The sequence below is a fragment of the Paenilisteria newyorkensis genome, from assembly GCF_000766145.1.
Classification (GTDB): Bacteria; Bacillota; Bacilli; order Lactobacillales; family Listeriaceae; genus Listeria_A; species Listeria_A newyorkensis.
The window spans coordinates 57,672-115,342 of sequence record NZ_JNFB01000046.1; the positions used below are offsets into that span (position 1 = coordinate 57,672).

Annotated in this window: 52 protein-coding genes (2 of these 52 cut by a window edge); 46 read left to right on the forward strand and 6 right to left on the reverse strand. The window is 43.5% G+C overall.

Features of this window, described 5'->3' with window-relative positions:
* The 9 genes from EP58_RS16025 to EP58_RS16065 form a co-directional block, all read left to right on the forward strand.
* Nucleotides 1-1,011, forward strand: the final stretch of a protein-coding gene (locus EP58_RS16025) for a YhgE/Pip domain-containing protein (protein ID WP_036094870.1). It extends 1,767 nt beyond the left edge of the window; the window shows 1,011 of its 2,778 coding nt (coding positions 1,768-2,778); its start codon lies off the left edge, out of view; it ends in the stop codon at nt 1,009-1,011.
* Between the two features lie 234 nt (nt 1,012-1,245).
* Entirely contained in the window at nt 1,246-2,733 is a 1,488-nt protein-coding gene (locus tag EP58_RS16030; RefSeq protein ID WP_036094872.1) for an AcpB/EbpR/MafR family transcriptional regulator, read from the forward strand.
* Between the two features lie 277 nt (nt 2,734-3,010).
* Entirely contained in the window at nt 3,011-4,000 is a 990-nt protein-coding gene (locus EP58_RS16035; protein WP_036094874.1) for a choloylglycine hydrolase family protein, read from the forward strand.
* A gap of 55 nt (nt 4,001-4,055) precedes the next feature.
* Entirely contained in the window at nt 4,056-5,444 is a 1,389-nt protein-coding gene (gene gadD1, locus EP58_RS16040) for a glutamate decarboxylase GadD1 (RefSeq protein ID WP_036094876.1), read from the forward strand.
* An 86-nt stretch (nt 5,445-5,530) separates the two neighbouring features.
* Nucleotides 5,531-6,970: a glutamate/gamma-aminobutyrate antiporter gene (gene gadC, locus EP58_RS16045; RefSeq protein ID WP_036094878.1), complete on the forward strand. Its 1,440-nt coding sequence runs from the start codon at nt 5,531-5,533 to the stop codon at nt 6,968-6,970.
* A 12-nt stretch (nt 6,971-6,982) separates the two neighbouring features.
* The gene (locus EP58_RS16050; protein ID WP_036094880.1) at nt 6,983-7,171 is read left to right on the forward strand and encodes a hypothetical protein; all 189 of its coding nucleotides are present in this window, start codon (nt 6,983-6,985) and stop codon (nt 7,169-7,171) included.
* On the forward strand, nt 7,168-7,617 hold the full coding sequence (locus EP58_RS16055) for a DUF4352 domain-containing protein (protein WP_036094882.1): 450 nt from the start codon (nt 7,168-7,170) through the stop codon (nt 7,615-7,617). The genes EP58_RS16050 and EP58_RS16055 overlap by 4 nt, the downstream gene beginning before the upstream one ends.
* An 11-nt stretch (nt 7,618-7,628) precedes the next feature.
* A complete protein-coding gene (locus EP58_RS16060; protein ID WP_036094884.1) occupies nt 7,629-8,345 on the forward strand; it encodes a Crp/Fnr family transcriptional regulator in 717 nt (238 codons plus the stop codon).
* A gap of 22 nt (nt 8,346-8,367) precedes the next feature.
* A complete protein-coding gene (locus tag EP58_RS16065) occupies nt 8,368-8,568 on the forward strand; it encodes a hypothetical protein (RefSeq protein WP_036094886.1) in 201 nt (66 codons plus the stop codon).
* A gap of 52 nt (nt 8,569-8,620) precedes the next feature.
* On the opposite strand, the gene EP58_RS16070 is transcribed toward EP58_RS16065, so the two are convergent.
* From EP58_RS16070 to EP58_RS16085, 4 genes are all read right to left on the reverse strand, one after another.
* Entirely contained in the window at nt 8,621-11,107 is a 2,487-nt protein-coding gene (locus EP58_RS16070; protein WP_036094887.1) for a YhgE/Pip family protein, read from the reverse strand.
* Between the two features lies 1 nt (nt 11,108).
* Nucleotides 11,109-12,611, reverse strand: a complete 1,503-nt coding sequence (locus EP58_RS16075; protein ID WP_052165096.1) for an amino acid permease — start codon at nt 12,609-12,611, stop codon at nt 11,109-11,111.
* A gap of 67 nt (nt 12,612-12,678) precedes the next feature.
* Entirely contained in the window at nt 12,679-14,091 is a 1,413-nt protein-coding gene (gene gad / locus EP58_RS16080; protein WP_036094889.1) for a glutamate decarboxylase, read from the reverse strand.
* Nucleotides 14,092-14,093: 2 nt separating this feature from the next.
* Complete coding sequence (locus EP58_RS16085) at nt 14,094-15,092, reverse strand: choloylglycine hydrolase family protein (RefSeq protein ID WP_036094892.1); 999 nt, start codon at nt 15,090-15,092, stop codon at nt 14,094-14,096.
* Nucleotides 15,093-15,643: 551 nt separating this feature from the next.
* Here EP58_RS16085 and EP58_RS16090 point away from each other — a divergent pair.
* From EP58_RS16090 to EP58_RS16220, 27 genes are all read left to right on the forward strand, one after another.
* Entirely contained in the window at nt 15,644-16,636 is a 993-nt protein-coding gene (locus EP58_RS16090; protein WP_036094893.1) for a choloylglycine hydrolase family protein, read from the forward strand.
* Nucleotides 16,637-16,952: 316 nt separating this feature from the next.
* Nucleotides 16,953-17,669 (forward strand): Crp/Fnr family transcriptional regulator, encoded by a 717-nt coding sequence (locus EP58_RS16095; RefSeq protein WP_036094895.1) that lies wholly within the window; start codon nt 16,953-16,955, stop codon nt 17,667-17,669.
* A gap of 368 nt (nt 17,670-18,037) precedes the next feature.
* Nucleotides 18,038-23,077 (forward strand): Ig-like domain-containing protein, encoded by a 5,040-nt coding sequence (locus EP58_RS16100; RefSeq protein ID WP_159106234.1) that lies wholly within the window; start codon nt 18,038-18,040, stop codon nt 23,075-23,077.
* 322 nt (nt 23,078-23,399) lie between these two features.
* Nucleotides 23,400-23,894, forward strand: a complete 495-nt coding sequence (locus tag EP58_RS16105) for a DUF4352 domain-containing protein (RefSeq protein ID WP_036094896.1) — start codon at nt 23,400-23,402, stop codon at nt 23,892-23,894.
* A gap of 19 nt (nt 23,895-23,913) precedes the next feature.
* A complete protein-coding gene (locus tag EP58_RS16110; protein ID WP_052165097.1) occupies nt 23,914-25,050 on the forward strand; it encodes a glycosyltransferase in 1,137 nt (378 codons plus the stop codon).
* A gap of 12 nt (nt 25,051-25,062) precedes the next feature.
* A complete protein-coding gene (locus tag EP58_RS16115) occupies nt 25,063-25,725 on the forward strand; it encodes a YveK family protein (protein ID WP_036094897.1) in 663 nt (220 codons plus the stop codon).
* Between the two features lie 6 nt (nt 25,726-25,731).
* Nucleotides 25,732-26,409 (forward strand): CpsD/CapB family tyrosine-protein kinase, encoded by a 678-nt coding sequence (locus EP58_RS16120; RefSeq protein WP_036094899.1) that lies wholly within the window; start codon nt 25,732-25,734, stop codon nt 26,407-26,409.
* Entirely contained in the window at nt 26,396-27,802 is a 1,407-nt protein-coding gene (locus tag EP58_RS17760) for an O-antigen ligase family protein (RefSeq protein WP_241481029.1), read from the forward strand. Before EP58_RS16120 ends, EP58_RS17760 begins: the two co-directional genes overlap by 14 nt.
* Entirely contained in the window at nt 27,795-28,559 is a 765-nt protein-coding gene (locus tag EP58_RS16130; protein ID WP_036094900.1) for a glycosyltransferase family 2 protein, read from the forward strand. Before EP58_RS17760 ends, EP58_RS16130 begins: the two co-directional genes overlap by 8 nt.
* A gap of 44 nt (nt 28,560-28,603) precedes the next feature.
* Entirely contained in the window at nt 28,604-29,257 is a 654-nt protein-coding gene (locus EP58_RS16135) for a sugar transferase (RefSeq protein ID WP_036094901.1), read from the forward strand.
* Between the two features lie 3 nt (nt 29,258-29,260).
* Entirely contained in the window at nt 29,261-30,700 is a 1,440-nt protein-coding gene (locus EP58_RS16140) for an oligosaccharide flippase family protein (RefSeq protein WP_036094902.1), read from the forward strand.
* A gap of 19 nt (nt 30,701-30,719) precedes the next feature.
* The gene (locus EP58_RS16145; protein ID WP_137657469.1) at nt 30,720-31,547 is read left to right on the forward strand and encodes a hypothetical protein; all 828 of its coding nucleotides are present in this window, start codon (nt 30,720-30,722) and stop codon (nt 31,545-31,547) included.
* Nucleotides 31,544-32,878 carry a nucleotide sugar dehydrogenase gene (locus EP58_RS16150; RefSeq protein WP_052171488.1) on the forward strand — a complete coding sequence of 445 codons (1,335 nt, stop codon included), beginning with the start codon at nt 31,544-31,546 and terminating at the stop codon, nt 32,876-32,878. Before EP58_RS16145 ends, EP58_RS16150 begins: the two co-directional genes overlap by 4 nt.
* A gap of 3 nt (nt 32,879-32,881) precedes the next feature.
* Nucleotides 32,882-34,087, forward strand: coding sequence for a glycosyltransferase (locus EP58_RS16155; RefSeq protein WP_036094987.1), 1,206 nt, complete (start codon nt 32,882-32,884; stop codon nt 34,085-34,087).
* A 6-nt stretch (nt 34,088-34,093) separates the two neighbouring features.
* Complete coding sequence (locus tag EP58_RS16160; protein WP_036094904.1) at nt 34,094-34,333, forward strand: helix-turn-helix domain-containing protein; 240 nt, start codon at nt 34,094-34,096, stop codon at nt 34,331-34,333.
* A 28-nt stretch (nt 34,334-34,361) separates the two neighbouring features.
* Complete coding sequence (locus EP58_RS16165; protein ID WP_036094905.1) at nt 34,362-35,315, forward strand: GDP-mannose 4,6-dehydratase; 954 nt, start codon at nt 34,362-34,364, stop codon at nt 35,313-35,315.
* A 76-nt stretch (nt 35,316-35,391) separates the two neighbouring features.
* Nucleotides 35,392-36,018 (forward strand): MBL fold metallo-hydrolase, encoded by a 627-nt coding sequence (locus EP58_RS16170; protein WP_036094907.1) that lies wholly within the window; start codon nt 35,392-35,394, stop codon nt 36,016-36,018.
* A gap of 14 nt (nt 36,019-36,032) precedes the next feature.
* Nucleotides 36,033-36,431, forward strand: a complete 399-nt coding sequence (locus EP58_RS16175; RefSeq protein WP_036094909.1) for a VOC family protein — start codon at nt 36,033-36,035, stop codon at nt 36,429-36,431.
* 4 nt (nt 36,432-36,435) lie between these two features.
* Nucleotides 36,436-37,302, forward strand: coding sequence for an AraC family transcriptional regulator (locus EP58_RS16180; RefSeq protein WP_036094911.1), 867 nt, complete (start codon nt 36,436-36,438; stop codon nt 37,300-37,302).
* 72 nt (nt 37,303-37,374) lie between these two features.
* Nucleotides 37,375-38,451, forward strand: coding sequence for a Gfo/Idh/MocA family protein (locus EP58_RS16185; protein ID WP_036094912.1), 1,077 nt, complete (start codon nt 37,375-37,377; stop codon nt 38,449-38,451).
* Complete coding sequence (locus tag EP58_RS16190) at nt 38,448-39,185, forward strand: sugar phosphate isomerase/epimerase family protein (RefSeq protein WP_036094914.1); 738 nt, start codon at nt 38,448-38,450, stop codon at nt 39,183-39,185. Before EP58_RS16185 ends, EP58_RS16190 begins: the two co-directional genes overlap by 4 nt.
* A complete protein-coding gene (locus EP58_RS16195; RefSeq protein WP_036094915.1) occupies nt 39,185-39,907 on the forward strand; it encodes a ThuA domain-containing protein in 723 nt (240 codons plus the stop codon). Before EP58_RS16190 ends, EP58_RS16195 begins: the two co-directional genes overlap by 1 nt.
* Nucleotide 39,908: 1 nt before the next feature.
* Nucleotides 39,909-40,877 carry a sugar phosphate isomerase/epimerase family protein gene (locus tag EP58_RS16200; protein WP_036094916.1) on the forward strand — a complete coding sequence of 323 codons (969 nt, stop codon included), beginning with the start codon at nt 39,909-39,911 and terminating at the stop codon, nt 40,875-40,877.
* Nucleotides 40,877-41,926, forward strand: coding sequence for a Gfo/Idh/MocA family protein (locus tag EP58_RS16205; RefSeq protein WP_036094919.1), 1,050 nt, complete (start codon nt 40,877-40,879; stop codon nt 41,924-41,926). Before EP58_RS16200 ends, EP58_RS16205 begins: the two co-directional genes overlap by 1 nt.
* Before the next feature lie 262 nt (nt 41,927-42,188).
* Entirely contained in the window at nt 42,189-42,953 is a 765-nt protein-coding gene (locus EP58_RS16210) for a DUF2653 family protein (protein ID WP_036094920.1), read from the forward strand.
* A 253-nt stretch (nt 42,954-43,206) separates the two neighbouring features.
* Nucleotides 43,207-44,265: a Glu/Leu/Phe/Val dehydrogenase dimerization domain-containing protein gene (locus EP58_RS16215; protein ID WP_036094922.1), complete on the forward strand. Its 1,059-nt coding sequence runs from the start codon at nt 43,207-43,209 to the stop codon at nt 44,263-44,265.
* A 72-nt stretch (nt 44,266-44,337) separates the two neighbouring features.
* Entirely contained in the window at nt 44,338-45,015 is a 678-nt protein-coding gene (locus tag EP58_RS16220) for a histidine phosphatase family protein (RefSeq protein WP_036094926.1), read from the forward strand.
* Between the two features lie 61 nt (nt 45,016-45,076).
* Here EP58_RS16220 and EP58_RS16225 read toward each other — a convergent pair whose 3' ends face one another.
* On the reverse strand, nt 45,077-46,108 hold the full coding sequence (locus EP58_RS16225) for a YdcF family protein (protein WP_036094928.1): 1,032 nt from the start codon (nt 46,106-46,108) through the stop codon (nt 45,077-45,079).
* Nucleotides 46,109-46,320: 212 nt separating this feature from the next.
* On the opposite strand from EP58_RS16225, the gene EP58_RS16230 reads away from it, so the two are divergent.
* From EP58_RS16230 to EP58_RS16255, 6 genes are all read left to right on the forward strand, one after another.
* Entirely contained in the window at nt 46,321-47,454 is a 1,134-nt protein-coding gene (locus tag EP58_RS16230; protein WP_052171490.1) for an Lmo2079 family surface lipoprotein, read from the forward strand.
* A gap of 201 nt (nt 47,455-47,655) precedes the next feature.
* On the forward strand, nt 47,656-48,114 hold the full coding sequence (tsaE, locus tag EP58_RS16235) for a tRNA (adenosine(37)-N6)-threonylcarbamoyltransferase complex ATPase subunit type 1 TsaE (protein ID WP_036094931.1): 459 nt from the start codon (nt 47,656-47,658) through the stop codon (nt 48,112-48,114).
* Nucleotides 48,114-48,803 (forward strand): tRNA (adenosine(37)-N6)-threonylcarbamoyltransferase complex dimerization subunit type 1 TsaB, encoded by a 690-nt coding sequence (gene tsaB / locus EP58_RS16240; protein ID WP_241481030.1) that lies wholly within the window; start codon nt 48,114-48,116, stop codon nt 48,801-48,803. Before tsaE ends, tsaB begins: the two co-directional genes overlap by 1 nt.
* Nucleotides 48,796-49,242, forward strand: a complete 447-nt coding sequence (gene rimI / locus EP58_RS16245; protein WP_036094935.1) for a ribosomal protein S18-alanine N-acetyltransferase — start codon at nt 48,796-48,798, stop codon at nt 49,240-49,242. Before tsaB ends, rimI begins: the two co-directional genes overlap by 8 nt.
* A complete protein-coding gene (tsaD, locus tag EP58_RS16250; RefSeq protein ID WP_036094938.1) occupies nt 49,239-50,264 on the forward strand; it encodes a tRNA (adenosine(37)-N6)-threonylcarbamoyltransferase complex transferase subunit TsaD in 1,026 nt (341 codons plus the stop codon). Before rimI ends, tsaD begins: the two co-directional genes overlap by 4 nt.
* 115 nt (nt 50,265-50,379) lie before the next feature.
* Nucleotides 50,380-52,350: a KUP/HAK/KT family potassium transporter gene (locus EP58_RS16255; RefSeq protein WP_036094939.1), complete on the forward strand. Its 1,971-nt coding sequence runs from the start codon at nt 50,380-50,382 to the stop codon at nt 52,348-52,350.
* Nucleotides 52,351-52,656: 306 nt separating this feature from the next.
* Here EP58_RS16255 and EP58_RS16260 read toward each other — a convergent pair whose 3' ends face one another.
* A complete protein-coding gene (locus EP58_RS16260; protein ID WP_036094940.1) occupies nt 52,657-54,603 on the reverse strand; it encodes an ABC-F family ATP-binding cassette domain-containing protein in 1,947 nt (648 codons plus the stop codon).
* 377 nt (nt 54,604-54,980) lie between these two features.
* On the opposite strand from EP58_RS16260, the gene EP58_RS16265 reads away from it, so the two are divergent.
* The 4 genes in view from EP58_RS16265 to EP58_RS16280 are tightly spaced (at most 34 nt apart) and all read left to right on the forward strand, a layout consistent with a single transcriptional unit that may run on beyond the window.
* Nucleotides 54,981-55,622 carry a redox-sensing transcriptional repressor Rex gene (locus tag EP58_RS16265; protein WP_036094942.1) on the forward strand — a complete coding sequence of 214 codons (642 nt, stop codon included), beginning with the start codon at nt 54,981-54,983 and terminating at the stop codon, nt 55,620-55,622.
* Between the two features lie 34 nt (nt 55,623-55,656).
* Nucleotides 55,657-56,481, forward strand: a complete 825-nt coding sequence (locus EP58_RS16270) for an aminoglycoside 6-adenylyltransferase (protein WP_255309575.1) — start codon at nt 55,657-55,659, stop codon at nt 56,479-56,481.
* A gap of 2 nt (nt 56,482-56,483) precedes the next feature.
* Complete coding sequence (locus EP58_RS16275; RefSeq protein ID WP_036094945.1) at nt 56,484-57,560, forward strand: DNA glycosylase AlkZ-like family protein; 1,077 nt, start codon at nt 56,484-56,486, stop codon at nt 57,558-57,560.
* A 28-nt stretch (nt 57,561-57,588) separates the two neighbouring features.
* Nucleotides 57,589-57,671, forward strand: the start of a protein-coding gene (locus tag EP58_RS16280) for a hypothetical protein (RefSeq protein WP_036094946.1). The gene runs 340 nt beyond the window's last position; 83 of the gene's 423 nt are visible here — the first part of the coding sequence; its start codon is at nt 57,589-57,591; its stop codon lies beyond the right edge, outside the window.

The following is a 57,671-nucleotide window of genomic DNA, read 5'->3' on the forward strand; positions in this document are numbered from 1 at the left end:
AACGGCGCGACAAAACTTGCTGGTGGCATGAATACATTCTCAGGTCAATTACCAGCCTTAACAAACGGTGTGACAGAGCTAAATAACGGCGCAGCACAACTTGCAGACGGCACAAATCAACTCGTAGCAAACGCTCCAAAACTACAAAATGGTGCAGCAGCCCTGAGCAATGGTGCAGGAGAAATTCACAATGGATCAGCACAATTAGCAGCAGGTTCAGGACAACTTGGAACAGGAATCAATACACTAAATACCGGCGCAACAGAACTTTCGACACAATTAGCAGCTGGAAGTCAACAACTTGGTCAATTACACCCAACAGATAAGAATTTTGAGATGTTCGCAAGCCCAGATAAAGTAAATCATAAAAATTATAGTACAGTTCCAAATTATGGTGCAGCTTTAGCGCCATACGTGATGTCACTAGCGCTATATGTTGGTGCTCTAGTATTCAACTTTGTATTCCCAATCAGAAAAATCTCGATGCGTGGTCAAACAAGTACAGCATGGTGGGCAAGTAAAGCATCAGTCGGCGCAGTTGTCGCAATCGTGATGGCACTTATCCAAGCAACAGTGATGCTCGTACTTGGATTACACGTAGACTCTCTGATCGAATTTTATGCGATGGCCATGACGACTTCACTCGCTTATATGTTCATCATCATGTTCCTAGCGATGACGTTTGACAATCCAGGTCGCTTTGTAGCAATGATCTTACTCATCGTGCAACTTGGCGGTGCAGGCGGAACATTCCCAATGCCATTAACAAACGGATTCTTCAATGCTATCCACCCATTCTTGCCAATGACGTACTCTATCTATGGATTCAGACAAGCCATCACAGGCGGAATCGGCATGAACGTTTACTTGCAAAGCCTCTTCGTTCTTCTAGGAATCTTCGCAGTATTCGTAGCATTACTATGGTTCGGAATGAAACAATTGCAAAAGAAACATCTTGAAGGTGTATCTCAATTAGATAATAATCAAGAATTACAAGCAGTAGAAGATTAATAAAGTTTAGAGCAGGATATCACGTTTCCCCGAAAAAAATGGGATTCGTGATATCCTGTTTTTTTCTTAAATGAGGAGTAAAACCACTAGAAAAAAGAACATTTAGTGAATATATCGTTGTTTTTGTCATAAATACAGATGTTTGAGGAGTATTTCGAGGCCAAAAGTGGTATAGGTATTAGATATAGTTCAAAATATGAAACGTTTGCTGGTAATTTTGAAGGAGGATTTCCGATGAAAAAGGATATTTATCAAACAGTAGGTCAAAATACAAACAATAATATGGTACTTTTGCGGATGATTTCAGAGGAGGAACGCTGGTATACGGTGAGTGAAATAAGTGAGCGCTTGGAGATGAATCAAAGAACGGTGCAGCGCTATCTGGCAGATTTATTGGACAAAATTGAGGACTATAATGACGATAAAATTCAGTTGCATACGGCGAAAAATAAAGGTGTACTTCTGGAAGTGAAGCTGGGTGCGGATGTACTTAATTTTGAATTGTATCTTTTAGAGGATAATGTGACAATTATGTTGATGAAGGCAGTCTTTTTTGAAGAGTTTACATCGGTGAAAAAATTTGCGATGGATCATTTTTTGAGTGAAACGACGATTCGGAGGTCATTGAAGCAATTTCAAGAGTTGATGGAACCGTATGAGATTGGCTTGAAGCGTGAAACCTATGAAATCGTGGGACAAGAAGAACAGGTTAGGATGTTTTTGTACACTGTTTTTTGGCGGATTTATCAAGGGGCGATGTGGCCGTTTGACATCGTTGATCGCAATACTGTGGGAGATGCGGCAGAACGACTTAGCTCAAGTTTACGACTAAATTTAACGCATGTGCAAAAGAATCAGGTGGAATATATTTTAGCGATTAATATCATTCGGATTAGGAAAAGGCATACGGTAAAGGTCCAATCTCAGTGGGAAGATTATCTGGATTTGGAGAACGATTATAAAAGTCTTATTAAAATGAAAACTGTTTTTGATTCCTTGAATATTCAGGTGGAAGGTGAGGTTTATTTCTTCTATTTGATGATGGAGACACGACCTAAGCTATATGAGAATAGTGAGGTAGCAAAGAGAGCAATGATACCACATCAAAAGAATGAGTCGGATGTCTATGTCGCAACGCAAGCTTTTATTCGTTTGTTTTCAGAGGATGTTATTGAGATACCTGAGAAGAAACGGGATGAGCTTTTTTATAGTAGTTTTTCGGTACATTTGTTTTGTACGTTGTTTAAGCATTTTTCGGTGGATATCAATGGGTATTCGTATTTGCGTAAGTTGAAGGAGTATTATCCGAATTTGCATCGGAAAATGGATATGTTGATAGATAAGTTGTATGCGGAGACGGGAAATGCGTTGTTTTTGGAGAAGGGGTTGTTATTGACGAGGTATGCGTTGATGTTCTCTTCTATTAAACGGTTGACGTATTTTGAGAAGCAGATTCAGATTGTAATGGATACGGATTTGCCGAAGTTTGCAGAGCGAAATTTGCGACACCAGATTTATGATACGTTGAAATATCGGTACAAGGTTCGTTTTTTGAATAAGAATAGTGCGCCACAAGCGGATGTGATTTTGACGACGGTTGCGACGCCGATGATGGTGGAGAGGTATAATCGAAAAAAAGTGCTCCACATTGAGTCTGAGTTGACTGCGCGGGATTTTTCTAACATCATTAGTATCGTTATTGAAGCAATGTCTAGTAAATAGTATATAGAAGGAAGCTGCCAATGATGGTGGCTTTTTTTCTTGCGGTTAAAAATGTGCGGATAATACGACAAAATTACGAATTTGCGGGGCGGGATATTCGATATAATAGGTATTGTAAGTGAGAGAGACATGAGGATGGGACAGCGTTTTAGAAGGAAAAGCAAGGCAGTCAAAAATGTACCGCTAAAACGACAAAAGAACAAAATCAGTCGAAGAGAAACTCGCTATAATAGGTAGTATAGTAATTAAATAAAACTTTGAAGGAGAGAATTAAATTATGTGCACAAGCTTTGTATTAGAAACGTTGGATGGAAAACATGTATTATCGAGAACGATGGATTTCGCTTTTATCTTGGAGGCGAATCCGACAGTTAGCCCGCGGAATTACGAATGGAAATCTTCGACGGATGGCGTGAATTACACGAATGCGTATGCGTTTGTTGGCGCTGGCAGAGAGTTGGATAAGTACATTTTCGCGGATGGGTTGAATGAGGAAGGTTTGAGTTGTGCATCGCTGTATCTTCCTGGCGAAGCGGTTTACGCGCTGGAAGCTATCGATGGGAAAATTAATTTAGCGCCGCAGGAATTCTTACTTTGGATGTTAGGTACGTGTGCGACGATTGAGGATGTGGAGGCGAAGCTGGCGGACATCAACTTGGTAGATCAACCGGTGGCGTTGCTGGGAATCACGACGCCGCTGCACTGGATTTTCACGGATAAAAGTGGGCGCTGCGCCGTGATTGAACCGACGGAAACGACACTGCGCATCAAGGAAAACCCAGTGGGCGTCATGACGAACACGCCGCGCCTGGAATGGCACATCGAGAACTTGCGTAACTACACGGGATTACAAGCGCAACAATTGGCACCAGTGAAGTTCGGTGACTATGTCGCGAAACCATTTTCACAAGGAACGGGAACGAGTAAGTTACCAGGCGGATTCACGCCACCGGAACGTTTTGTCCGCGCGGCTTACTTGAAAGAAAACGTAGTTCCAGCGAAAAATGAGGAAGAAGCAATTACCAACGTGTGGTACATTTTGAACAGCGTCCGCATCCCAAATGGCGCGGTCATTAAAGAAAACGGTGACCCGGATTTCACGCAATATGCCGCATCGATGTGCTCAGAAAGCAAGACGTACTACTTCACATCGTATGAAAACAATCAAATCAACAGTGTTACCTTGACGGATGAGCTTTTAGAAAATACGAAAGAACCAATCACCTATGTTGTTGAAACGATGCAAAATGTGAACAAACTAGTCTAAATAGTCCTTTTATATAACGGAATATTCAAAATAAAAAATCATTGGAGGAATTAATATGTTTAAAACAAATGTAGAACAAAGCAATGTACCGGTGTTTGGATCTTATGAGGCAGGACAAGATTTACCAGAAAAACGCATGAACAAAGAATCGGTGGACCCGCGAATCGCTTATCAACTTGTGAAGGATCAGCTGATTGATGAGGGTTCTGCGAGACAAAACTTGGCTACTTTCTGCCAAACATACATGGAGCCGGAAGCGGAGCAAATCATGGCGGAAACGATGGAGAAGAACGCGATTGATAAGTCGGAATATCCGCAGACGGCAAAGCTTGAGTCGAGTTGTGTGAACATGTTGGCGGATCTTTGGAACGCGGATGATTCGGAGCATTACATGGGGACGTCGACGGTTGGCTCGAGTGAGGCTTGTATGCTTGGTGGTATGGCGATGAAATTCAGATGGCGCAACGCTGCACGCGAGAATGGACTAGATATCAATGCTAAAAAGCCGAACTTGGTTATTTCCTCGGGATATCAAGTTTGCTGGGAGAAGTTCTGTGTCTACTGGGATATCGAGTTGCGCGAAGTTCCGATGAGTGAGGATCATCTAAGCATCAATACGGATATTGTGATGGATTATGTGGATGAATATACGATTGGTATCGTTGGTATTCTAGGCATCACGTATACGGGGAAATTCGATGACATCAAAACGCTGAACGATCTTGTGGAAGACTACAATAATACGCATGACAATGAAGTTGTGATTCATGTTGATGGTGCGAGTGGCGCGATGTTCACGCCGTTTGTTGATCCGGATTTAGAATGGGATTTCCGTTTACCGAATGTGGTGTCGATTAATACGTCAGGACACAAATACGGTCTCGTTTACCCAGGTGTTGGTTGGATTTTATGGCGCGACAAGGAGTACTTGCCAGAAGAATTGGTGTTTGATGTGAGTTATCTCGGCGGACATATGCCGACTATGGCGATCAATTTTTCCAGAAGTGCGAGTCAGATTATCGGTCAATATTACAACTTTTTACGCTTCGGATATGACGGTTATCGCCAAATCCATATGCGAACTAGAGACGGCGCTTTGCAGTTATCACAAGCTGTTGCCGAAACAGGACTATTTGAAATTTACAATGATGGCGACAATTTACCAATCGTTTGCTACAAACTAAAAGACGATGCAGATGTGGCATGGACGCTTTACGACTTGGCGGACCGCTTACAAATGAAAGGCTGGCAGGTTCCGGCGTATCCACTTCCAAAAGAAATGGGTAACACGATCATTCAGCGCTATGTTTGCCGCGGCGACTTAGGTCAAAACATGGTCACAGCTTTCAAAAATGACCTGAGCGAGAGTATCAAAGAATTAAACAACGCACATATTTTATATCATGATGTCAATACGTCAAAAACGCATGGCTTCACGCATTAAGAAGAATCGGAAAGCTGCAAGTCAAGGCAGTTCGCAGCTTTCCATACTTTTCAACTACTTAACTAAATTTTAGGAGGAAATAAATAATGAAAAAACAAGCTTCAGCAAAAACGTTATCCCTATTCGGATTCTTCGCCATAACAGCTTCCCTTTTTATCACCGTTTATGAATACCCGACATTCGCCACTTCTGGATTTTCCCTCGTGTTCTTCTTACTACTATGTGGATTCTTATGGTTCCTGCCGGTCTCGCTTTGTTCCGCGGAGCTCGCGACAGTAGAAGGTTATCAGGAAGGCGGCATATTTGGCTGGGTAAGTAAAACGCTCGGTGAAAAATACGGTTTTGCCGCGATATTCTTCCAATGGTTCCAAATCACAGTCGGTTTTGTCACGATGATCTACTTCATTATTGGCGCACTATCTTACGTTATTAGTTTCCCAGCACTCGATTCTAACCCGGTTTATAAATTTATCGCCGTTCTTGTTATTTTCTGGGGGTTGACATTACTACAATTAAAAGGTACAAAAGTGACAGCTATCTTCGCAAAATTAGGCTTCGTTATCGGTATCACGATTCCAGTATTAGCTCTATTTTTCTTAACTATTTTCCACTTAAAATCAGGTCACCACGCTGCAATTTCATTCACAGCATCAAGCTTCATTCCAAAATGGACGGACATGTCATCGCTAGTCATTTTCATGCTCGCATACATGGGCGTCGAGGCGTCAGCACCACACATCAATGAAATGAAAAATCCAAAACGCGATTATCCGCTAGCCATGATTCTGTTGATTTTCGTAGGAATCGCACTAAACACGATCGGCGGATTATCCGTAGCTTCCGTTGTACCATCACACGATTTATCCCTAAGTTCAGGCGTTGTTCAGACGTTCAAAGCACTCATCTTGCAAAATGGAAACAGCTTGGAATGGGTCGTTAAACTGATCGCCTTCATGATCGCATTCGGCGTCATGGCACAAGTCAGCTCATGGATTGTTGGCCCGACAAAAGGCATGCAAACCGTTGCAGACAAAGGCATCATCCCGTCTGTATTCCGCAAAACCAACAAACACAACGTTCCTGTGCCACTTATCATGGTTCAAGGCGTTATCGTTTCCATCTGGGCAGCAGTCCTAACATTCGGCGGCGGTGGCAACAACGTATCATTCCTAACTGCCATCTCACTAACCGTCGTGATCTATTTAATCGGATACGTTCTATTCTTCCTAGCGTATTTCGTCCTCATTTTGAAAAAGAAAAATCTAGAACGCACGTATCAAATCCCAGGTGGTAAAGTCGTGAAACTAATCGTTGCCGGCGTTGGTCTACTCATGTCCGTCGCAGCAATCGTGTCCGCCTTTTTCCCACCAGCATCCCTGAGCAAAAGCAGTGACATGTCCTACGAAATCATTCTCGCAGTTAGCTTCCTCATCACCGCGCTCATCCCGTTTGTCATCTATGCTGTTCACTCTAAAAAGAAAGCCAAATCTGCCAAAAAAGAAGAAACCGTACTATCCGTGGAATAAGAGGTCAGACACATGAAGCACGCATCTTGGAAAAACTTTTGGAAGTTAAATCACGTCAGCCTTCGCTCCACATTCGTAAAATTCTTGGTTCTGTTGCATCTCATCACGTTAGATATAGAAACGGAGATGCAACAAATCGAGGCAGAAATGCAGCAGCAGAAATATCATGAAAATAGGCAAGAAGAAAGGAACGAATCATGAATAAATTAGTCGCACTTATATCGATTATTGTTATTACGAGCATGATAGCCCTTGGAGGTTGTGGAAAAGCATCCGCAGCGTCCGATATCAACAAAGAATTCGGTACCAAAACGTTGAAAATCAAACCAACAAAAATAACGCGCGAAAAAACCGTTTCAGATCATAAAGTTATTTTGAAAGTCGAAGTAACGGTGAAAAATAAGTCAAAAGAAGCACAAGGAATCGGAGCTGGAATTTTCAGCTTAAAAAATCCGAATCATACGGATTACGAGATGCATGGCATGAAAGAAGATGTTTTGGGGCATACGATTGCACCAGGACAAGAGATGAAAGGAAATATTTATTTTGAGATTCCTGTCGATTTGGAAGAAGGTTGGATGAGCTATACGCCTGAACCTGGTCATGACAAAACGGCAGAATGGCTGATTGTATTTCCTAAAGATTAGGAGGGTTTGCAATGACCAATAAAGAGACTAATATGGGATTACTTTACGGGGAAGCTCATATTAGTGAAGATTTCAATGAAGTAAAGTTCCGCGAATTTATACAAGATGACTTGATTTTTCCGACTAGAGGCGTGAAGAAGCATTATGTCAAACAAGATATCCTCATTCAAGATGGGACAGATGAAAATGATGTCTATTTTATTGAAAAGGGCATTGTAGCAGCTACACTTGACGGGAAAATAGTCGTAGATTTTTTTACTGAAAATGATGTTATCGGCTTGTCTAATCTAACGCTTGGAAGTAGTCCAGATTATATTTTTACAGTTATATCTGATGAGGTGGAAGTGACGCGCTACCGGAAAGAGGACTTGATTGAGAAAATAATGAACACGCAAGAAGGGTATCTCTATCACTATGTACACATGAAAAATATGACAAACAGGTTGCTTGCTCGTCAAGAACTATGGAGATTACCGACAGAAGAAAGAGTTATTATCGTGCTACTAGAGCTTGGTAAAAAATACGGAAAAGAAGCCAAGGATAAAGACACGCTCTGCTTTCCGAAACAAATAAGTAAGGGCATGATTGCGCAATACACGAACTTTAATCCAAATACGATTACGACCATTTTACAAAAACTTGAAGAAGAAGATTGCATTTACGCGGTTCGTAGTTCCATTTTTGTCAATACGGAGAAATTAGAAATGAAATTAAGCGCTATTTCCTAGAAGTGAGAAGGAGGAGTATATTGTGAAAAAGATTCAAAGAGCAGTCATCAACACAGCTGTAATATCGGTCATAGGTGCGAGTCTGATAACGCCATTCAACATGTCGGTAAACCAAGTTCGAGCTGCACAAGGCGTTCGAGGCGTTTCCGCGGATGATTATAACGCGACGCAGCGCGAACTGAAAAACGTGACGGATGACCGGACGCCTAAAACAGATGATTAGATGAAAATGCCACCCGTGGGAACGGGTGGCATTTTTGATATACGTAGCGTGCTTATTTTTCTAATCCTTGCAGCTCCTGATTATTATCCAACTGCGAGATGCCATCGAGATGTTTTTTCTGAAGAATCCGCATCGCAAGCCATAGAAGCGCGTTGAATACGATGAAGATGATGAACAAAATCGTGAGGCTTTGCGTGAAGAGATTCGTGCCGATTCCGCCTGTGATGGCCTCCCGGAATGCATAGATGGAATAGGTCATTGGCAGGAATGGGTGAATCGCTTCAAAGAACGAGTTCGTAAGCTGGATTGGGAACGTTCCTCCCGCACCAGCCAGTTGAACGATGAGTAGAATCATCGCCGCGAAACGTCCTGGATTGTCGAAGGCCATCGCTAGGAACATGATCAGCGCCATGTAAGCTAAGACGGTGACGAGTGCGGTCAGATAGAACTCGAAGATATTATCTACCTGGAGTCCTAGTAAGAGCATGATGCTGACTTGGACAATGGCCATTGCTATAGCAGCAAATAATCCGATGCTTACTTTACTTGCCCACCAAGCGGTACTTGTTTGCTCCAACATCGATACTTTTCGAATTGGGAAAACAAAGTTCAGAACGAGACAGCCGACGTATAAAGCGAGGGACATTACGTATGGCGCCAAGGCCTGACCGTAATTTTCCACGACGCTGTATGGTTTGGCGTCTAGTTTCACCGGTGAAGCGAGCATGTTGATGTTGGCTTTTGTAATGTTTAAATCGCTGAAATCGTTTGCGGCTGAGCCTAATTTGGTTGCCAATTCACCAGAACCGTTTTCTAGTTGGGTGATGCCTTGTCCGAGTGTTTGGGAGCCATTGGCAAGTTTCGCTGAGCCGGATTCCAGTTCATCGGAGCCTGTTGCCAGTTTATTTGCGCCGCTTAAAAGTTCTGGGCTGTTCGCGTTTAATTTATCCGTTCCAGCGACAAGTTGTGCTGTGCCGCTATTTAATTGCTTGCTTCCAGAATCTAATTTGCCAACACCAGCTGCTAAAACGGGAACTTTTGCATTGAGTTCGTTCACGCCGCCAGCTGCTTGATTGATACCAGCATTTAGGGCTGTTGCGCCGCCGAGCAAGGTATTCTGATTTCCGGAAGTTCCTACGGCGCTTGAGATGGTATTAAGGGAACCTGCGAGTTGATTCGTTCCATTCTTGATTTGTGGGAAGTCCGTTGCGAGTTCCGACACACCACCTTGCAATTGTTGTACAGCCGCTAAGCCTTTCGGAATTTCTCCTAGATCATTTAACACGAGATTAATATCGGCGCGCATATCAGTGAGCAGTCCTTGATGATCGCTCACTTGTTGATTGAAAACTTGCGTGATGTTGTCGATCAATGTTTGCTTCTCGGTTGGTGTGAGGCTCGTGCTGTTGACGTGCGCTACCATTTGGTCAAGGTATTGTTGCTGACCATTAGGGCTAAGCGCGTTTTCAAGGTCTGAGAGATTGCCCTCAATCCGATTTAAAACAGGGGAGAAGCTCTTAATTTTTGCTTCCAAGTTATCGATAGCGGGATTATTCACTTTACTGTTCAGCAAATTCAAACCTTGCTCAAACTCGTTCATCCCGCTTTGAAGCTCCTTGATTTTTTGTTGGGCAGTAGGTGCATCGAGATTTTGTTGTAGCTCACGGAGCCCTTGTTCTAATTTGGCAGATCCAGCAGAAAGTTGGGCCATCCCGCTTTGGAGTTGTGAGGTGCCGCTTTCAAGGGCTGGTATATTGCCGTATAGTTCGTTGATGCCGTTTTCAAGTTGGCTGGAACCGGCATACAGTTTATTGGCGCCAGTATCGAGTTCGCTAACGCCGTTTGTGTAGGTAACTAGACCGCTTTGTAGCTGATTCATCCCTCCTGAAAAAGTAACTGTGCTAGAAGCGAGTTTATTTAAATTATCTGTAATTTCGGTGTTTCCAGTGCCAAGTTTCTTCGTTCCTTGATCAATTTGGTTGGCACCGCTCGCAGCTTGTTCCATGCCGCCGCCGATCTTATCTGCTACTTTTACAAGTGCTTCGCCGTAAGCTTCCGTCACTTGGTTACTGACTTGTGATTCGACTTCCCGAATGCCGATTTCGCCGATTTCTTCTGCGATAAAGTTAAGCGAGCCGTTTGTTTCGTATGTGAGGTTCATCTTTTTAGGTTTCTCATCGACGAGCGTAACCGCATTTGCTGAAAAGTCTTTCGGGATTTTGACGACTAAATAATATTTCAAATCTTTCATGCCTTTTTTCGCTTCATCTGCGGAAACGAAGTCCCAGTCTAGATTATGATTCTTTTTTAGCTGGGCGGTAAGCTGATCACCGACATCGACTTTCTGGCCTTGGTAAGTAATGGTTTGATCTTCATTCACAACGGCAACTGGTAAATGGCTCGTTTGTTGATACGGGTCCCATACGGATTTCAAGAAGAAGCTGGCATAGAGGATTGGGATCGTAAGGATGGCGATAAAGGATATTAGCAGGACTTTATTTTGTAATAGGTTTTTCCATTCCGCTTTTATCATTTTCATGTTACTCACCTCCAGTTTTGTCTTTTTTACTGAAGTCTGCTCTGATACGTCCGATTGGATGCGTGAATTTGTCGATTTTTGAACTATCTAACCGTTTCAATTCTTTTAAATGTAGTTGATTGTCTGGTGCGGTGAACATGTAGATGACGAACGGTAAAATAGTGGTTAAAACAAGGCTGATGGATAAAATGTGTTTATATGATTCGTATTCATCTGGTTTTAAGCTGGAAGGTGGTACGAATGAATAAGCAATCGCGAGTACGGAGATGGCTAATCCGATGCAAGCGATGAGTATTTTGACAAAAGGACCGCCGCCAATTTCGAAGGTACGCTCCAAGTTCTTTTTCTTGAAAACGAGAACAAGGTAACCTAGGAAGAAGAGGACGTAGCCGACTAAATAGATGACAACGGTTAGCGAGATGGCAGTCAAGAAGGATACATTATTTCCGCCGCCGCCAAATGTTAGGACAGCTGCCCAGCCAGTTACGATGATACCTTGGATACCAATGAGCACAACCGGTACATCATTTTTATTTGTTTTAGCTAGTTTTTTAGGAATAACGCCTTTTTGGGCGACCGTATACATACCTGATGTTGGCCCGACAATCCAAGAACTTACTTGTCCCATAACGCCGAATGCAACGAGGAAGGCTAGTACTTTTACAAGCCAAGTTAGGCCGTCTCCATTTTGTAAAATCAGTTTTTCGAAGGCTTGCACGACGCCGGAACTAAGGCTCAGCTCGTGTGCTGGAACAACCGATGCAACCGAAAGACCGCCGAGTGTGCTGAGTCCGATACCAACGATGACAATCAAAATCATGGCAATTGGATAGTCGCGTTTCGAGTTTTTCATTTCATTGATATGCGGTGCGGAAGCCTCAACGCCCATGTATGCGAGGATAAAGATCGCAAGCGCTGAAAAATCGGTAGCCTTAGGAATAAAGTTATCCATCGTGAATTTCACTTCTATCGGATTCCCATTCGCAAAGTAGAAAATGGCGAGGATAAACATTAAAATAACGGGAAGTGTGATACCAAAAATAAAGCCAAGTTTCGTGATTTTCGCCGTTCTGTTCGTTCCTCCGAGTGAAATAAAGGTTAAAACCCAGAAAATAATAATAACGCCTAAGAATTTGATTAATGGATCTGATTCTAAAGCTTTATAGTCGAAAACATAGGATAGTGCTCCGAGAATAAAATAAATCATCGTTACAAATCCGACGGTCACTTGGAACCATTGGAAAAAAATCGCCGCGAAACCATAGCGTTCACCGAGCGTCTTTCCCACCCAAGTGAAGATACCGCCTTCTTGCCAGCCCTTGACAGTAGCCATTTCTGCGGAACAAAGTGCTACAGGCAAAAACCAGAGTATGCCACAAAATATGAGAAAGAAGGCCAGTTTAAATCCGGATGTAGCAAAGGTCGGATATTCATAAACGGTTATAAAAAGCGACGCGGTGATTGCGAAAAAGCCGAATAATGTTAACTCCTTTTTTCCAGCCATTTTGAAAACCCCTTTCTAATTTAAAAAATCACGAAAAGCGTGGATGCTTTTCGTGATCCATCACAATTTAATGCGTAAATCCTCTCGTTTCTTTCTTACCATCTGGGGAATCATCTTTTGGCGCCAAGATTCTTGCTTTGTCTAATTCCTCAATGGCTTCATGTAAATCTGCAACAAATTCCTCTGCTACGTTGAAGCCTAAGTCACCCCGGCATACGTAGCGTTGGATTAAAACGTCCTCCATATCTTTTGGTAGTGGGTAAGTCGGTACTTGCCAACCTTTCATTTGCAAGCGATCCGTTAAATCATACAGCGTCCATTCCTTGTCGGTATCATCTTTTAGCGTATAACAGACAATTGGAAGGTTCGCGCCGTCATTATAAATTTCGAAAAGTCCTGTTTCTTCCAGCGCTTTGGATAAGAATAGCGCTACTTTCTTCGTTCTTTCATGAATGCCGCGATAGCCATCGAAACCGAGTCGTAAGAAATTGTAGTACTGCGCGATGACTTGGCTCGCACTCCTAGAGAAATTAATCGCCATGGTTGGCATGTGACCGCCGAGATAACTTACATCGAAAATCAGTTCTTCCGGTAAATATTTTTTATCTTTCCAAAGTATCCAACCAATACCTGGATAAACAAGTCCGTATTTGTGACCGGATGTATTGATAGAAACGACGTGTTTGAGACGGAAATCCCAAGGTAATTCAGGATTTACGAACGGTGTGAACATCGCACCACTTGCGCCATCGACATGGATAACGAGTTCATGCCATTTACTCTTCTTATTGTATGCGTCCACTAAATGGTTAATTTTTTCAATGTCATCGAATTTACCAGTATAGGTGATACCTAGAATACCGACAATTCCGATGGTGTACTCGTTGACGTAATCCATTAGTGTGTCAGTATTAATACTCATGTGCTTCGGATCAACAGGAACTTCGATCAAATCGACATCCCAATATACGCCGAATTTTTCCCAACAAACTTGGAAGCCAGAGGAGATGATTAGATTTGGTTTTTGCGCGTTAATATCTAAACCGTTTTCAAGAGCCATTTTGCGCCATCTAAATTTCATCGCCATACCAGCCAGCATACAGGCTTCACTTGATCCGACGGTAGACGTTCCAATGAAGTCATCGCCTTTTTGGACACTCCATAAATCAGCTAGAACGTTCACGCAATAATTTTCCAGTTTGGCCGTTTGTGGATACTCGGATTTATCAATCGCGTTCTTTTCTAGCGTTTCACTCATCAATTTTACTGCTTCAGGTTCCATATAGGTTTGACAAAAAGTGGCGAAGTTTTGGCGTGCATTTCCTTCATCCATCAGTTCATCGGAAATAAGGCGGTAAGCTACTTGTGGATCAATTGGTTCTCTTCTCAGCGTCGTTTTGACGATAGCGGAATCCTCGGCATAGCTTCCGTAAATGGGCATTTTAGGGTCATGTTTCTCTTCTCTACGATCATGTAACATAATTATCGCTCCTTATATAAGATATCTTCGGTTTGCAATACATCCCACTCGTATGGGGTCTGTGCGTTATTGATAAAATCGTCATCCAGCTTGCACCCGGTAATGCGTTGGTTGCCGTATGGTGTGAAATAGTATGTTAAAGAAGATACACACATAGATGACGTATATTGTGTTAAATCTGGGGTGCCATCGGATTTGATGACGGCGCCTTTAGGTATCGTAACGCTTTTTAAAACGTACCAAACATTTGTCACACCTTCTTGTTCATTGTTCGCTTGTTGAATCGTTTCTTTTAAGTATGCAGCTCGGACAAATCGTTCAGGAGGCGTATATCCACCTGGAAGCCCCAAAGTTCCGCCACCTTGTGAAAATGGATGCGCTTCAAAATCGCCGAACGTTGTAGATGATTTTTGCTGTGGCGCAATATGAAGGTAATTACTTAAATTGTGAAAATGCCACTCTAGGGAAGGCGTATTCGTCATCACACCAACCGGGTTTCCCTTGAGTGTTAATTTGAAGGAAGTATCTGTTGGTTCAATAACCGCAACGTTTCCCGCTTTATCATAAAAAATCCAATGTAGAGGGGTCGTGATACCAAGAAGGTCCACTTTTTGATCTACTAAATGAATCGTTGGGAGCACATCTCTTAATTCATGGATATCTTTACAAAAGGACAGCGCCCAAAGTAAAAATTCGTGTGGAGCCAGATTCGTTTTGCCAGATTCTTTATCTTTCGAGTAAACCGCCTCACTTGGCAAATAAAGAGAAGCACAGGCTAAGCCGTGTTCGTTAAGCCCATCTGCCAAAATATATTTTCCTAAATTTCTACCAGCCCCGAGTAACGCATATTTTCCTGAGTAACTTTCGCCATCGACATCCGATTCAAACGTATAGCCTCGAGGTAAAGACACTGGTTTCGCATCCAGCGTAAAGCCAAAGTCCATGGTTCGAGATAAAAATAGATTGTCACCGTTCGTGCGATAAACAAAACTTGTACACATACTACTTCCTCCTTTTTATAATGGATTGACTGAAATATATACATATATATCAAAATTATGATGTATATTACAGTCATAATACCCTTCTAATTATAAATAAAACCGAATGGGTAAAATAATTTACAAAAATTAAATATACTGTTAATGAAGAAATAATCCTTTTTCGTATTGTATTTTTGATTATATGTGTTGGTATAAGCCTCTTTGTGTGAGGGTGTAGTGAATATATATATGATTGGAAAAATAATTTATTTTTTAAAGTATCATTATATACTTTTGAAGGCTCGGTATAGAGGGATGAAGTTCGCTGTATAAAACGTCAAAAAGTGACAAATGAAACGACAGAATCGGGAATTTGTGAGGCGTGATATTCGATATAATAGGTATTGTAAGTGAGAGAGACATGAGGATGGGACAGCGTTTTAGAAGGAAAAGCAAGGCAGTCAAAAATGTACCGCTAAAACGACAAAAGAACAAAATCAGTCGAAGAGAAACTCGCTATAATAGGTAGTATAGTAATTAAATAAAACTTTGAAGGAGAGAATTAAATTATGTGCACAAGCTTTGTATTAGAAACGTTGGATGGGAAACATGTATTATCGAGAACGATGGATTTCGCTTTTATTTTGGAGGCGAATCCGACGGTCAGCCCGCGGAATTATGAATGGAAATCTTCGACGGATGGTGTGAGTTACACGACTGCGTACGCGTTTGTGGGTGCTGGCAGAGAGTTGGATAAGTACATTTTCGCGGACGGGTTGAATGAGAAGGGCTTGAGTTGTGCGTCGCTGTATCTTCCTGGCGAAGCGGTTTACGCGCCGGAAGCTATCGATGGGAAAATTAATTTAGCGCCACAGGAATTCTTACTTTGGATGTTAGGTACGTGTGCGACGATTGAGGATGTGGAGGCGAAGTTGGCGGACATCAACTTGGTGGATCAACCGGTTGCGTTGCTGGGAATCACGACGCCACTGCACTGGATTTTCACGGATAAAAGTGGGCGCTGTGCCGTGATTGAACCGACGGAAACGACACTGCGCATCAAGGAAAACCCAGTGGGCGTCATGACGAACACGCCGCGCCTGGAATGGCACATCGAGAACTTGCGTAACTACACGGGATTACAAGCGCAACAATTGGCACCAGTGAAGTTCGGTGACTATGTCGCGAAACCATTTTCACAAGGAACCGGGACAAGCAAGTTACCAGGCGGATTCACGCCACCGGAACGTTTTGTCCGCGCGGCTTACTTGAAAGAAAACGTAGTTCCAGCGAAAAATGAGGAAGAAGCAATTACCAACGTGTGGTACATTTTGAACAGCGTCCGCATCCCAAATGGCGCGGTCATTAAAGAAAATGGCGATCCGGATTTCACGCAATATGTCGCATCGATGTGTTCAGAGAGCAAGACGTACTACTTCACATCGTATGAAAACAATCAAATCAACAGTGTTACCTTGACGGATGACCTTTTAGAAAATACGAAAGAACCAATCACCTATGTGGTGGATACCGTGCAAAAAGTAAATCATTTAGCTCAATAAACACCATGTGTATCAGAATATTCCGACTATAAAAAGGGAGCTAGAATACAAATAAATGACAGCTCCCTTCTATGTAAAAAGAAACATCATAGCCGATATGACAGCAGATGTAAGTTAAATAAGCAGAAATAAAAATATGATAAAAAGTCATAAAAGGACACACATCTGTGGCGAAAAGTCATAAAATGTTCAAAATGCTACCTATTTATTCTGGATTTTAGAAAATAGATTCTCATTTTTGTTCTATACTAAGTTCCGTTCACTACCAAGAGAAAATGCATATAAATAATCGATAATGTGGAAGGAGAATGTTTAGATGCAGAATAATATGATAGATATGAACAGTTTGTACGGTGAAGCCTCGATAGCAAGCCAGTTTAGTGAGCGTAGATTCCGCCGATTTATAGAAGAAGATTGTATTTTTCCAGTGAGAGGCGTGAAGAAAACCTTCAATAGGAACGATATTATTTTGAAAGCGAATAATGATTTAAATGCCGTTTATTTTATTGAAGAAGGTATTGTGACGGGGTCGATTGGAAAAGGAATCGTTGTTGATTTCTATACAGCACGAGACGTACTAGGGCTTTCTAATTTGATGCTTGGAAGTGATCCGGCATATACATATCAGGTTCTATCCGAGGAATTGGTTGTGACCAGATATGCAAAAGAGGACATCATTGAAAAAATAATGAACACGCAAGAAGGCTATTTTTATCATTATGTGCACATGCAAAATTTGGTGAATCAAATGGTGAAAAAAGAGGAATTACTCAGGCTTCCGACGCGACAAAGGATCAGTTCTGTACTTCTAGAGCTAGGTGAAAAATACGGTGAAGAGACCTCAGAAAAAAATATCATCTGCTTTCCGAGACAAATAAGTAAAGGCATGATCGCTCAGTATGCGAATTTAAATCCTAACACCATCACAAGTGTGCTACAAAAGCTGCAAGAAGAAGGATACATCTATACTATCAAAAGCGCGATTTTTATGGATAAATCTAAGCTTGAAATGAAATTAGAAGTTTTTTCGTAAGTTGTCACAAAGTATTCGAAAATTATTATTATAATTCTAAATACTAGAAAACAGACGAAGATTTCTATTATATACTAAGAATCGACAGGAAGATAATGAGGCACAAAGCAACTCACCGCGGAATAATGCATAGCGCAACGTAGCCCATAAAATAAAAGTAGTTATTAGTAATATTGAATTTTTAATATTTGGATAAAAAATATAATTAGATTTTTTAGGTTATTAATTTCAAACAAGAAAGGATGTCGTTAGGATGAAAAAATGTAACAAGCCGATTGATTCAAGTTAACTTTTTTGAACTCAGTCCAAAAAATAGTTGCGCAACTATAAAAGTAATAATAATTTAAATCAGAGGAGGACATTAATTAATGTCAACGAAAAATAATATCGTCAGAAAAAGTGGAACAATCGCTTTAGCAACCGTCTTGGTTGGGAGCTCGCTACTAAGTACACTACCGGTTAACGTATTTGCAAGTGAAGAAGCACTTAAAAATGCAGTGTCAGCAGCCGCACCTACCGCTGCCCCTGCTAATGCAACAGAGGTAGCAACATCTGCAGAGCTAAGAGCAGCTTTGGAAAGCAAAACAATAACAGACATTAAACTAACAGCAGACATTAAACTAGCAGCGACGTTTAACTTCACAACGCAAAAAAACCTATATGGTGATGGGCATACGCTCGATATGAATATGAATAAAATTGGAGTTGCCAAAGCAGATTCTGTCAATCGCGTAGAAAACCTAACAATCACTAACCAAAATATTTATCCGTTATTCTGGTCAGAGTATGCTGGCGTGCAAGTTACGTATAAGGATGTCACTTCTAGCGGTAAACAATTTATTTACAATGCGAAAGGTACAGCCATTTTAGAAGGAAATATTAAAGCAACTGCCAATTATGAAGAAATTTTCCAAGGAACGAACCTGATAATTAAAGAGGGCGCAGATGTTGATTTCAATTCCGTTGACTCTGGTTTGACGGCACTTTACGTTGTTGGGGATCTAACGCAAGAAGCGAATTCTAATATGAAAGTCAATTCAAAATCATATACGCTTTACGTGGCTAATAATAGCACACAAATTTCTGTTGCAGGAAACATGGAGTTAAATTCTAGTACGAAGCAAGCCATTTATGCAACTGGTGGGAATATGGTCGTTAAATCGGGAGCGAAATTCAAGGCTAATGCAGGCGATACAGTCGAAGAAGGTATTTCCATTACAAACGGTAGCTTAACTGTTCAATCAGGAGCGGATTTCGTTGCGACTTCCAAAGGTGTACAAGGAACAGTCCAAACCGGTAAAGCCCTAACATTTGAGAATGGTTCAAACTTTGCCATTACAAATACGAATGCGACTGGTTCTGTTTTTGCGAACTATGCTGGTGCTTCCACAAAAATTAACATCAATTCTGATAAAGGCCTGTCTACATGGGATTATGGTTTCATCAACAATGACAAGCCAACGCATAACTATAACGATTTTAAAATAGCAACATTCGACTTGTCTGGTTGGGATAAAGGGAACTTAAGCCAAAAGAACTTGACGTCAAACAGTGCGCAGTTCCAATCACAATTTGTAAGTAAAACAACGGGTAAATTATTTGGTGGTAGCTATGCCTTAACGAATATTACAAAAACAACCATCGATGACCTTACGACAGATTCGACGCACGTAGTCGGTCTAGCGGAACCAAATGCAAACATCGTGATTAAGAATGCAGCAGGAGTAACACTAGGTCAAGGAAAAGTAGGATCAGACGGTTACTACGACGTTACTATCGAGAAACAAGCCGCTGGAACAGTCGTAACGGCAACAGCTGACTCTAATGGTATTACATCTTCTGCATCAACGACAGTCATCCAAGCAGCGATTGAACAAACAACGATTGCACCTCTCACAACAGATTCAACTAAAGCAACAGGAACAGCGGAACCAAATGCAGACATTGAAATCAAAGCAAACGGTGAAGTCATAGGTTCTGGAAAAGTAGGATCAGACGGAAGCTACAGCATTACCATTTCACAACAAGATGTAGGCACAAGAGTCACAGCAACGGCGACAAAAGGAACAGCTTCTTCTCATGCGACTACAACAGTAACACAAGGTGACCTTGAACAAACAACGATCTCAGCGCTAACAACAAAATCAGTGCTAGCAGAAGGCACAGCAGAACCAAACGCATCTATTGAAATCCAAAATAGTGCTGGAGAGACACTTGGAAGCGGAAAAGTAGGATCAGACGGCAAATACAGCATCACTATTCCGAAGCAAGCAGCTGGAACAATCGTAACAGCTACAGCAACAAAAGATGGCAAAACATCGACCGCTCAAACTACAGTCGTTCGCGGTGAACTTGAACCGACAACAATTAACAAAGTTACTACTGAGTCAGTGTCCATTTCAGGAACAGCAGAACCGAATGCCACACTTGTTGTAGAAGATCAAGATGGTAAACAACTGGCAACTGGCCGCGTTGGATCAGATGGTATTTACAGTTTAACAATTGCCAAACAACCAGAAGGAACAACTATTTCAGTAACAGCTTCTTTGGCAGGATTAACATCGAAAGCATCAACCATTGTAGAACGTGATGGTATTGATAAAACGACAATTAACGCACTTACAACGGATTCTGTATCTGTTTCAGGAAAAGCAGAACCAAACGCAAACATCGTGATTACTGATCAAAACGGTAAAGAACTAGCGAAAGGGCGCGTTGGATCAGACGGCATTTACAGCTTGACGATTGCGAAACAAGCCGAGGGAACAGTCGTAACAGCAACAGCGACAAAAGACGGAAAAACATCAAGCGCACATACAACAGTTATACGTGATGCCATTGCTCCAACAACAATCAACGCACTAACAGCTGATTCTACAAATGCAACAGGAACAGCAGAACCGAATGCAGATATCGTGATTAAAAACGCAGCAGGAACAACAATCGGATCAGGAAAAGTAGGATCAGACGGCAAATACAATTTAACCATTGATAAACAAGCCGAGGGAACCGTCGTAACGGCAACGGCTACTAAAGATGGTAAATCAGCAAGCGCAGACACGATTGTAACAGCAGGTAAAAATATTGCTCCGACAACAATCAACGCACTAACAACAGATTCCACAGTAGCAACAGGGACAGCCGAACCGAATGCAGCAATCGTTATCAAAAATGGAGCTGGAACAACCATTGGATCAGGAACAGTCGGATCAGATGGTAAATACAGTTTGACGATTGACAAGCAACCAGCAGGAACAATCGTAACAGCAATAGCAACAAAAGATGGCAAATCAGCAGAAGCACAAACAACAGTTATACGTGATGCGATTGCGCCAACAACGATTAACGCGCTAACGGCTGATTCCACGGTAGCAACAGGAACAGCAGAACCAAATGCAGACATCGTCATTAAAAATGCAGCAGGAACAACAATCGGATCAGGAAAAGTAGGATCAGACGGTAAATACAGCTTGATCATTACACCACAAGCAGAAGGAACCGTCGTAACAGCAACAGCAACAAAAGATGGCAAAATCGCAAAAGCAGAAACAGTCGTAAAAGCAGGACAAACTATTGCAGCACCAACAATCAATGATTACTACGTGAATGACGGCTATGTGACTGGAACAGCTCCAGCAGGCGCGACGAAAGTAACCGTTGAAGTATCAGGTAAAACAATTCGTACGGTAGATGTTGCAGCGAATGGCACGTACAGAATCTATGTCAACGATAACGCAGCAATGGGCGTAGCAGGAACAACTTTCCAAGCCTACGCAACAGATGCGAATGGCAAACCAGGCGACAAAGCAACAAGCACAGTTAAAGCAAGAGCAGTAATCGTTGCTCCTCCAACAATCAATGATTACGTTGTAGATGGCGGATATGTGACAGGTAAAGCAACAGCACCAGCAACAAAAGTAACGATTTCTGTAGGTGGCAAAGATATTCGCACAGGTGACGTAGCAGCAGACGGTACCTTCAAAATCTACGTAAACGACAACGCAGACATGAAGATTGTAGGTAAAGAATTTACAGCCGTTGCTAAAGACGCAGCAGGTAATGTAAGTAAACCAACAACCGCAACGGTTAAAGGCGCGACACTTGGACAACCAACCATTGATCCTTACTATGCAGGTCAAGAATATATCACTGGTAAAACAGACAAAGCAACAAGCAAAATTGGTCTTTACGACAAAGATGGCAACTTACTTCGTTACGGCGCAGTAGATGCAGCAACAGGAACATACAAAATCTATGCTTCTGATAAAACAGCGATGCGCGTTGTCGGTGATGAATTCTCCGTCAGAGCCATTGACGTAGCCGGAACACCAACAGAACCAACAAAAAGCACGATTCTAACAGCGCTTTTAGGCAAACCATCCATCAATGATTACAACAAAGGCGACGAATATGTCACTGGTAAAACAGATCTCGCAACGTTCAAAATCGGTCTTTACGACAACAATGGCACACTACTACGCACAGGCCTAGTAAACCCAGATGGCACGTACAAAATTTATGCATCAGATAAAGCATTCATGCAAGTGATTGGCAACAACTTCACGGTTCGTGCCATTAACTCGGCGAACGTTCCAGGTTTAGCGGCAACTTCTACCGTTTTAGGCGAACGTATCCCGTCAGTCGTGACAGCAGCAGATTACAACTTAGGCGACAACAACATCACTGGAACATACACAGGCGCTGGTGCGAAAGTACAACTATTTGTAAATGACGTACTCGTTAAAAATGGCGCACTAGACACCGCAACAGGCACGTACCAAGTGTACGCGAAAGACTACATCAAGTCAGCAACAGATAAAGTCGAAATCGTATTATACGACAAAAACTGGCAAGAACTAGATCGCACACCAGTAAACGTAAAAGCAGCAGCAGGCCAAACATTAAAAATTACTCCAGATGCGTATACAATTGGCGATTCAAATGTAACAGGTAAACTTGATGGCGTAAGTACAGGTATTAAACTATACGTGAATGGTGTACTCGCTCGTACAGGTCAAATAGACGGTCAAACATTCACTATCTATGCCCAAGATAAAATCAAGTCTACAACAGATGTCGTGACAGTCGTTGGAACAGATAAAGACGGCAAAGAAGTAACGGCACCTGTCACAGTCAAAGCAGCAAGTGAATCACCAGACGCACTAAAAATCGGCGCTACTTCTTATACGCTAAACACAGATAACCTAACTGGTTCCTACACGGGCACAATGAACGGCGTAGAACTTTGGGTAAACGGCGTGAAAGCTCGTACAGGTGGGTTTGATGCAACAGCACAAACATTCACTGTCTACGCAAAAGACAAAATCACGTCTGCAAGCGATGTGGTTCAAATCAAAGGTTACGACAAGAATTGGAATCCAGTAACAGTTGACGTCACTATAAAATAAACGTTTGAAGGCAGGTATCCTAGGACGCTGTTCTTAGGATACGCCTTTCAATAAAAAGTCACATTTGAAATTGTCAACAAATCTTGATAGAAACAAGATTTCAGATTGTAGGAAAACTGCTTCACGTGATTTTTCGCAAAACCTCAGCGTGTCGACAAATGCTTAGTTTCTAGGCAAAAGCGAGTACCAGCGCGGAGCGTACTCAGGTACGTGAGCACTGGAACGGAGTTTTTAACGACGAAAATGAGTGTTTGTCGACACGCTGAAATCTTGATAGAAACAAGATTTTATATATCTATTCTAAGAAATGAGGATTTTTCCTATGAAAAAATATCAAAAAATAATGATTACCGCAGCTACTGTTTTTACATTAGGTACAACAATGGCTGGCTGTAGTGCGGCAAAAGAAGATGATACTCCTAAAGCAACGCAACAAACACAAACGGACCTAGACAAGAAAAAAGTCATTGCCGACATAGAAATGACGCCGAAGAAGTTCACCTATAAACAAGATGACACGTTTAACGAAAAAGGAAAAGAGCTAACGGTTATCCCGATGCACATTGTGAATAAGACGAAATCCGAATTCGGCATTGGCGCAGGTGACTTCCACTTAGAAACAACAGACGGAAAGAAAATCGAAACATTCGGTTACCATGACAGCTTCGGCGATGTTATCCCAGCTGGCAAAACACTGGACGGTAATGCGTACTTCGCGATTCCGAAAAATGGTAAAGAATATACACTCGTTTACCATCCAGCAAACGCAGCGAAAGAACAAACACTGAAATGGACAATCGGCGCACCTAAAAAATAAAGAAAAGAAGGTACCAAACGTGCTAAATGCAAAAAAAATAATGATGTTCAGTTCGGTTCATGTTTGGAATGACACACGCATTTTTTATAAAGAAGCGATGACGCTTGCTGATGCAGGGTTCGAGGTGGACTTTTACGCGATTGATAATGGGATGGAGGTCGTGAAACATCCAGGCTTACGGGTTCATTTACTACCTGCGAGTACGTCGCGACTAGCACGTCCCGTTCGTTGGCGCAAACTTTACAAGATTGCAAAAGCGTCTGACGCGATGTACTACCACATTCATGATCCAGAACTGCTCCTACTTTTACCGAAGTTACGTAAGAAAAAACCAGATGCTATTCTAACCTATGATATGCATGAAAATTTCCCAGCAGATATTGAGACAAAAACATGGATTCCCGCTATTTTAAGAAAGCCACTTCAAAAATGGATTTTGCGGATGGAAAAACGAACCATGGCCAGCTGTGATCATATTATTTTTGCGGAAGAATCGTACGTGGAAAGTTATGAACATGTGTCTTGTAAGAAAACCACTGTTTATAACTATCCAACTTACATGGAGGCTATTCCGAAAACATCATCCGCTTCGCCATTCACGCTTATTTATGTTGGCAGTATCACCGAAGATCGTGGGATTTTTGAGATGTTAGAACTGATTCGTCGGTTACAAGAGAAGCATCCGCAAGCTTATCGTCTGAAACTATTAGGTCCGATGACAAATAGTCTAGAGATAGAAGTACAAGAGTTTGTGAATAAACACCAACTGGAAACGGTTGTACAGATACACGGCCGCGTTCCTTACCCTGAAATTTGGCAAGCGTACGCGGAATCTGATTTAGGTCTTTGTCTTTTGCATCCGATTCCGAACTACCTCCAATCGATGGCTACCAAATTATATGAATACATGGCGGCGTCACTGCCAATCCTAGCCTCAGACTTTCCAGATTGGGCAGCTTTTATCGAAAAGCACCAAAGTGGTACGGTTAGCTCTCCGTTTGACACAGAAAAGCTACTATGTGAAATAGAGAAGCGGGCGGCGAATTCTCCATTTTACGCGCAAGAAGGAGAACGAGGGCGCCTAGCTTATGAGCAGGAATATCACTGGGGAATCGAGGCGCAGAAAATGCTAACTACGATTTATAACACGCATTAATTGGAGGTATTTATGAAAGAAGCAATGAAAACAAAACAGATTTTACGCAGTTTTAAAAAGTCTTGGTATTGGTTGATTATTGTACCAGCGATTCTCGTCATGCTCACGTTCGGAATCGAGAAGTTTTGGATTACACCGAACTATACGACATCGACCCAAGTCTTAGTCACAACCGTTACTCCAAAAAATGAAACGCAGGCCTCGGATAGTGTCCGGTCCTCGATTCAGCTAAGTGACACCTATAGTACGACAATTGGAAGTGCGAGAACAATGCAGGAAGTCATCGATAAATATAAGTTGGATATGACGCCGGCAGAACTCGCAAGTAAAGTCACGGTGAAAGGAAACATCAACTCGCTCGTCTTTACGATTACCGTGGTGGATTCGAGCCCAGAACAAGCTGAACTCATCGCGAACGGCATCGCATCTGTGGTGCAAAGCGATTTCCCAGATTTGTTCAGCGGTACCAAAATGATAAATTTAGAAAAAGCAAGTGAACCCGTCACGGTCAGCAGTATGACGAAATATATTTTAGCAGCTGGCTTTGGATTAGGCATAGCGTTAGTTATTGTGCTATATCGAGCAAGTTACGATAATATTATCCGCCAAAGAGAAAGTTTTGATGACATTGGGCTCAGGTTCTTAGGCGACATTCCACTGATAGAAGGAGAGTAAAACAACATGGCTAGATTCAAGAAAAATAAACTGTTTTTTGAAGGGAAATCCAAATCCTTCGAAGCTGAAAAAATCCGTTCGGCGCAAGTAAGTCTTCAATTCGCACTGACTACGCTGGACAAAGCACAAACCATCATGTTTACATCTGCCAATAAAGGCGAAGGAAAAACATTTTGCATTAGTAATATCGCCAAAGAATACGCAAAACTAGGCAAAAAAGTGTTATTGGTCGATTTAGATTTGCACCGGCCGCGTCTCTCCCAGTCTATTGCCCCACGAGAAGTTGGCGGTTTGATGTTGGGCGTGCGAGACTTATCCGTCTTAGCCGATCAAATTCTTCCTTTGGCGGAGGAAAACCTCTTTTTCTTACCAACAGGTCCGCTACCTTCGAATCCATTGGAAGTGGTGAGTTCCGGATTGCTCGCAGAAGTGTTTGCAAAATTGGAAGAAGAATTCGATATGATTTTTATCGACACACCGCCCGTTCGCGTGTTGTCGGATGGACGTATGATTGCCACGTTATGTGACGGTGTTGTCTTAGTTGTTCGTAATGGCGTGACGAAACTAAATGAAGTAGAAGAAGCCAAAGCATCGATTGAAAATGCTGGGGTGCCGATTGTTGGCGCTATTTTAAACGGCCAGCAGTATAACAAGAAAGAGAAGAGTACGTATGCCTATTATTAATTGGCTACAACTGCATACCAAATTAATAGTAATCATCGTAGGCTTAACCGCCGTACTAGAGGCTTGCGTCTTTCTTCCCAACGGCTTCTTGGCCTTACCACTTTTCTTCGTTGCTGCCTTTATTTTCCTGCCAATCAATATGGAAAAGTTCACAACCGCACTTAGTTTTGTGATTCTGTTTTCTGGATTTTTTGGTTCTTATCTAGGGATACCTGGTAACGAGAACATCTTTTTATTTCGCCTCTTAATCCCGATTCATCTTTTCCTCTTTCTATTCTTTGTAAAAAAAGATTGGCTACGATTGCGTTACGTGAGAGCCTTTCTCTTCCTCTTCATTGCCTTCCTTATCGGGATGATGGCAACTGGATTTTGGGCGCCGCAGTTGGGACAAAGCATGCGTTATCTGTATTTTATTTTTGAATGGTTGTATGTCATTTTTCTATGTGTCTACTATGTTCGGAATGAAAACATATATCAGATGCTGGCAAAATGGCTGACGGTGCTTTATATCGGTATTTTAATGATCGGCGTATGGGAATGCTTGACGGGGAATCATTTAAGTCAGTCGGGTTCTCTCTTTTACGAAACGACAACGAGTGCGTTCCAACCAACTGGCTTTCAGTTTAATACGAATGATTTCGCCTCGCTACTCACGATTTTTTTTCCGATTGTGATGATGTCGATTACCACGTGGAAACGAAAATTCATCATGCTTAGCGGGTTGCTGGGGGTTGGTTCAATCACGCTTTACCTCGTTATCATGACTAATTCTCGCCTTGCGATGCTGGTTCTCATTCTAGAAATTTTCATTTTGCTGTTCGGATGGTCTAAAATCTGGTCTTTCGTCGCCGTCTATGTTTTGGGTATGGGCGCCTTACTTGTCTCGACTTTCCATGCCTCAGGTTTCGTTCAAAAGTTACTTGGCATGGTGACTAATTCCTTTACGGATAAAGGGGATTCGACGAGTGAGCGGGTGCAAATGTATCAAGCCTCGTGGAACATGATCAAAGAATCACATTTCATGGGAATTGGCGCGGGAAATTTACCGATTCGACTGGATGAATATATGTATGGTTTTGAACGGGTTTCCGACAATTACTGGGCGCCACACAATTATTGGTTAGAAGCTTTGGCGAATGGTGGTTTACTGGCTTTTATACCGTTGCTTGCCTTTTTCATTGCTTATCATATTGTCGCGATTCGTTATTGGATGACGGAAAAGTACAGTGCATCCTCGGCGATTCCGCTTTTGATTGGTATTGCTTTTCTGGCGGCGAGTATTGGACTTAGCAGCACGATTGACAAACGGCATCTTAGTTTAGGTATCGGGATTGGGCTCGCCCTCTTGAATATCTGTTATTTACAAAAAGGAAGGATGAAACAGGATGATTAGTATTATTATGCCTGCACACAACGCGGCGGCGCATATTCAAGCAGCGATAGACAGTGTTTTAGCGCAGAGCTTTACCGATTTTGAGTTATTGATTTTAGATGATTGTTCGACGGATCAGACGGTGGCACTTGTTCAAAGCTATACAGATCCGCGGATTCAGCTACATGTGTTGGAAACGAACCTAGGCGCGGCAGGCACGCGAAATTATGGTATTCGCCAAGCAAAAGGTCGATATGTGGCGTTTTTAGATAGTGATGATTGTTGGAAACCAGAGAAATTGGCGTTACAACTAGCGTTTATGCAAGAAAATGAAGTGGCGCTCAGCTATACGGCGTACGATGTGATGAGTCCAGACGGCGAACAAATAACAGGGCATGTAGCGGTGCCAGAAACGGTGACTTATCGCTATTTACTGCGCAACACGATTATTGGTTGCCTCACGGTGATGATTGATACGAAACAAACCGGCCTCGTGCAAATGCCTTCGTTTCAAGGCGCGGAAGATACGGCAACCTGGCTTTCGATTTTGAAAAAAGGACATGTCGCAAAAGGTCTGACCGAGCCGCTCGCTTTTTACCGGAAAGGCAACGTATCATTATCCAGCAATAAAATTCAGATGGCAAAACACATTTGGCAAGTCTACCGAAAAGGTCAAAACATGTCGGTATTTACAGCATTAACGCATTTCCCATTTTACTTATGGAATGGACTTGTGAAACATTTACGAACAGGCGGTTCCGTGAAACTCGTGAAGTAGGTAGCGCTCTTATCAACTAAAAAAACAAGGAGGTATTAGCCATTATGGAGCAAAAAGCAACATTAGTTGTCAGTCATGAATACAGAAGAGTCAAAAGAATGATTGATTTTATATTAGCACTCATCGGGATTATTTTGTTAAGTCCCATATTTCTCATCGTAGCGCTCATGATTAAGCTAGATTCACCGAAAGAAAAAGTGATTTTTGTCCAAACGAGAACAGGTCTGAAAAATGAACCGTTCCAAATCTTTAAATTCCGTTCGATGCGAAAGAGTAATCAGCCGGGCGGTGCTAGAAAACATGTATACGATTGGGAAAATGGTGTGCCGGACGATTTTGTTTTTAAATCCGTATCAGGAAATGATCCTGAAATTTCTCCCATCGGTGCTTTCGTTCGCAAATTCAGTTTAGATGAAATACCGCAACTTTTCAATGTATTACGCGGCGATATGAGTCTAGTCGGGCCACGTCCAGAAATACCAGCAATCACGAATCTGTACTCAAGAACGCAACAAACGAGATTGCTCGTGAAACCGGGCGTGACAGGATGGGCGCAAGTGAACGGACGAAGCAATATGAATCATGGTCAGAAAATGGCCTATGACAGTTATTATGTACGGAAATTTAGCTTGAAATTAGACATCCAAATCATCGGTATGACCGTGAAACAGGTGTTAACGGGTAAGGATGCGGTTTAATCGATGAAAAAAGTCACAACGAACTATATTTTTGTTTTACTGTATCAACTGCTCATTATTATTACACCGATTTTCACCATGCCATACGTTATTCGTGTTTTAATGCCGGAAAACGTTGGTGTGGAGGCGTATGTGAGTTCCGTTGTACAAATTTTCACAGCTTTTGCCGCGCTTGGTATGGGAGATTACGGTCGAAAAGTGATTGCGAGTGTGAAGCGCAAACAAGATTTGAAAGTCGAATTTTATAGTCTGTATGTGGTACAAAGCTTCTTTTCCGCTATTGTCCTCATCGCCTATCTTATTTTCACATACTATACCAAGCAATATCAGCTGCTGTTTTTGATCAATATTTTGACCATTCTTTCGTATATTTTTGATATTACGTGGTTCTACACGGGGCAAGAAAATATAAAAAACATCATGATTCGGAATATGGTGGTACGCCTCGGTTCGATGATTGGTATCTTTTGTTTCGTGAAAGGACCAGATGATTTAGCGATATACGTTTGGATTAATGCAGCGACGCTTTTTTTAGGACAACTTGTGACGTGGCTGCCTCTGTTAAGAAAGTTGAGAGGGTTTGAAGTGCAATGGGAGAAGGTGAAAAAGCATGTGGTTCCTGTTATGACGGTTGCTATCGTGCCAATCATTACGCTCATTCCACTCGCTGTCAATAAAGTTATCCTAGGAAATAGCACCTCGGCGATGGATGTCGGTTTTTATAACCAAGCGTTCAAATTGATGACGCTGTTTGTCGTGTTTGTCACCGCTTTATCCACCGTCATGAGTCCGCGAATGGTCAAACAATACAATGGCGCGAAAAAAGAAGACTTCGAACGTTCCATGTATTTTTCGTTTCGCTATGTCGCGCTCAGCACGTTACCGCTCGTGACCGGTTTAATCGCTATTGCGCCGTTGTTTATCCCGTTATTTTTAGGCAGCGCGTTTCAACCCTCAACCCTTAATTTACAAATTCTAGCCCCAAGTTTATTTTTCTCCGGTTTAGCTGGTATTTTCGGCTTACAAATTTTAGTGACGACAGGCAGGAATAAAAGTTACGCCTTCAGTGTTCTAATTGCTGCGGTCGTGAGTTTCGGCACGAATATCATCTTCATTCGACTATGGGGAAGCTACGGCACAGCGGTTTCCTATCTTATTTTCACGATGATGACCTGCGTGCTACAAGCTTACTTTGCGAGACACTATTTCTCCATCAAAAAAATGATACAACAACTATTTCCTTATGTAGCAGCGAGTTTGATCGCTTTTGTGTTTGAAATTGGCGTCACGTACGTTTTAACAGAAATACACGCGATTTTTATAATCGCTGCACAGGTGTTTATCGGTGGGATTGTGTATTTTGGCATATTACTTCTATTCCGCGATCCACTTCTTTTGAAAGCTGGACAAATCCTACAAGCAAAAATAACGCGTAAAAAATAAGAAGAAAGGTGATGGACGTTTGTTTAACTTTGATAGTATACGAAATATGGAAGACCTACTTGCTAAAAAAACAGCGATGTTAGCTTCTTGTAATGAAGAAAAAATCGTCTTGTTGGGCGGTAGTAGCGTACTGTATGGCTTTAATACCGATGAAATACAGCGAAGGCTCGGGAAACCGACGTTTAATGCGGGCGTTAATGTTGGGCTAGGTTTTCGGTACTTGCTTGATCATGTAGAACCCCACTTAAAACCAGGCGATCACGTGCTTTTGCCCTTGGAATTTAATCAGTACACGAATCCGATGTATTACGTGTTCGGCTTTGGGATTGATACGTTTGTTCACCGTGAGTACTGGAAAAATTGCAGGAAGTATCGCCGAAAAGGGAAGCTACTGCTAATTTCGCTCAAACATGCTAGATCCTCGGCAACACCGGAAAAGCTGGCCAGACGTAAAGTAGCGACACTGACAGAGACGGGCTGTTACCTTGGCTTGGATACACAACTACGAGACCCCGCCACGTTAAAAGCAATACCGTTCCCAGAAACGTTTCAAGAGACAGACACGATGAAGGAAATTGCTGCATTCATGACGCGGTGCCAAGCGAATAATATTCGTGTGACACTATTGCCGCCAGTTTTTTACGCGAGAGAAGTGAATACTGCCTATCTTGAAAAAATGTACGCCTATTTTGGCGAAACGATATCACCAGAGTTGTTTCGTTTGGAGGCATCAGAAGTATATGATTCCGTTTACCATGCGAACCAAGCTGGCCAAATGCGTGTGACAAATCGCCTGATCGAACAATTGGAAGAACCCCAAAATAGAAAGGAATTAAACCAAATATGAAAACGAAATTTTTAAATAAAGAAGCGAAGATTGCTGTGATAGGACTTGGATATGTGGGCTTACCGCTCGCTGTTGCGTTTGTCCAAAAAGGATTCCAAACGATTGGCTACGATACGAGTGCAAAAAAAGTGCAGTCACTGGTAGCCGGCGTATCGGATATTGCCGATATTTCGAATCAAACGCTTCAAACATGCTTAGATACGAATGCGTTTGAATTATCAGCGAGCCCAGAAATTTTACACGAAGCAGATGCGATTATCATTTGCGTCCCAACACCACTGACCGAAGCGATGGAGCCAGATATGAGCTTTATTAAATCCGCGATGCAAGATATCGTCACGTATGCGAAAGAAGAAGTCTTTGTTTCGCTCGAAAGCACGACCTATCCCGGCACAACACGCGAACTCATCTGTGCCCCAATGCTTGAAAAAGGCTATACGCTTGGACAAGACTTCTTTGCATGCTATTCACCAGAACGCGTGGATCCCGGAAATAAGAAGTACCACACGTTGAACACACCAAAAGTAGTCGGTGGCGTCGATCCGATGTCCAAAGAACTCGGCGAAATTTTATACGGTCAGGTGATTGATACGATTGTCCCTGTTAATTCGGCAGAGGTGGCTGAAATGAGTAAGCTCCTCGAAAACACGTTCCGTAGCATCAACATTGCTTTTATTAACGAAATGGCGCTTTTAGCTGAAAAAATGGAGATTGATATTTGGGAAACGATTGAGGCGGCGAGCAGTAAACCGTTCGGCTTTATGAAGTTCACGCCAGGTCCGGGCATTGGCGGACACTGTATACCACTTGATCCGATGTACTTGTCTTGGAAAGCAAAATCGAAAAACTTTTATAGTCGTTTCATCGAATTGGCGCACGAAACGAATCATTTAATGCCAGAGAAAATGGTGGATCATGCCGCAGAAGCACTGAATCTGCATCAAAAATCGATTAACGGCTCGAAAATCCTGCTCGTTGGTATGGCGTACAAGGAAAATAGCAACGATTTACGCGAATCGCCGGGACTGCATATTTATGAACAACTTTGCGCACGAGGGGCGGACGTTTCGTTTTGTGATCCAGAAGCGCCAACGTTCCGAGATGCCGATGGAAATACGCAACACAGTATTCCACTCAACTATCAAGCGTTCTCTTGCTATGATTTAGTGGTGATTGTCACACCGCATAAAGTATTCGATCTCGAACAAATCGGTACAGAAAGTTCGCTTATTTTAGATACGAAAAACGCCTTAAAAGACACGTTCCAAGAGAAGAAATGGGCGTATGGCAAGGTGCAGATGAAACAAGTCACGGCGAAAGGAGTGAAATAATTGATGCATAAAAAAGTCCTGTTTTTTGTGACAGAGTTTCCGACACTCTCCGAAACATTTATTTTAAACCAAATGACAGGAGCTATCGATTTAGGCCACGATATCACGATTTTGGCGCTGAAAAAAGGCAATACGACGCAGATGCACGCGGATGTGACGGCGTACGGGTTACTAGATAAAGTTGTGTATGTCGATTTGCCTGATCAAAAAGGAAAGCGCGTATGGCAAGGAATCGCTTGCGGTATCCAACATCCAATTCGGACGGCGCGCCTGTTAAACACGAAGAAATATGGCAGGGTTACGAAGTCGCTACAACCCGTTTTAGTCGCGCAAAAAGTACCGAAACAAGCGTTTGATCTCGTTATTGCGCATTATGGGAACGTCGGTTTAGTCGCCAGCATTTTACAAGATCAAGGCGTATTATCAGGAAGATTGCTGACGTTTTTCCACGGATACGATGTGACGCGGACAATCAAGCTAAAAGGAGCTGCGTTTTATCAATTTCTATTTAGCTCCGATACCGTTCTTTTACCAATTAGCGATTTCTGGGCACAACGATTAATTCATCTAGGCGCAGAAAAAGAGAAAGTGCACGTCCATCACATGGGCATTGATACACAAACATTCCAGATGCAAACACTGAAAGCAACACAACCGACATTGCAGCTACTGCTCGTGGCACGTTTGACAGAGAAAAAAGGTATTCCTGATGCGATTCATGCCGTTCAATTTTTACAAAGTCAGGGAATAGATACCGTATTGCATATCGTTGGTGATGGAGAAGATCGCGTTGCCTTAGAGGAGATGGTGAAGCAACTTGGGCTCCAAAATCAGGTCCAATTCCACGGCTTTTTAAATCAAGCGCAGGTGAAAGAACAATTTAACGCGAGCGATATTTTCATTTTACCGAGTGTTGTCGCGCAAGATGGGGATATGGAAGGGATTCCGGTTTCTCTGATGGAGGCGATGGCGCAAGGAAAACCCGTGATTTCAACGATTCATAGCGGTATCCCAGAGCTCGTGATACACGGTGAAACAGGTTTTCTAGTGCCTGAAAGAGATGCGAAAGCCCTGAGCCAAGCCATTATCGATTATCTCCACTTAACAGAAGCTCAAAAAGCCGAGATTGTAACAAACGCACGACAAAAAGTAATAGCAGAATTTGATATACACCGTTTAAATCATGTCTTATTTCAGGATGGAGCGTGAGGAGTGATGGGAAAACTCAACAAACAAGAGCAACGTCAGCTATTAGATCATTATTTTCTTTCGACGACGGAGGCACTTGCCATTTTGCGCATCTCCAAACAAAATTTTTATTCGCTTATTCATCGGGATAAAATTACAAAAGTAAAAAAAGATGGTGCTGTGCTATTTTTTAAAGAAGAAATTTTGGCACGGGCCCATGCACAAAACCAATTACGCCAAAAATATCGTCCGTATGATTTTAACTAATCCCCATTGGAACGAGGAGGTCAAACTAGTGAGGAACACCATTTTAGTAACAGGTGGCGCAGGATTTATCGGGAGCCACTTAGTAGAAACATTGGCCAAAAAGGAAACGAGTACTATCGTAGTTTTTGATAACTTAAGTACTGGATGTCTCGAGAATATACCAAATCAGAGCAACGTGCAGTTTATCCAAGGAAATGTGCATCATGAGGCCGATATCGCGCACTTATTTCGCTCGTTTTCGTTTGACTATATTTATCATTTGGCCGCGGTTGCGAGTGTTGCAGAATCTGTTCAACAGCCACTCGCGACGCACCAAGTGAATATGGGTGCCACGATTTATTTGTTAGAAGCAGCCAGGGCCCAAGAAAAAACGGTTCGTAAATTTATTTTTGCCTCATCAGCCGCGGTTTATGGTGCAGAACCAACGTTGCCAAAAACGGAAAATTCTGTTATTGATCCAATTACGCCTTACGGTATCGATAAATATGCATCTGAAAAATACGTGACATCTTACGGGCATTTATACGGTTTAAATGTTGCAGTTGCGCGCTTTTTCAATGTATATGGACCGCGTCAGAACCCCGCGTCGCCGTACTCTGGTGTGTTATCGATTTTAACGGAAGTAGCGCAGCAAGTGAAACAAGGGAAAACGGGATTATTTCAAGTATTTGGCGATGGAGAACAAGTGCGTGATTTCGTGTTCGTCGAAGATATCGTGCAGGGCTTGATTTTACTGAGCACAAAAGCGGAAAGCCAGGCAAACGCATTTAACATCGGTTCTGGTGAAAAACATTCGCTTCGTGACATCATCGCTGCGTATGAAACGTTGCTAGATATGGTCATTCCGGTAGCTTATCGGGAAGCGCGCGCAGGGGATATTAAATATTCGTACGCTTCCATTGAAAAAATAACAAAACTCGGTTATCGACCAAAGTTTTCGATCATTCAAGGTTTAGAAAAATATATGGCGTGGATGAATTAAGATAGAGTTCTGCCTTGGTTAATCATTTCGTTTGCGATATACTTTAAGAAATGAGAAGAAAAAGGTGGCGCATAGTATGGTAGAAATTAGTGGTTTAGCGACGGGTTTATTGCAGGAGAATTGTTATGTGATTTCGGATGAGAAGCATTGTTTGATTGTTGATCCGGGAAGTGACGCGGAAAATATCATTGCAAAAGTGGAGGAAACAGGGACGAAGCCGGTCGCGATTTTGTTGACGCATTGTCATTACGATCATATCGGGGCGCTTGAGGAGATTCGGGGGCATTATGGGGTGCCCGTTTATGTGAGTCCGCTGGAGCAGGAATGGCTTGGGAATCCGGAGTTGAATGGCTCGGTTGGGATGTCGCAGTATAGCAACAAGGAAATTATTTGTGTGCCTGCGGAGAACGAGTTTCAGATGGGGGAATATTCTATAGAAGGATTTAATTTCCGTGTCGTGCCTACGCCGGGGCATTCGATTGGCAGTGTGAGCTTCATTTTCGATGATTTTGTGGTCGTTGGGGACGCGTTATTTAAAGGAAGTATCGGGCGTTCGGACTTGTATACGGGCGATTTTGATACGCTGATTGAAAGCATTACGAGCCAGTTGTTGGTATTGCCAGAGGAGACGCGTGTTTATGCGGGACATGGGGACGAAACGACGATTGGCCATGAAAAAGCGACAAATCCATATTTAACGTGAAGGGGACGGGTAAAATGAGAATTAATTTAGCGAGTGTTTTTGTAGATGATCAGGACAAGGCGTTACGATTTTACACGGAAATTCTAGGATTTGTTAAAAAAGAGGATGTGCCAATAACCGAGAAGTTTCGCTGGATTACGGTGGTCTCAAAAGAGGAGCCAGATGGTGTGGAGTTGGTTTTAGAGCCAGATGAGAACCCTGCGGTGGGGCCTTTTAAGACGTCGCTTTATTCGCAGGGAATTCCGTTTACGTCGTTTGCGGTGGATGATGTCTATGAGGAACATGAGCGGTTGCGGGCGCTTGGTGTTGTGTTTACGAAGGATCCGGTATCGCACGGACAGGTGACGCTTGCAGTTTTCGATGATACGTGTGGGAATTTGATTCAGATCATGCAGATGAACGAGGCGGCGTAGCGTCATGGGACTGTATTTGGAGTTTCCAGCGCTAGATAAGGATTTTCCGATGCGGAGTTTTACGAATGAGGGTGGCGTGATTGTGTATCCTCACTGGCACAAGGAGATTGAGCTGATTTACGTGATTGAGGGGCGGTTGAACCTTGGCGTGAATGATGTGCCGATTCAGATGGCAGAAGGCGAGATTTATGTGATTAATGGCGGCGATGTGCATTATTTTTTGGCATCGCCGAACAGTGAGCGGATTGTGCTGCAGTTTGACTTGAATGTTTTCCAGGAATTTTCGTTGACGGAGGACGAGGGCAAGCGGTTGCGCGATTTGTTTTTGCATGTATCGCCGTCGAGTGCGGATTGGGACCCGGATGTGGCGCAGCAGGTTGCGGGACTTTTGCAGGTGATTCATCGGGAGAGTTCGCAGCGCAAGGCGGGTTATCGCTATGTTGTGAAGGCGAAATTGTACGAGATGCTGGCGGTTTTGGAGCGGGATGTGCCAAGGCTTGTGCGTGATTCTGCGGAGGACGCGACGAGTAAATCACAGGAAACGCTTGAAAAATTGCAGCAGATTTTTGCGTACGTCGAGGAGCATTATCAGGAGACGATTACGTTGCAGCAGGTCGCGGATCATGTCGGGTTTAGTTCGTATTATTTCACGAAGCTTTTCAAGCGCAATATGGGGATTACATTTATGACGTTTGTAAACGATTACCGACTCAGTAAGGCGAAGTGGATTTTGCTAAACGAGGAGACGCCGGTGACAGAAGTGGCTGAGCTGGCAGGGTTTAGTAGTGTGAAGACGTTTCATCATGCCTTTAAGCGTGCGATGGGTGTGTCGCCGCTCAAATATAGGAGGACAATATTCGGGAATAAGTAAGCAATAAAGTAGGAAGAAAAACCTCGGTTTGTTTTGTATCATGGAGATAATAAAACAAATGGAGGTTTTTTGATGACTTTAAAAATTGGAATTATAGGTTGTGGCGGTATTGCAAATGGGAAACATATGCCGAGTTTGGCGAGTGTAGCAGAAGCAGAAATGGTCGCGTTTTGTGATATCGTAGTGGAACGTGCAGAGAAAGCGAAAGTGGATTTCGGGACACCGAATGCAAGCGTATACACAGATTATAAGGAGTTACTGACAGATAAAACGATTGATGTGATTCACGTTTGTACACCGAATATTTCACACGCGGAGATTTCGATTGCGGCGATGGAAGCTGGGAAACACGTGATGTGCGAGAAACCAATGGCGAAAACAACGGCGGAGGCGCAAGCGATGATTGATGCCAGCGTGAAAACTGGGAAGAAATTGACGATTGGGTATCAAAACCGGTTCCGGAAAGATTCGCAATTTTTGCATGAGGTTTGTGAGAATAACGAATTGGGCGAGATTTATTATGCGAAGGCAAAAGCGATTCGTCGTCGCGCGGTTCCTACTTGGGGTGTGTTCTTGGATGAGGAGGCGCAAGGTGGTGGCCCGTTGATCGATATTGGGACGCATGCGCTTGATTTGACGCTTTGGATGATGGACAATTATAAGCCGAAATATGTGGTTGGAAACGCGTATCATAAGTTATCGCAACGTGCGAATGCGGCGAACGCGTGGGGACCTTGGGATCCATCGAAGTTTACCGTGGAGGACTCGGCGTTTGGCTTCATCACGATGGAAAATGGGGCGACGATTGTGCTTGAGTCGAGCTGGGCGCTGAATACGCTGGATGTTGGTGAGGCGAAGACATCGCTTTGCGGGACGGAAGGCGGCGCGGATATGGAGAACGGTTTGCGGATTAATGGTGAGTCGCATAGCCAAATGTACGAGACGGAAATTCAGTTGGAAGCGGGCGGCGTTGACTTTTATGATGGCGCAGGTGATGATCCGGCGGAACTTGAGGCGCAGCAATGGATTGATAGTATTCTGAATGGGACGGATCCTGTTGTGAAACCGGAGCAGGCGCTTGTGGTGACGCAAATTTTAGAGGCGATTTATGAGTCGTCGCAAACGGGACAACCGGTATTTTTCCAATGACGACGCCAATCGCGATTCAGTTGTGGAGTGTGCAGGACGCGTGTCAGGAGGATTTTTTCGGGACGCTTAGGCACCTTGCTGAGATGGGCTATGATGGCGTGGAATTCGCGGGTTATTATGATAAGTCGGCGGCAGATTTGAAGGCGAAATTGGCGGAACTCGGGCTTGGGATTGCGGGCTCGCATATTCCGTATGAACGGTTGCGCGATGAGCTGGACACTGTGATTGCTTTTGAAAAAGAGCTTGGAAATGACTACCTCGTTTGTCCTTATGCGCAGTTCGAGACGGAGGCGGAATGGATTGAATTCGCGAAGTCGCTACGTGTGATTTCCGACAAAATTCGCGCGGCTGGCCTGCATTTTGTGTATCATAACCATGCGCATGAATTTGAAAAGCTGGGCAACGATTACATTTTAGACGTGTTATTAGCGGGGGTGCATGGCTTGGAAGTCGAGCTGGATACGTATTGGGTGCATCATGCGGGCGTTGACGTTGTGCCATATATGGAGCGTTGGGCGGACCGGATGCCGTTGATTCATTTAAAAGATATGAAACGCGCGCCAATCGAAAGCACGGAAATCGGCAACGGTGTATTGGCTGTGAGACGTTTCGCAGAACTCGCAGAACAAAACGGCGTAAAATGGTTCGTGATTGAGCAAGAAGCATTTGAAAAGGCGCCGCTTGTGAGTGTAGAAATTGGATTGAAGAATTTAAGAAAGATGGTGGGCAAATAATGACGAAGGTAACGGTTTGGAATGAATTTCGCCACGAAAAAGAGAGCGAAGAAGTTGCCGCGATTTATCCAGATGGCATTCACGGTCAAATTGCGAGCTTTTTAAAAACAGCAGGACTCGATGTTAAAACGGCGACGCTAGACGAGCCAGAACACGGCTTGACGGAGGCAGTTTTGGCGGATACAGATGTCCTTGTTTGGTGGGGACACATTGCGCATGACCAGGTCGACGAGGAAATCGTGAATCGCGTTCATAAGCGAATTTTGGAAGGCATGGGCTTGGTTGTATTGCACTCAGGACACATGTCAAAAATTTTCATGAAGTTGATGGGGACGAGCTGCGATTTAAAATGGCGTGAGGCGGACGAGAAAGAGCGGCTTTGGGTCGTGGCGCCGAATCACCCAATCACAGACGGCGTTCCGGAATATATTGACCTGGAAAAAGAGGAGATGTACGGCGAGCATTTCGATGTACCAGCTCCCGAGGAATTGATTTTCATTAGTTGGTTCGAAGGCGGGCACGTATTCCGCAGTGGCGCCACGTATAAGCGCGGCAACGGCAAGATTTTCTACTTCCAGCCGGGCCACGAAACGTATCCAACCTACCATAACGAAGCCATTCAAAAAGTGATCACAAACGGCGTGAACTGGTGTGCCCCGACTTCTTGGGTGTACCCGAAATACGGTAACGCAGAACCATTAGAAAAGATCGGAGGAAAATAACATGAAATTAGGCGTATTTACACCACTATTTGCAAATTTAAGTTTGGACGAAATGCTTGATAAAGTAGCAGCGGCGGGGCTTGGCGCAGTTGAGATTGGCTCAGGCGGGAATCCTGGAAACCATCATTGCCCAACCGATGAATTACTCGCAAGCGAAGAAGCACGTTTGGCATACTTGAAGAAATTTGACGATCGCGGTTTGATGATCAGTGCGTTTAGTTGCCATGATAATCCGATTTCACCAGATCCAGAAGAAGCGCGCGCCGCCGATGAAATTTTGCGAAAAACGATTCGTTTGGCGTCGATGATGGGCGTACCAGTCGTGAACACGTTCTCAGGGACAGCGGGTGACAGTGACGAAGCGAAAGCTCCGAACTGGCCAGTAGCGCCTTGGCCAACGGTTTACAGCGATATCAAAAAATGGCAATGGGAAGAAAAACTAATCCCGTATTGGAAAGAAATTGGGCGCTTAGCAGAAGAATACGACGTCAAAATTGGCATCGAACTGCACGGCGGATTCCTCGTTCACACGCCACACACGCTCTTAGAATTACGCACAGCAACGAGTCCAGCAATCGGCGCGAACCTTGATCCAAGCCATCTCTGGTGGCAAGGCATCGATCCCGTCGGCGCCATCAAGATTCTCGGCAAAGAAGGCGCGATTCACCATTTCCACGCGAAAGACACGTACCTCGACCAAGACAACATCAACCGCTACGGCCTGCTCGATATGCAACCGTACGGCGATGTCCAAACACGCGCATGGACGTTCCGCTCAGTCGGTTGCGGGCACAGCGTGAAAGAATGGTCCGACATGATGAGTGCCCTGCGCACGTACGGCTATGACTACGTTGTCAGCATCGAGCACGAAGATCCACTGATGTCGATTGACGAAGGCTTCCAGCGCGCCGTGACCAATTTGCAAACGATTTTAATTAACGATGAACCGCTAGATATGTGGTGGGCATAATGAAAAATTTAGTTATCATAGGTTTTGGCGGTATGGGAACGTATCATGTCGAACTCGTTGGCGCAGCAAGCGGAATCACGGTCACCGGTGTCTACGATATTGCACCCGATCGCATCCAAGCAGCCACGGAAAAAGGCCTCGAAACGTATCCGAGTTTTGAAGCCGTACTTGCCGATGAAAAAGTAGACGCCGTCCTTATCGCGACACCAAACGACAGCCATAAGGATTTGGCAATAAAAGCACTAGAAGCTGGCAAACACGTAGTCTGTGAAAAACCAGTCACGATAACGAGTGCCGATTTAGAAGCGATCCTTACCGTTGCAAAAAAAGAAAACCGAACATTCATGGTTCACCAAAACAGACGCTGGGATTCCGACTTCCTAATCATACGCGACATGGTTCAAAAAGAAGCCAAAATCGGCAATGTATTCCACGTCGAATCCCGCGTACAAGGCGCGAACGGCATCCCCGGCGATTGGCGACACCTCAAAGCACAAGGCGGCGGCATGGTCCTCGATTGGGGCGTGCACTTACTCGACCAACTCCTATTCATGACCGACAGCAAAATCAAGACCGTGTCAGCGAGCTTGAGCTTCATTCTAGGCGATGAAGTCGATGACGGGTTCACAAGCTTCATCACCTTCGAAAACGGCGTCACAGCCCTCATCGAAGTCGGCACAACCAATTACGTCAAACTGCCACGCTGGTACGTCAAAGGCACAGAAGGCACGGCGGTCATCCAAGACTGGGATTTAAGCGGCGAAATCGTAGCCCCAGACCGCACCGTTGCAAAAGTAGAACCAAAACCAATCCAAGCAGGTCAAGGCCTCACAAAAACAATGGCGCCACCATCCGAAGAATCCACAACAAGAAGCGCGATCGAAAAAGTAGCGCCAGACATGCCAGGTTTCTACGATAGTTTTGCAGCAGTCCTAAAGGGCGAAGCAGAACCCATCGTCAAAAATGAGGAAATCCACCGCGTTCTCCGTCTCATCGAAGCCATTTTCGAAGCAGGCGAGCAGAATAAAGTCGTCGATTTCCAAGAATAAATCAGCAAGTAAAGACTCAATCACTTGCGAATATCCGCATAATATACTATACTTACCTTATTCAAAATCAGTACGCCCGATAAGGGGAGTAGCAGTATAGCAATGTCGTCAGTACGGGATAAAACCCCGGCATTGTTAGCAATTTTTGTCGATTGTTTGCGAGACCTTACGTTTATTCGTGAGGTCTTTTTCTTGCGCTTAAACGGCGAAGTAGCTCAGGCAAGTTGATGCGAACAATCTAGTCAAAACAGGAGGAAAACCATTGAAGAAATTACTTTTTTTCGTGATGTCGATGATGCTCGTTTTTTCACCACTGGGCACCGTGACATACAACACAATCATGCCGTCAAAATATGAACAAGTAAGTGAGGCACACGCAAAAGGCTACCGCTCACCAAGCCGATCTTACCGACCAAATAACAACCAAATCAAACGAAACAACAACAGCACGACAAACAAAGCAACAAACAACCAAGCCGCAAAAAAATCTAATCGTGGCTTCTGGAGCGGCCTAATGTTCGGTGGCTTAGCCGGTCTACTATTCGGTAGTATGCTCGGCAATATGGGTGCATTCGGCGATATTTTAGCCCTGATTATCAACGTTATCGCGATTATTGTCATCATCCGCCTATTAATCTACCTCTTCCAGAAATGGCGCAACCGCAATAATCCGAAGCCACAAGCGAACGTTTTCGATCACCAAGGAACGACAAATGCGACGCAAGAAACTGGAAATAGCAGCATCGTTCTTGACGAAGGTAACATTTCCAACGCGGTCATCCACTTCTTCACACACGAAAAAGGCCTGCAACTAGAAGATGTAGAAGTTATTTTGACATACGACGACCAAAAAGGTTTCGGCGCAGATGTCATGAAAAACAACACACTCGTTCAGGCGTTAGACCATTTTTCACTGATTCAAGCCATCCGTTACTGGGCAACGAAAGAAGCCCATTTCGATCCAAACTGTGGCTTAGAATTACGATTCTCTGAAACAGAGGGAATTACTGCTATTGTCACTGAATAAAACGAGGAAGCGTCTTTTGTGGGCGCTTCTTTTCTATGTAGTAATGCTAACGGGAATATTGCAAAAATACCGCGAAGCAATGATTTGTACCTAGGTTTTTCCGCCCTTTTTGCCAATTTAAAAGTAAGCGCTTTCTAGGTCTATACGCGTGCGTTTGGATACAAAGTATGAAAAATGTAATATATAGTCTAAAAATTTCCCTTCAATTGTCTCATTTCGTATAATAAAAGAGAAGATATGAGGAGGGATTGCAATGTTGTTTGAGGATATGGAAAAGTATGATTATGAACAGGTTGTTTTTTGTCACGATAAGGCTTCAGGATTAAAAGCGATTATCGCGATTCACGATACAACGCTCGGCCCAGCGCTTGGTGGATGCCGGATGTGGCCTTATGAAACAGAGGAAGAGGCGCTTCAGGATGTTCTTCGCTTGGCTCGTGGCATGACATATAAAAATGCGGCTGCTGGACTTCACCTTGGCGGCGGGAAAACAGTTATTATTGGCGATCCGAAGAAGGATAAATCAGACGCAATGTTCCGCGCGCTGGGACGCTATGTGGAGCGGTTAAACGGAAGCTATATTATTGCAGAAGACGTTGGTATCACAGTGGCAGACATGGATTTAGTACATGAAGAGACGAAACACGTGACGGGAATTTCCGAGCGCTTCGGTTCATCTGGAAATCCGAGTCCGATGACGGCATTTGGCGTTTACAGCGCGATGAGACGCACAGCCTTAGAAGTTTTTGGAACAGATTCATTAGCCGATAAAACTATCGCGGTGCAAGGTGTTGGGAATGTGGCGTTTGCGCTGTGCCGGTTGTTGCATGAAGATGGTGCGAACCTTATCGTGACGGACATTAATACCGAGGCTGTCAATCGTGCTGTGACGCAGTTTGGAGCGAAAGCAGTGGCGCCTGCAGATATTTATGATGTCGAAGCGGATATTTTTGCCCCATGCGCACTTGGCGGAATTTTGAACGATGAAACGATTCCTAAGTTAAAAGTTGCGGCCGTTTGTGGTAGCGCTAACAATCAGCTTTTGGACGCAACGAAACACGGTGACATGCTGGCAAACGCAGGCATCCTTTACGCGCCAGATTACATTGTCAACGCTGGCGGAGTCATCAATATCGCCGACGAACTGAACACTTATAACGAAGCACGCGCACAAAAGAAAATCGGTGAAATTTTCGATCAGATTGGAAAAGTATTTGACATCGCGAAAATGGAGCAAGTCACGCCGGCAGAAGCAGCGAACCGCATGGTGGAAAATCGGATGGAAGCAGCCAAAACGAGCAAAATCAGCTAAGTCTATTATTTTTTAGAACCTTCCAAATATGGTATAGTAGAGGCAGTACATATCGATTTGGAGGGAAAAGGAATGAAGAAACCATTATCACTGTATTTTGTGCGTCACGGTCAAACGTATTTGAATAAATATGAGAAAATGCAAGGTTGGGCAGATTCACCATTAACTCCCGAGGGAACAGAAATTGTGAAGGCGAGCGGTCGAGGCCTTGCGGACACGGAGTTTGTGGCGGCTTACTCGAGTGATTTACACCGCACGATTGCAACAGCCGAACTTATTTTAAAAGAAAATAAACATGGCTTTGGTTTGACGCTAGAGCCACGCAGTGAATTCCGCGAGACCTTTTTTGGATCTTTTGAAGGCGATGCCAGTGCGATGACGTGGGATCTCGTTGCTAAAAAGATGGGATTTGCGTCGAAAGCGGAACTTTACGCCAAGGCAAATGTGCGCGAGACGATGAATGGTACGAAAGTCGCGGATCCGACCCATGATGCAGAGGATTTTATGACGTTTTGGAATCGTGTCGAGCAAGGCTTCCTGCATGTCGTTAATGCGCATCGGGAAACAGGCGGAAATGTGCTTATAGTGGCGCACGGCAATACGATTCGCAACATTGTCCACGAATTAGAACCAAGCGTGAAAGCCGATTTTGTGTTAGATAATGCGAGTGTCACGGTCTTAACCTACGAAAATGGCCTATTCAAAATTGAACGTTTGAACGATACGTCTCATTTTATTGAGAATGCGTAATACAATTCAAAAAGCTAGCACTTACGCTGAAAATGTAAGTGCTAGCTTTCTTTTTTTGCGGTTATCCAAAACTAATATTAATAATACCAAGCGCGAGCATACCCAATAAAATTAGCGATGTGACGGTAATATGCCAGGCTTTATACATCACGATAATCGCAATAAACTCCCGCATCAGCGCATTTGGCAAATAATACAGCGCAGTTTTGGAGCTAATGCCCTGACTTTTTAATCCAGCTTTTCGTGCATACAGGCTAGCCCGAAATAGATGGAAATTATTTGTAACAAAGATGCTGCGATGCTTCGGTTTTAAGTCATCCATCAACGTTTTCGAAAAGCGCATATTTTGCAATGTATTGACAGACAAATCTTCCATTAAAACGTGTTCTTCCGGAATCCCTTTATCAAGAAGGTAGTTTTTCATCGCGAAAGCTTCAGATACGAGCTCGTTAGGGCCTTGGCCACCAGACACGATAATCTGTGGTGCAAATTTCTTCGCCGCCTGTTTGTAATAAAAAACCATAGCTCGATCTAACCGGCTAGCAAGCAGTGGAGGCACTCTCGTTCCATCGATTAGTCCGCTTCCCAGTACAATAATGAAATCCTGCTTTAAGCGCGGACGATTGTACTGATAAATATAAGAAGAAAGCAGGAAACTGATGAGTAGGAACGAAAAATAACCTAAAATCAAGAATAGCGCGGTAAAAAAGATACTTAGCCAAACCGAGTCGAAAATCGTGATTTGTAAAATGAGTAAGACGATGAGCGCAAGAATCATGATTCCAACGAATAACGTGAGCAAATTCGGTATTTTACGACCTTCGCGTTTCACCATGAGCCGCCCATTATACACTAATCCAATGCCCAACCCAATAATGAGAAAAGGCGAAAGGGCCAGAATCAAGAAGAACACACCGATGACGATAAGCGCGATAAGGTTGCTATCCGTTGACATTAAACCATAGGCCACAGCAAGGATGGTGAAAAATAACGCGAATGTGAGAAAAATCCCGTTGCTCACTCTCCGTTTGTCAATAATGAATAGAATCAAAAATAAAAGAATAAAAAATCCTGCGATATAAGCTAGTACCATAATTATAACCTCTTTTCTATATCTCCAACTCTAGTATACTGGGTATGCTTTCAGAAAGGCAAGTCCATTTTTTTGTAGTTGATCAATTTAGCAATATTAACTGGGTAATTGCTCCATTTATGCCGAATTTGTGAACAAATCGCTAATTGGATTGAGTTCCTGTATTTTTTATGATAGATTTAGACTATAAAAGAGAGCGAGGGAATTTTTATATGAAAATGAAAAAGCTTACATTGTTAGTTTTAACCTTAGTTATGGGACTAGTCCTAGTGGCGTGTGGGAGTACACCACAGGAAAAATTCACGAAAAGTGTGGAAAAAACATCGGAACCTGCGGATCAATCGACATCCACAATCGGATTTAAGATTGATGAATTGCCGGCTACTTTAAAAGCAGACCAAAGCGCGGCGATGTTAGAAGGTTTATCTGTCAAAATGACGGTTGCCAATGACCAAAAAGCACAAAAATCTGCGGCGACAATTGCAGTCAAGACGGCAGGATTAGTCAATATCGATGCGACACTTGATTTATTAGTAGACTCGAAAGCCGAAAAAGTATATTTCCCATTAAGCGATTTATACGACGATAAAGGCAATTTAACCACATTACTTGACCAATTAACAAGCGGCATGTTCTCACAAATTAAGGAAGATAATCCAGATTTAGCAACGAAATACGTGGAGCTGACAGAAGTCGCGAAAGATTTAACGGACGAAAAAGCGAAAAAAGAAGCCGCAAACACGAAAGAAGTCGAGAAAGCAACGAAAGATTTGAACAAAAAAGTTACCAAAACTGTCACGGATTATTTCAATAGCTTACCAGAGGATCGTTTCAAAGAGGGCGATGATGGCGAGTTAACCGTGGAATTAACGAAAACAGATATTACGAAATTAGCGAATCAATTAGTGAAATTAGCTGATGACAAAGATGTGAAAGCGGATTTGAAAGTCATCGTGACATCACAAGGCGTTTCAGAGGAAGACTTTGATAAGCAATATGAATCAGCTGTGAAATCAGTCAAAGATGCCATTAAAGATTTAGAAGATGAGAAAAACGCGAAGATTACGATTGACGCGACAATCAAACCTGGCAAAGACGACTCGATTGAAAACATGACGATGAAAGTGAAGCTTACTGATACCAAAGACAAGGACAAACCTGAAACAATGGCCTTTACTATCACGATGAAAACAACAGATTCAGCAAAACTTCCAAAATTCCCAGCAGCATCTGATGTGATTTCTACAACGGAATTACAAAAGATTATTGAGGAAGCAACATCTAGTTACTATGAGTCGTTATATGGCGATGCTTTAACAGGTACGGATACAGACGAAGTACAATAAATAGCATAAAAAACGAGATGTCCTAAAAACTGGGCATCTCGTTTTTTATGCAAGAAAATAATGTTAAGTGCAGGTTATCAAATATTTTTCAGGGGATAGCCAAAATTTGGACTTTGTTTAGAACATACTTAGCGAGTATTGCTGACCAGTCCTATTTTTTATGGTATGATATGTACAGAAAATGATAAAAAAGGTGAAGCGATGAATTATAAAATAGAAACAACAAATGAATCAATCACGCGTGAATTAGCGAAGAAAATTGGCACCAAACTGCAATCTGGCGATGTTCTTTTGCTAGAAGGGGACCTCGGAGCGGGGAAAACCACGTTTACAAAAGGACTCGCGGAAGGTCTGGAGATACCGCAAATGGTCAAGAGCCCGACGTTTACCATTGTTCGTGAATATACAAAAGGACGCTTGCCGCTTTACCATATGGATGTTTACCGGTTGGAAGATGCGGAAGATGATCTCGGACTGGATGAATATTTCCAAGGGAATGGTGTTTCCGTTGTGGAATGGGCCCACTTTATCGAACGGGATCTTCCGGATAAATATATACGCATCACCTTGAAGCATGTCGCAGAAAACGAGCGTACGCTTGAAATAGAGCCAGTTGGAGCACGATACGAAGCACTTTGTTCGGAGGTTTTTGGAGAATGATAATACTTGGGATAGATACGTCGAATGATACACTGGGCGTTAGCATATGGCGCGACGGCAAGGTAATAGGAGAATTCGTCACCAATTTGAAAAAAAATCACAGCGTTCGATTATTGCCGGCGATTGCGGAGTTAATGAAGGAATGCGATGTGACACCGCAAGCGTTGACGAAAATCGCGATCGCGGAAGGACCGGGTTCCTATACAGGCCTTCGAATCGGAGTGACAGTCGCAAAAACGATGGCTTGGGACTTACAAATTCCGCTCGTTGGTGTTTCAAGTCTAGTCCTGATGGCGCAAAATGGGCGCTTTTTTGATGGGCTGATTATACCAATCATGGATGCGCGTCGTGGCAATGTGTACGCGGGCATTTACAAAAAAGAAGCAGCAGGACTCGCGACACTAAAACCGGATCAGCATGTTAGTTTTGAGGATTTACTGGCGGGTCTGGACGCGAAATCGGATGTGCTTTTCATCGGGGACGGCGCAGTACATTTTCAAGAAGAAATCACAGGACAACTCGGAGCGCGTGCAACGATTGCTGAGGCAGCACTTTGCTATCCACGACCCGCTTTTCTTGGCGAATTAGCGCAACATAAAGACGGCGTTCCAGCGCATTCTTTTGTCCCAACTTACCTGAAACTCGCGGAAGCAGAAAGCAAGTGGCTCGAGGCGAACAAACATGACTGAGGTTACTTTTCGCCAAGCTACCATTGCCGATGTCAAAAGCCTACTCCGCATCGAAAACGCCGTATTCAGCTCCCCGTGGACCGAGAAAGCGTTTCGAAATGAGTTTTACACGAATCAGTATGCGCACTATATTGTCGCGGAGCAGGAGGAGGCGATTATCGGATATGCCGGTGTCTGGATGATTTTGGATGAAGGGCATATTACCAATGTCGCAATCCATCCCAATCAACAAGGAAACGGCTACGGTCGGGCGCTACTGGCAGAACTAATCCACATCGCCCAAGAAAATAACGTGACAAAAATAACACTTGAAGTTCGCATATCAAACACAAAAGCACAACAACTATATCAAAAATTTGGATTCAAAAATGGCGCGATTCGGAAAAAATACTATCCGGATAATCAAGAAGACGCGCTAGTTATGTGGGTGGAATTATGACAAAAGATATCTTAATACTCGGCATCGAATCAAGTTGTGATGAAACCGCAGCATCCGTCGTCAAAAACGGTACAGAAATGCTGTCGAACGTCATCGCATCACAAATCGAGAGCCACAAACGGTTTGGCGGCGTTGTTCCAGAAATCGCTTCCCGTCATCATGTCGAACAAATCACAATCGTATTAGAAGAAGCATTAACCCAGGCAGGCGTCACGATGAACGATATCGATGCCATTGCTGTTACAGAAGGACCAGGACTCGTAGGCGCACTCCTCATTGGAGTCAACGCAGCCAAAACACTGGCGTTCATTCACAATAAACCACTCATCGGCGTTCATCACATCGCAGGCCACATCTACGCAAACCGCTTCGAAACCGAAATGACATTCCCGCTCCTATCCCTCGTCGTGAGCGGCGGACATACCGAACTCGTCGTCATGCACGAGCACGGCAAATTCGAAATCATCGGCGAAACACGAGATGACGCAGCAGGTGAAGCATACGACAAAGTAGCGCGAACACTCGGTTTAACCTATCCAGGCGGCGTCCAAATCGACCGTTTAGCAGCAACCGGAGAAGACACATTCCATTTTCCGCGCGCAATGATGAACGAAACCGATTACGACTTTAGTTTTAGCGGACTGAAATCTTCCTTCATCAACACCGTCCACAACCTACGTCAAAAAGAAATGCCAATCAATGAAGCCGATTTAGCCGCGAGTTTCCAAGCAAGCGTTGTCGATGTCCTCGTGGCAAAAACAATCCGCGCGGCAAAAGAATTCAACGTGACGCAACTCCTTCTAGCAGGTGGCGTTGCAGCGAATCAAGGCCTCCGAGAACGCCTCATCAAGGAAACCGCAAAAGAAATTCCGGATGTCCAGCTCATCATCCCGCCACTGTCTCTATGCGGCGACAACGCAGCGATGATTGCAGCAGCTGGAACCGTCCTATTTGAAAAAGGAATCTACGGCGATTTAACGATGAACGCAAGTCCCGGCCTACTTTTTGAAGATACGTATTAAGCGAAAACGAGTCTCATTCTGCCCTTTTAAAATAGGAATAGAATGAGACTCGTCTTTTGGTTGGAATGGTGGTATAATACGTCCATGTTGTATAGCGTTTAAGAGGAGGATACATATGGAAAGAAAAGATAAAATTAGGATTGGTCTGGCGATTGGGACGCTCGGCATTGTCTATGGAGACATCGGGACATCACCTCTATACGTTATGAAGTCGATTGTCGCGAGTAATGGCGGGCTAAATCACGTATCGGAGGACTATATTATCGGCTCCTTATCGCTCATTTTTTGGACGCTAACGTTGCTTACGACAATCAAATACGTCATCATTGCGTTGCGAGCAGATAATCACGGCGAGGGTGGTATATTTTCACTATACGCCTTGGTCAGGAAACGCGGTAAATGGCTCGTTATTCCCGCGATGATCGGTGGGGCAGCCCTACTCGCAGACGGCGTCTTGACACCAGCCGTCACCGTAACATCCGCGATTGAAGGATTAGAAGAAATTCCAGCCTTTGACGCACTATTCACTGGAAACACCACACTTATTATCACAATTGTTATCGTTATTCTTAGCGGTATTTTCTTTATGCAACGCTACGGAACCATGTTTATCGGGCGTATTTTCGGCCCAACGATGTTTCTCTGGTTTTCCATTTTAGGCGTGTTAGGCATTATCAATATTTTGGGCGACTTATCCATTTTCCGAGCATTTTCGCCATATTATGCCGTAGAATTACTTTTCAGCGATCAAAATAAAGCCGGCTTCCTCATCCTTGGTAGCGTATTCCTAGCCACGACAGGAGCCGAAGCCTTATATTCCGATTTAGGACACGTCGGCCGTAAAAACATCTACATCACATGGCCATTCGTCAAAGTATGCCTACTACTCAACTATTTCGGACAGGGCGCTTGGATTATCTCACTTAAAAATGCCGATGACCCATTCGTGAATCCATTTTTCCAAAGTATGCCAGAATCGTTCATCATGTACGGCGTATTAATCGCGACCCTGGCTGCTATCATCGCCTCACAATCCCTGATAACAGGGGCTTACACGCTCGTTTCTGAAGCCATCGCACTGAATTTATTACCGCGCCTAAGCATCCGTTATCCATCTGAGACGAAAGGACAAGTCTACATTCCAACAGTCACAACGGTTCTCTGGCTTGCCTGCGTAGGAGTCGTGCTCTATTTCCAAGACTCGACCCACATGGAAGCAGCGTACGGCCTATCCATCACCGTCACGATGCTGATGACGACGGTACTCCTTTTCCAATTCTTATTACGAAAAGGGTTCTCGAAACTCGTCACGACAGCGATTCTTATGACATTTGGCGTTCTCGAATTCGCCTTTTTCATCTCAAGCGCCGCGAAATTCATGCACGGAGGCTTTGTCGCCGTTGTCATGGCCGTTGCCATCATGGCGCTCATGTACATCTGGTTCAGCGGTTACCAACTAAAAACGAAACTAGTGAAAAACGTTTCCCTGAAAAAATTCGTACCGATGCTTGCCAAATTAAAAGTCGATACAGCCTATCCAAAATTTGCGCATAATCTGGTTTACCTGACGAGTAGCCGTAACCCATATCGCGTCGAACATGAAGTCATGGCTTCGATTCTCGATAAACGTCCCAAGCGCGCCGATGTCTATTGGTTCGTGAACGTTCAAGTGGTCGATGGGCCTTACGCCGCGTATTATACGGTCGAAAGTTTTGACAGTGATTTCGTGGTTCGCGTGCAATTGAAACTAGGTTTTCGCGTCGAGCAAGATATCAACGTGTTCCTCCAACAAATCGCGAAAGACCTCATTTCCAAAGGCGCACTCGACCAGCAAAAACGGAAATATACAGCGAAGAACGGCCGAACACTCGGCGATTTCTGCTTCGTTATCGTAAAAGACGAGCTGAGCACCGAGGCCGATCTAACGAATTGGCAACGCGTCATCATGCGGAGTAAACTGTTCATAAAGCGATTCACCACCTCACCAGAAAATTGGTTTGGCCTAGAGTACAGCGACGTTCAAATAGAAAATGTCCCACTATACCTCTCCAAGAAAAAAGTCGTGAAAATTCGCGAGTGGAGTTAAAAAACGGGGTTGGGACATAACTCCAAACAAGATAAAATCGCCTTACCCTTCATTTTTGGGTAAGATGAAAATATTGCTTTACACAAATCGAGCGAAAGCGTTTGTATTCAGGGGATTTGGTGGAAGCCGGAAGCGGAGCATACTGGTGTATGTGATGACTGAAAGCAGGGAGAGGGTAGTTTCCTCGACCATGCAAGAAGTTAAACGTAGCAAGTATTGCGTAGCAGAACCGGAAGTCCGCCAAATCCCCTGAATGCGAGCGCTTGTCGCCGATTTATTTGCCTTATGCACCAGACACGTTTTTTGCTATTCTTCCAGTTCCTCACTCAAAATCGTCCATTCCTCCATCAAATTCTCACTCGATTGTTTCAGAAGGTCTAGCTGCTCCGTCCGTTCATAAGCAGCTTCATGATTTTGATAAACCGCCGGATCTAACAATTCCTGCTCAATCTCACTAATTTTGAGGTCCGTTTCTTCCATCCGCGTCTCGATTTCGTCCAATTTACGCTTCTTCTGACGCATCACTTTTTGCTGTTCCTTGTCCAAATGATACGCCTGTTTGTTCGTTGCTAATTGCTTCTCCTCAGGATTCGTCTGTTGTTTTTGCAACGCATCAAGCCGTGCATGTTCTTTTTGCTCCGCGATTTTATCCTGATAGTAATCATAATCGCCGAGGTAAACCTGCGCGCGCGTCGGGTGCATTTCGACAATTTTCGAGGCAATTCGATTGATAAAATACCGATCATGCGACACAAACAAAATCGTCCCTTCAAAATCAATCAACGCAGCCTCGAGAACTTCCTTGCTCTCAATATCCAAATGGTTTGTCGGCTCATCCAGAATCAGTAAATTAGCGCCAATCAACGTCAATTTTGCGAGGGCAACACGCGCTTTTTCGCCACCACTAAGCGTATTGACCACCTTCAAAACATCATCATCGGAAAATAAAAAATTCCCTAGTGTTGTGCGAATCGCTTGTTCATTCAGATCAGGATAATCATCCCAAAGCTCATGCAAAATCGATTTATTGGAATCCAGTTTCGCCTGTTCTTGATCATAATAACCAATCTGAACGTTGGTACCAAAGCGATATTCACCAGAAAGTGCCGGAATGTCCCCAATCAATGTTTTTAGCAACGTGGATTTCCCGATCCCGTTTGGCCCAACAAGCGCAATACTTTCATGCCGCTTCATATCGAAAGTTAGCTTTTCCGAAACCCGTTTATCGACAGCATAACCAATCGCCAAATCCTCCACAAAGAGCACATCCTTGCCACTAGAACGGTCAAATTGGAAACCAAAATGCGCCGTCTTTTCACTGCCTTGCGGACGGTCCAGCCGATCTAATTTCTCCAACTGTTTTCGGCGACTCTGCGCGCGTTTCGTCGTCGAAGCCCGAACAATATTCCGCGCCACAAAGTCCTCCAATTTCGCGATTTTCTCCTGTTGTTTATCGAATTCCTTCCATTGCTGCTCCAATTTTGCCTGCTTCTGAACGAGGTAACGCGAATAATTCCCAACGTAGCGATCAATCTGCGTGCGACTAATTTCGTACACTTGATTCACCACTTTATCCAAGAAATACCGGTCATGCGAAACGATGAGTAGCGCGCCTTTGTAATTCTGCAAATAGGACTCAAGCCAAGAAAGCGTCGCGATGTCCAGATGGTTTGTCGGCTCATCGAGAATCAGAATATCATGTCGCGCCAGAAGTAGTTTTGCCAAAGCAAGCCGCGTTTTTTGGCCACCACTAAGCGACGCAATCAGTTTCTCATAATCCGCCTCGAAAAAACGCAAACCGTGCAAGACCGAGCGAATATCCGCCTCATATTGGTATCCACCTTGTTCCTTAAACGCGTGCTGCAACGAATCGTATTCCTTCATTGTTTGCTCGTACTGCTCCTTGTTCTCATAAATAGCAGGGTCGCCAAGCCGTTCCTCAAGCGCGCGTAAATCTTGCTCCATCGCCCGAAGCCCTGTGAAAACATCCAGCATTTCATTCCAAATCGTTTTCGAAGACTCAAGGCCAGTATTTTGCGCCAAATAGCCAATCTGGACATGCTTCGGCTTTGAAATCGTGCCGCTATCATAACTAATCTGCCCAGCAATAATTTTCAAAAGCGTCGATTTCCCCGCACCATTCCGACCAACCAGCGCAATCCGATCATTCGTCTGCACTTCTAATTTTATATTTTCTAATATCGTTTCAGCGCCAAAATTTTTGACAATCTGTTGTACTTGTAAAAGTATCATTTTTAAATTCTCCTTCATCTCAAAATCCGTCTCTTCTTAGTTTATCGCAAAGCAAGGAGAGAAGCAATGTCTTGAGAAAGGAAACGCTTACGATAATAGAATTCACAAACTCAATCTTGTGAAATAACTAGCAATATAACATCTTTTGCTGTATAATGGAATCCAACAAGCGTTGTAACAAAATAGTAACATATCATTTGAGCAAAAACATTGTGAAATCTATGTGAAATGTTTATAGTGAATAAGCAAGCATGTGAAATGAACAACGATACGAATTAGCGCAATCGTTTTTGTTATATCTCCATGTTTAGTAGCACAAGGATGGCGTGCGAAAGCCACCGTCCACTTACAAATCAAAAGGAAGAAGGGAAACAAACATGATCGAGGAAACGGGCAAGATTCCACAAGCCACAGCAAAGCGTTTGCCGCTTTACCACCGCTATTTAAAGTATTTGCATGAGTCAGGAAAAGAACGCGTATCATCCGCAGAATTAAGCGAGGCTGTGAAAGTTGATTCAGCAACGATTCGTCGCGATTTCTCCTATTTTGGAGCACTTGGCAAGAAAGGTTACGGCTATAATGTGTCCTATATTTTGGACTTCTTTAGCAAGACGCTGAGCCAAGACAAGCAAACGAACGTAGCCATTATCGGTGTCGGTAATTTGGGGACCGCACTATTACACTACAATTTCATGAAAAATAATAATATAAAAATTGTCGCGGCGTTTGACGTCGATGCAAACAAAGTTGGAACGGTGCAACAAGACATTCCAATTTTCCACTTAAACGATATGCAAGATTTGCTGAAGGAGAACAAAGTCGAAGTCGTTATTTTAACCGTGCCATCCGATGAAGCACAAACAACCGTAGATCGCTTGCTAGAAGCCGATGTGAAAGGCATTCTGAACTTTACACCAGCACGTATCAGCGTACCAAAACACGTGCGCGTGCATCACATCGATCTAACAACCGAACTACAAACACTGATTTACTTCCTAGAAAACTATCCAAACAAATAATAACCGAAGAGCCAGACGCGATGTTTGGCTCTTTTTGGCGAGGAGGAAAGCCACTATGCTTAAAAAAATTGTCACGTGGGCACAGCACCAAAATCAAGTCTGTGCGCTCGTACTAGAAGGTTCGCTCGCGAAAAAGCAAGACGTAGATGCCCTATCAGACTTAGACATCAACGTCTGGTTCACCGGAGAAGTTCCGTTCGGAAAAACAGTAGAATGGCTCGCAGAAATCGGCGATGTACTTATCGAAAACCAGCTACATATGGACACACCAGCCGGCGAAATCGCAACCCAGCTCGTCATCTTCCAAAACGGCATCAAAGTCGATTTTTCCTTCTGGCCGATCACCTATCTAGATAATCCTTTCCCGTACTATGAAAAAATGGAAATACTGCTAGATAAAGGCGCATACACCCAGCAAATCAAGCGATGCGTCCGTGAAAAAACGAAACTCGCGATGGAAAAAGCTGATTTCAACCGAATCGTGAACGAGTTCTGGTTCGAGTTACATTACGTTGCAAAATTCCTAAAACGCAAAGAAATCTGGTTTGTGCAAGACATCCAAGCAGGCATCCGCGCGAATTATCTTTTGCCAATGTTAGAAGAACAAGCCCGCATCACCGAGCGAAATCCCTCTTTTTCAGGTCGCAAAATGGAAACTTGGCTCGATCCCGTGTATTTCAACCGCTTACCATCGATTTTTGCCGACTATTCATTGGAAGCAAACTGGCAAGCCATGTGGGAAGAAATCTCGATATTTGAAGAAGTCACCGATTTTATCAGGAAACACTACCAATTCGAGCTCCCAACAGCTAAAATAGAAGGAATGAAGCACTTATTACGCGGCATACAGGAGGGATAATTTTGTTCACAAAAGCAGAAATAACGCAAATACGGCTACACAAATTAGGAATGGACGAACCGTTCGCCGATTCAACAACATTCATGAACCAAGCAATCGCCCTGCAATCGCAAAACCACCAACCAGCACTCGTGAATTTTTTACAACACGTAGACATGCGTTGGCGCGACGCAGAACAGTTTTTCGAAGACGCGCAAGTCATAAAAATCTGGGCCAACCGATTAACACTCCACACTTTTTTAGCAGCAGATTGGGAAATGGTGTTCCGCGTTTTTGGCACACGGACGAACATCGTACACCGACTTTGTAAAAAAGAAGGCATTGATTTGGAAGCAATTTTGGCGGAAATAGACAAGCTTGGAAGAGGGCAAGAAGTGGTGAGTCGCAAGGAACTGGAAGCGATTATTGGCGATTATTCCGCGCAGGTCAGATCCGCAATCATTGCCCAAGCCGCGATACGAGGCATTTTATATTTGCTACCATCGAGCGATACGATTAGAAATTACAGTCACCGCATGCGATTAGGCAATTATAAAAAGTGGACGAGCGACCCTGAGAAAGATATCGAGGCACTGATGACATTGATACGTCGCTATTTAGCAGGATACGGCCCCGCAACTTGGGACGATTTCAGGCATTGGAGTGGTTTGAACATCGGCGAAATAAAGCCAGCAATAACAAGATTGGCAACAGAACTCGACACATTCACGCTAGAAGGCCAAACCTATCACGCACTAAAAGGCGAAAAAACCGTACCAGCATCCGAAAAAGTATTTTTATCAGGAAAATTCGACCAATCCCTAATCGCCTACAAAGACCCAACATGGATCATGACCGAAGCCCAGCGAAAATCAGCCTGGACAGTCAATGGTCACTGCTCGGCGATTATCGTAGCAGAAAACCGCGCCATCGGATTATGGAAATACGAATGGAAAAAAGAAACCCTACAATTCACCATTACCTATTTTGAAAAAGCCTCTCTCGAGACGGAAATCAAGCAAGAATTGGAGCGTTTTGCATCACGCTTAGAAAAACAAGCCACTGAAATTCAATATGAAAGTTTTACTATGAATTTCTAATCAATTGTTACTAGGGGAGATTTTTATAATGGATTTTGAAAGATTGTTACTGACTGATAGCAGTGAACTGTTTAAGTTTTCCATCGAATTTGACGATGTCGCATATCTTTT

Excerpts from the sequence above, each read along its gene's own strand:
- EP58_RS16030 (WP_036094872.1), top strand. The coding sequence starts at position 1,246 with ATGAAAAAGGATATTTATCAAACAGTAGGTCAAAATACAAACAATAAT.
- EP58_RS16035 (WP_036094874.1), top strand. The coding sequence starts at position 3,011 with ATGTGCACAAGCTTTGTATTAGAAACGTTGGATGGAAAACATGTATTA.
- gadD1 (WP_036094876.1), top strand. The coding sequence starts at position 4,056 with ATGTTTAAAACAAATGTAGAACAAAGCAATGTACCGGTGTTTGGATCT.
- gadC (WP_036094878.1), top strand. The coding sequence starts at position 5,531 with ATGAAAAAACAAGCTTCAGCAAAAACGTTATCCCTATTCGGATTCTTC.
- EP58_RS16050 (WP_036094880.1), top strand. The coding sequence starts at position 6,983 with ATGAAGCACGCATCTTGGAAAAACTTTTGGAAGTTAAATCACGTCAGC.
- EP58_RS16055 (WP_036094882.1), top strand. The coding sequence starts at position 7,168 with ATGAATAAATTAGTCGCACTTATATCGATTATTGTTATTACGAGCATG.
- EP58_RS16060 (WP_036094884.1), top strand. The coding sequence starts at position 7,629 with ATGACCAATAAAGAGACTAATATGGGATTACTTTACGGGGAAGCTCAT.
- EP58_RS16070 (WP_036094887.1), bottom strand. The coding sequence starts at position 11,107 with ATGAAAATGATAAAAGCGGAATGGAAAAACCTATTACAAAATAAAGTC.
- EP58_RS16075 (WP_052165096.1), bottom strand. The coding sequence starts at position 12,611 with ATGGCTGGAAAAAAGGAGTTAACATTATTCGGCTTTTTCGCAATCACC.
- gad (WP_036094889.1), bottom strand. The coding sequence starts at position 14,091 with ATGTTACATGATCGTAGAGAAGAGAAACATGACCCTAAAATGCCCATT.
- EP58_RS16085 (WP_036094892.1), bottom strand. The coding sequence starts at position 15,092 with ATGTGTACAAGTTTTGTTTATCGCACGAACGGTGACAATCTATTTTTA.
- EP58_RS16090 (WP_036094893.1), top strand. The coding sequence starts at position 15,644 with ATGTGCACAAGCTTTGTATTAGAAACGTTGGATGGGAAACATGTATTA.
- EP58_RS16095 (WP_036094895.1), top strand. The coding sequence starts at position 16,953 with ATGCAGAATAATATGATAGATATGAACAGTTTGTACGGTGAAGCCTCG.
- EP58_RS16100 (WP_159106234.1), top strand. The coding sequence starts at position 18,038 with ATGTCAACGAAAAATAATATCGTCAGAAAAAGTGGAACAATCGCTTTA.
- EP58_RS16105 (WP_036094896.1), top strand. The coding sequence starts at position 23,400 with ATGAAAAAATATCAAAAAATAATGATTACCGCAGCTACTGTTTTTACA.
- EP58_RS16115 (WP_036094897.1), top strand. The coding sequence starts at position 25,063 with ATGAAAGAAGCAATGAAAACAAAACAGATTTTACGCAGTTTTAAAAAG.
- EP58_RS16120 (WP_036094899.1), top strand. The coding sequence starts at position 25,732 with ATGGCTAGATTCAAGAAAAATAAACTGTTTTTTGAAGGGAAATCCAAA.
- EP58_RS17760 (WP_241481029.1), top strand. The coding sequence starts at position 26,396 with ATGCCTATTATTAATTGGCTACAACTGCATACCAAATTAATAGTAATC.
- EP58_RS16130 (WP_036094900.1), top strand. The coding sequence starts at position 27,795 with ATGATTAGTATTATTATGCCTGCACACAACGCGGCGGCGCATATTCAA.
- EP58_RS16135 (WP_036094901.1), top strand. The coding sequence starts at position 28,604 with ATGGAGCAAAAAGCAACATTAGTTGTCAGTCATGAATACAGAAGAGTC.
- EP58_RS16140 (WP_036094902.1), top strand. The coding sequence starts at position 29,261 with ATGAAAAAAGTCACAACGAACTATATTTTTGTTTTACTGTATCAACTG.
- EP58_RS16150 (WP_052171488.1), top strand. The coding sequence starts at position 31,544 with ATGAAAACGAAATTTTTAAATAAAGAAGCGAAGATTGCTGTGATAGGA.
- EP58_RS16155 (WP_036094987.1), top strand. The coding sequence starts at position 32,882 with ATGCATAAAAAAGTCCTGTTTTTTGTGACAGAGTTTCCGACACTCTCC.
- EP58_RS16160 (WP_036094904.1), top strand. The coding sequence starts at position 34,094 with ATGGGAAAACTCAACAAACAAGAGCAACGTCAGCTATTAGATCATTAT.
- EP58_RS16170 (WP_036094907.1), top strand. The coding sequence starts at position 35,392 with ATGGTAGAAATTAGTGGTTTAGCGACGGGTTTATTGCAGGAGAATTGT.
- EP58_RS16175 (WP_036094909.1), top strand. The coding sequence starts at position 36,033 with ATGAGAATTAATTTAGCGAGTGTTTTTGTAGATGATCAGGACAAGGCG.
- EP58_RS16180 (WP_036094911.1), top strand. The coding sequence starts at position 36,436 with ATGGGACTGTATTTGGAGTTTCCAGCGCTAGATAAGGATTTTCCGATG.
- EP58_RS16185 (WP_036094912.1), top strand. The coding sequence starts at position 37,375 with ATGACTTTAAAAATTGGAATTATAGGTTGTGGCGGTATTGCAAATGGG.
- EP58_RS16190 (WP_036094914.1), top strand. The coding sequence starts at position 38,448 with ATGACGACGCCAATCGCGATTCAGTTGTGGAGTGTGCAGGACGCGTGT.
- EP58_RS16195 (WP_036094915.1), top strand. The coding sequence starts at position 39,185 with ATGACGAAGGTAACGGTTTGGAATGAATTTCGCCACGAAAAAGAGAGC.
- EP58_RS16200 (WP_036094916.1), top strand. The coding sequence starts at position 39,909 with ATGAAATTAGGCGTATTTACACCACTATTTGCAAATTTAAGTTTGGAC.
- EP58_RS16205 (WP_036094919.1), top strand. The coding sequence starts at position 40,877 with ATGAAAAATTTAGTTATCATAGGTTTTGGCGGTATGGGAACGTATCAT.
- EP58_RS16215 (WP_036094922.1), top strand. The coding sequence starts at position 43,207 with ATGTTGTTTGAGGATATGGAAAAGTATGATTATGAACAGGTTGTTTTT.
- EP58_RS16220 (WP_036094926.1), top strand. The coding sequence starts at position 44,338 with ATGAAGAAACCATTATCACTGTATTTTGTGCGTCACGGTCAAACGTAT.
- EP58_RS16225 (WP_036094928.1), bottom strand. The coding sequence starts at position 46,108 with ATGGTACTAGCTTATATCGCAGGATTTTTTATTCTTTTATTTTTGATT.
- EP58_RS16230 (WP_052171490.1), top strand. The coding sequence starts at position 46,321 with ATGAAAATGAAAAAGCTTACATTGTTAGTTTTAACCTTAGTTATGGGA.
- tsaE (WP_036094931.1), top strand. The coding sequence starts at position 47,656 with ATGAATTATAAAATAGAAACAACAAATGAATCAATCACGCGTGAATTA.
- rimI (WP_036094935.1), top strand. The coding sequence starts at position 48,796 with ATGACTGAGGTTACTTTTCGCCAAGCTACCATTGCCGATGTCAAAAGC.
- tsaD (WP_036094938.1), top strand. The coding sequence starts at position 49,239 with ATGACAAAAGATATCTTAATACTCGGCATCGAATCAAGTTGTGATGAA.
- EP58_RS16255 (WP_036094939.1), top strand. The coding sequence starts at position 50,380 with ATGGAAAGAAAAGATAAAATTAGGATTGGTCTGGCGATTGGGACGCTC.
- EP58_RS16260 (WP_036094940.1), bottom strand. The coding sequence starts at position 54,603 with ATGATACTTTTACAAGTACAACAGATTGTCAAAAATTTTGGCGCTGAA.
- EP58_RS16265 (WP_036094942.1), top strand. The coding sequence starts at position 54,981 with ATGATCGAGGAAACGGGCAAGATTCCACAAGCCACAGCAAAGCGTTTG.